Genomic DNA, 55,965 nt, shown 5'->3' on the forward strand with positions numbered 1-55,965 from the left:
GTTGAGGGCGGCGTGGAGGTAGGGGCGGGCGGTGGTGGCGGCGTAGGCGGCGGTGAGTGCCGCGGTCAGCGCGGTGCGGGGGCGGGGACGAGGTCGGGGTCGGCGCTGGTGGGCCGGTGGTCGCGGCCGGTGTGACGGCGGGTGGTTCAGCAGCCATGTCAGCGCGCCTGTGGTGGCGAGGGCGGCCAGCGGGGCCAGTGGGGTGCCGTCGCGGGTCTCGTGACGGGAGACGGCGGTGACCGCGAGGGTGTGCGTGCTCAGCAGCGCCGCCGAGGGGAGGGCGGGTCGGATCCGGCCGGCGGTGGCGGCCGCGCCGAGGAGGAGGTCCAGGCCGCGGGCGGCGGCCATGGCGGGCGGGCCTGCCGGGGTGCGCTTCAGGGCGAGGTCGTAGGACCAGACGGTCGCCGCGAGGGGCGCGGCCACCGCCAGGGCGGGGCGGCCGGCTCGGGCGGCGAGGGCGAGACCGGTCGCGGTGAGGGCGCAGGCGGCGGTGAGGGCGGCGGCGGGGCGGACGCGGCCGGAGGGGAGGGGGCGGTGGGGGCGTTCGGCGGCGTCCTCGGTGCGGTCGGCCCAGTCGTTGAGGGCCATGCCGGCCTCGTACAGGCAGAGGGAGGAGGCGATGGCGAGCAGGGTGCGGGGGTTCGGGCGGGCGGTGAGGGCGGCGGCGCCGGCGAGGGCGTCTCCGGGGACGGTGAAGAGGGCGGGGAGACGGAGGAGTTCGGCCCAGGCGCGTAAGGGGTGTGCGGGTGACTCCGTGTTCGTGGACGCCGTCACCGCTGCTCCCCCGTGCCGACGGTCAAGCGGCGGGCGAACCGCAGCAGTTCGGTGTGCTGGTCGGCCAGGGAGGAGGGTGCGTCGCCGAGGGGGTCCTTGAAGTAGAAGGCGAGTTCGGGGCGGGGGCCGGACAGGCCGTGTTCGTGGGCGCGGGCGAGCAGCCGGGCCAGGTCGAGGACGAGGGGTGCGGCGAGGGCCGAGTCGCAGCCCTGCCAGATGGTCTGGAGGATCATGCGGGTGCCGAGGAAGCCGTCGAAGGCGATGTGGTCCCAGGCGGTCTTCCAGTCGCCGAGGGCGGGGACGTCGTCGATGTGGACCTGGCCCTCGGGGGTGGTTCCGAGGGTGTCGGCGAGGACGCGTTCCTTGCCGGCGTTCTTGGCCGCGGCCGCCGCGGGGTCGGCGAGGGCGGCTCCGTCGCCGCCGCCGAGGAGGTTGGCCCCGGACCAGGCCCGTACGTCGAGCGCCCGCTGCGTGAACATCGGGCCGAGGACGGACCGCAGGAGGGTCTGGCCGGTCTTGCCGTCCCGGCCGGCGTACGGCAGGCCGCTCGCGGCGGCGGGTCCGGCGAGGGCGGGGTGGCGCAGGCCCGTGGAGGGGGTGAAGTCGGCGTAGGGGCAGCCGGCGCGCAGGGCGGCCGCCGCGTACAGCGAGCTAGGGGGGAGGGCGGGGCCGGCGGGCGCGGGTTCCGTGGAGGCGACGTTCACGACGACCGCGCGGGCCAGGCCGTTGCGTCGTACGAACGCGCGCAGGTCCGCGGTGAAGGCGGCGATCAGCTGTTCCTCGTCGCGGGTGTCGCCCGGGAGGGGGCCGCCCGGTCTGATCTCGCGGTCGGCGGCGGTGAGTTCCGCCGTCACGGCGGAGGGGAGACCGGGGGGCAGGACCCCGCCGGCGGCGAGTTGTTCGGCTCGTTTGGGCAGGGGGCAGTCGAGGGTGTCGTGTCCGCCGAAGACGAGGGACGACAGGGCGGGCAGGCCGCTGCCGGCGAAGGCGGGGGTCTCGGTGACGAGGCCTGTCGGTGGGCGCAGGCCGGCGGTCAGGGCGGCGCAGCCCGCCACGACGGTGGTGGCGACGGAGCCGCGGGCCCCGATCAGCCAGACGCCGACGCGAGGAGGGACAGAGCGGGGCGGCGTGGGCGCGGGCGTAGGCGCGGGCGCGGACATGAGCGGCCTCCTTGTCGTGCGCGAACCCTCGGCGGGCAGGGGGTGGTGACGGCGGGCGGGGGTCCGGCGCCCCCGCCCGCCGCCGTTCAGGGGCCCCGGACGGGCGGTTCCTTGCCGAGGCTCAGTTGCTGAAGGCTGCGTCGAAGGAGGCCGTCGGGGGCTCGAAGTCGTAGGCCTTGAGGCGGGTGAGGGCCTCGGGGGCGCCTTGGAGCCGGTCCATGCCGGCGTCCTCCCACTCCACGGAGACGGGGCCGCCGTAGCCGATGGAGCGCAGCATGCGGAAGACGTCCTCCCAGGGGACGTCCCCGTGGCCGGCGGAGACGAAGTCCCAGCCGCGGCGCGGGTCGCCCCAGGGCAGATGGGAGCCCAGCCGGCCGTTGCGTCCGTCGAGGCGTCTGCGGGCCTCCTTGCAGTCCACGTGGTAGACGCGGTCGCGGAAGTCCCAGAGGAATCCGACCGGGTCGAGGTCCTGCCACACGAAGTGGCTGGGGTCGAAGTTGAGGCCGAAGGCCGGCCTGCGGTCGATCGCGTCCAGGGTGCGCACGGTCGTCCAGTAGTCGTAGGCGATCTCGCTGGGGTGGACCTCGTGGGCGAAGCGCACGCCCTCCGCGTCGAAGACGTCGAGGATCGGGTTCCAGCGCTCGGCGAAGTCCTCGTAGCCGCGCTCGATCATCGACTCGGGCGCGGGCGGGAACATGGCCACCAGGTGCCAGATGGCGGAGCCGGTGAAGCCGACGACGGTGTCGACGCCGAAGGCGGCCGCGGCGCGGGCGGTGTCGGCGATCTCGGCGGCGGCCCGCCGCCGGACGCCTTCCGGTTCGCCGTCGCCCCAGATGCGGGCGGGCAGGATCGCCCGATGGCGTTCGTCGATGATCGCGTCGCACACCGCCTGTCCCACCAGGTGGTTGGAGATCGCCCAGCACTTCAGGCCGTACCGGTCGAGGAGTTGGTGGCGGGACTTCACGTAGGCGGGGTCGGCCAGGGCCTTGTCGACTTCGAAGTGGTCTCCCCAGCAGGCGAGTTCGAGGCCGTCGTAACCGAAGTCGCGGGCGAGGCGGCAGACCTCCTCCAGGGGGAGGTCGGCCCACTGGCCGGTGAAGAGCGTGAATCTGCGCGGCATGCTCCGGGCCCTCTCAGTCGGCTATCGGGGTGTAGACGGAGTTCTTCTCGGCGCTCTCCTCGACCGCCGCGAGGACGCGTTGGACCTGGAGGCCGTCCGCGAAGGAGGGTTCGGGCCGGCGACCCTCGGCGATGGCGTGGACGAGGTCGCGGGCCTGGTGGACGAAGGTGTGCTCGTATCCGAGGCCGTGGCCCGGCGGCCACCAGGCCTCCAGGTAGGGGTGGTCGGGCTCGGTGACGAGGATGCGGCGGAATCCCGCGTGCGCGCCGGGCTCGGTGGCGTCGTGGAACCACAGTTCGTTGAGGCGTTCCAGGTCGAAGGCCAACGAGCCGCGTTCTCCGTTGAGTTCGAGGCGCAGGGCGTTCTTGCGGCCGGTGGCGTAGCGGGTCGCCTCGAAAGAGGCGAGGGCGCCGGAGGGGAAGCGGCCGGTGAACAGGGCGGCGTCGTCGACGGTGACCGTACCGGCGGCCGTCTTCACGGTGGCGCCGATGCCTGAGCCCGGTTCGGCGGTGAGCCCGCTGGTCGCACCGCCGGGCAGCGGCCGTTGCCGTACGAACGTCTCGGTGAGCGCGGAGACGCCCGCGAGCCGCTCCCCCACGAGATGCTGGGAGAGGTCGACGATGTGCGCGCCCAGGTCGCCGAGCGAGCCGGAGCCGGCGAGCTCCCTGCGCAGCCGCCAGGTGAGCGGGAACTCGGGGTCGTTGAGCCAGTCCTGAAGGTACGTCACCCGGACGTGCCGCAGCGCCCCGAGGCGGCCCTCGGCGACCATCCGGCGGGCCAGCGCGGTGGCGGGCACCCGGCGGTAGTTGAAGCCGACCATCGCCAACTGCCCTGTGCTGTACGCGGCTTCCGCCGCGCCCGCCATCGTCTCGGCCTCCTCGACGGTGTTGGCGAGGGGCTTCTCGCACAGCACGTGCTTGCCGGCGGCCAGCGCGGCGACGGCGATCTCGGCATGGCTGTCACCGGGGGTGCAGATGTCGACGAGGTCGATGTCGTCCCGCTCGATCAGCGCCCGCCAGTCGGTCTCGGTCGACGCCCAGCCGTGCCGGTCGGCCGCCGCGCGCACGGCGGCGGCGTCACGGCCGCACAGCGCGGCGAGGACCGGGCGGCGGGGCAGGTCGAACACGCGGCCCGCGGTGCGCCAGCCCTGGGAGTGGGCGGCGCCCATGAACGCGTAGCCGACCATGCCGACGCGGAGCGGCGGCCGGCCTGCTCCCCCTCCCGCTCCGGCTCCCCCTCCCGCTCCGGCTCCCGCTGACTGCTGCGGCTGTTCCATGCAGGGGTCCTCCTCGTCGTCGTGGCACGGTGGGGGGTGCGGCCTGCCGCGCGGCGGCCGGGGCCGGGGGCCGAGGGCCGGGGGCCGCCCCGCCTCACCGGAACCCGGTCGGCATGTACTGGTCGACGTTGGACTTGTCGACGACCGCCGAGTAGAGGGTGATCGACGCGGGGATCTCGTACTCGGCGAGGCCGCCCACACCCTTGCCCTGTCCCAGCGCGCGGGCGAGGTCGATCGCCGAGGCGGCCATGGTGGGCGGGTAGAGGACGGTCGCCTTCAGGACCCCGTCGTCCTTCTTGATCGCCTGGAAGGCGGAGAGTGCGCCCGCACCGCCGACCATGAGGAAGTCGTCGCGTCCGGCCTGCTCGACGGCGCGCAGCGCGCCCACGCCCTGGTCGTCGTCGTGGTTCCACAGCGCGTCGAACCTCGGTTGCGCCTGGAGGAGTTGGGCCATCTTGGCCTGTCCGGACTCCACCGTGAACTCGGCTGCCTGACGGGCCACCTTCTTGATGTTGGGGTAGTTCTTCAGCGCGTCGTCGAAGCCCTGGGTGCGCTGCTGGGTGAGCTCCAGGTTGTCCAGGCCCGCCAGTTCGATGACACGGGCGTCGGACTTCCCCTTGAGCCGCTCGCCGATGTAGTGGCCGGCGTTGAGCCCCATGCCGTAGTTGTCGCCGCCGATCCAACAGCGGTACGCCTGCGGGGTGTTGAAGATCCGGTCGAGGTTGACGACGGGGATGCCGGCGCGCATCGCCTTCAGGCCGACCTGGGTGAGGGCCTTGCCGTCGGCGGGCAGCACGACCAGGACGTCGACCTTCTTGTTGATGAGGGTCTCGATCTGGCCGATCTGCTGGGCGGTGTCGTTCGAGCCCTCGGTGATCTCCAGGGTGACGTCGGAGTACTTTTTCGCGCGCTTCTCGGCGTTGTCGTTGATGGCGTTGAGCCAGCCGTGGTCGGCCTGGGGTCCGGCGAAGCCGATGGTGACCCGCTTGCCGGGCTTGTCGTCGGCGGCCGGCCGGCTGTCCGCGGCGGGCTCCTCGTCCTTCGGGTCATTGCTGGTGCAACCGGCGAGGAGTGCGCCGGTCGAGACGGCGGCGGTCCCGAGGAGCAGTCCTCTGCGACTGGTGAGACGGCTGGTGAAGGACGTCGGCTCTGGCATGGCGGTGAACCCTTTCCTCAGGTCGTGCTCGCGGTACGGCGCTGGACCAGCACGGCGGCGACGATGATCGCTCCCTTGGCGATCTGCTGGACGTCGCTCTGTAGGTTGTTCAGGGCGAAGATGTTGGTGATCGTGGTGAAGACCAGGACGCCGAGGACGGAGCCGGTGATGGTGCCGCGACCCCCGCTGAGCAGCGTGCCGCCGATGATCGCGGCGGCGATGGCGTCGAGTTCGTAGAGGTTGCCGTTGGTGTTCTGGCCGGAGCCGGACAGGATGATCAGCAGGAAGGCGGCGATGCCGCAGCACAGTCCGGACAGCAGATAGAGGTAGAGCCGCTGGCGGCGCACGTCGATGCCGGCGAGCCGGGCGGCCTCGGCGTTGCCGCCGACGGCGACGGTGCGCCGGCCGAAGGTGGTGCGGTTCAGCACGAGCCAGCCGATGACCGTCACGACTGCGAAGACCATGACGAGGGGCGGCACGCCGAGGACGTAGGCGTCGCGTTCGCCGAGGTCGAGGATGCCGTCGACGGTGACGATCTGTGTCTTGCCGTCGGTGATCTGGAGGGCGAGTCCGCGGGCCGAGGCGAGCATGGCGAGGGTGGCGATGAACGGGACCATCCCGCCGTAGGCGATGAGGAGGCCGTTGACGAGTCCGCAGCCGAGGCCGACGAGGACGGAGGTGAAGAGGATGCCGCCGAAGCCGAACTCCTGGGTGGCGAGGGTCGTCGCCCAGACGGAGGCGAGGGCGACGATCGCGCCGACGGAGAGGTCGATGCCGCCGGAGGTGATGACGAAGGTCATGCCGACGGTGACGACACCGATCACCGAGGCCTGGGTGAGGACGAGTTGGAGGTTGCGGGTGTCGAGGAACTCGTCGGGCCTGGTCGCTCCGCCGATGACGATCAGCGCGGCGAGCACGCCGAGGAGGGAGAGGGTGCGGACGTCGGCGCGGAAGAAGAGGTCGCGCCAGGGCGGGGGTTGGGCGGTCGGGGGCGTCTTGCCGGCGCTGTCCCTGGGCGGGGAGACGGGCTGCGTCATGACGTCGGGCTTCCTTCCATGACGAGGTCGAGTACGCGGTGTTCGTCGAGTTCGCGGGCGGGCGCGGTGTGGACGACGCGCCCCTCGCGCAGCACCAGGACGCGGTCGGCGAGACCGAGCACCTCGGGCACCTCGCTCGACACCAGCAGCACGGCGATGCCCTCGTCGGCGAGCCGGCGGACGACCGCGTACAGCTCGGCGCGCGCGCCGACGTCGACCCCTCGGGTGGGTTCGTCGAGCAGCAGGACCCGGCAGCCGCGCAGCAGCCAGCGCGCGAGGACGGCCTTCTGCTGGTTGCCGCCGGACAGGGTGCGCACGGGCGCGGACGGGTTGTCGGGCCGCAGCGACAGCTCACGGGTGACGGCCCGCGCCGCGTCCCGTTCGGCGCCGCGGTCGATCCAGCCGGCGCGGGAGAAGCGGGCGAGCGAGGAGACGGAGACGTTCCGGGTGACGGACTCCAGCATCAGCAGGGCCTGCGCCTTGCGTTCCTCCGGGGCGAGCCCGAGCCCGGCACGCACGGCGGCCCGCACGCTCCCCGGCTTCAACGGTGCCCCGTTCACCAGGACTTGGCCGGACGTCGGCTTGCGGGCGCCGTAGATCGTCTCCAGGATCTCCGAGCGCCCCGAGCCGACCAGCCCGGCGAGTCCGACGATCTCCCCGGGGCGGACCGTCAGGTCGAGCGGCGCGAACTCGCCGTCCCTGGCCAGCGCGCGCACCTCCAGCAGGGGTGTGCGCGCGGTGTCCGGCACCGCGTCCGCCGGCCCCCGCTCGGGGAAGACGTACGCGACGTCGCGTCCCGTCATCAGCGCGACGACCTCGCGGGTCGGGGTCGTCTTCGCCGGCAGTCCCCCGGCCACCGCCCGGCCGTCCTTCAGCACGGTCACCCGGTCGCCGATGCGGCGGATCTCCTCCAGCCGGTGGGAGATGTAGACGACGGCGACGCCGTCGGCGGTGAGCGCGGCGACGATCCGGAAGAGGTTGTCGACCTCGTCGGGGTCGAGGGCGGCGGACGGCTCGTCCATCACGATGAGCCGAACGTCGTGCGAGAGCGCCCGCGCCATGGAGACGATCTGCTGCTGCGCCGCCGACAACTCGCCCACCAGCCGGGCCGGTTCTATCTCCGGATGCCCGAGTCGCCGCAGCAGGGCGGCGGTCGCGGCGCGGGCCGCCTTCCCCCGGACGACGAATCCGGCGGCCGTCGGTTCATGGCCGAGGTGGACGTTCTCCGCCACCGACAGATGCTCCACCAGGTCGAGTTCCTGGTAGATGGTGGCGATGCCGAGGCGCATGGCGGCGCTCGGGGAGCGCAGGGTGACGGGCTCGCCGCGCCAGCGGACGGCGCCGCCGTCGGGCTGGTGGGCACCGGCCAGGACCTTGATGAGGGTGGACTTGCCGGCCCCGTTCTGGCCCAGCAGACAGTGCACTTCACCGGCCCGGACGTCGAGGTCGACGCCGTCCAGGGCCCGGACTCCGGGGAACGACTTGGTGATGCCGGACATGCTGAGCAGCGGTGGTTCTGGTGCCATGTGGGTTCCCCTCGGCGGGCGTGCGGGCCGGAGTCAGGGCGGAACGCGGGGTGCCGGGCGTTCCGGGGCAGGGCAGAGCAGGGCGGGGGCGGCGCTGAACGAGGCAGGGCAGAGCAGGGTGAGGCGTCTACGCGGGTGAGGTGTCGACGCGGGTGATATGTCTACGCTGGTGAGGGTCTACGCGGGTGAGAACAGGTGGTCGCTGATCAGGCGGGCCGCGCCGATCACACCGGCGGTGGGGCCCAACTCCCCCAGGACGATGGGGAGGTTGCCGGTCGCCAGGGGCAGCGACTGGCGGTAGACCTGGGTGCGGATCGCGGCGAGCAGGGTGTGGCCGAGGCCGGTCACCCCGCCGCCGATCACCACCAGGCCGGGGTTGAAGAACGAGACGAGTCCGGCGATGACCTGGCCGACGCGGTCGCCGCCCTCCCGGATCAGGTCGAGGGAGGTGGCGTCCCCGGCGGCGGCCGCCGCGGCGACGTCGGCGGCGGTGAGGACGCCGTTCGTCTCCAGCCGGGTCGAGAGTTCCGCGGACAGACCCTGCTGGGCCGCGTCCACGGCGTCACGGGCCAGGGCCGCGCCGCTGAAGTGGGCTTCCAGACAACCCCGGTTGCCGCAGGCGCAGGGACGGCCGTCGGGCACGGCCTGGATGTGCCCGATGTCGCCCGCGCTGCCGGTCGTGCCGCGGTAGACCTGGCCGCCGACGACGATGCCGCAGCCGATGCCGGTGCCGATCTTGACGCAGAGGAAGTCGGCGACGGTGCGGGCGACGCCCGCGTGCTGCTCCCCCATCGCCATGAGGTTCACGTCGTTGTCGACCATGACGGGGCAGCCGAGTTCCTGGCTGAGCGCCTCCCGCACGGGGAAGCCGTCCCAGCCCGGCATGATCGGCGGCGCGACCGGCACTCCCTCGGGGAAGCGGACCGGACCGGGGACGCCGATGCCCGCGCCGTCGAAGCCCTCGGCGAGCCCCGTCGCCTTCAACTTCGCTGCCATCGCCAGGACTTGCTCGAACACGGCGACCGGTCCCTCACGTACGTCGAGGGGCTGGTTGAGGTGTCCGAGGGTCTCCAGCTCGGCGTTGGTGACGGCGACGTCGACCGAGGTGGCGCCGATGTCGACGCCGAGGAAGCGGAGCCCGGGGTGGAGCCGGACGTTGTGGGAGCGGCGTCCGCCGCGCGAGGCGGCGAGCCCGTCGGCCACGACCAGCCCCGTCTCCAGCAGCCGGTCCACCTCCACGGCCAGCTTGGAGCGCGAGAGATCGACCTGGTCGCCCAGCTGGGCACGGGAGTTGGGGCCGCCGTCACGCAACAGCTTGAGCAGCCGGGCCTGATGGGCGTTCGCGGGTCGTGCCGTCATCCGTCTCACGAGCCCCTCCCCGCCTCGAACGGCCGCCTGTTGTCGGGCTTTCGAGGGGAACGTAGCAGCGACCGCCGGGGCTGGGAAGAAGTCGTGCACGGATTGCCGTCAACTTTTCCCACTCACAGGACAAAGCCGGGTGTGCGAACGCGCACGGGGCAAGCGACCACGGGGAAGAGGAAGCGGCTACGCGTCCTGCCGGGCGTGGTACGAGCGGCGCGTGTGCTCGGTGTGCTCGCGCATGAGCCGTGTGGCGCGCTGCTCGTCGCGGTCGGCGATGGCGGCGATGAGGTCCCGGTGCTCGATCCAGGACTGGTGTCCGCGCTGCCGTGCGACCGGCGTGTAGTACCAGCGCACCCGGCGGTCGACCTGCCCCGCGAGTTCGGCGAGGACCACGTTGCCGGCGATCTCCATGATCTTCGCGTGGAAGCGGGCGTTGAGGGCGACCGCGGCGTCCACGTCGTCGGCGTCGACCGCCGCCATGCCCAGTTCCACCAGCTCGTTCAGCGCGTCGAGGCCGGCCTGGTCCGCGTGGGAGGCGGCGAGCCGGGCGGCCTCCGCCTCCAGCAGGGTGCGCACGGTGAGGAGTTGGTCGGCCTCCTCCTCGGTCGGCTCGTGCACGAACGCGCCCTGGGCGGGCCGCAGGTCGACCCAGCCCTCGGTGTTCAGCCGCTGCAACGCCTCGCGCACCGGCTGGCGGGAGACGCCGAGGTGTCCGGCGAGTTCGCTCTCGACGAGGTGCTGGCCGGGCTGGAGGGCGCGGGTGGTGATGAGTTCGAGCAGGGCGTCGTAGACGCGCTCGCGCAGCGGGCCGGGTCGTTCGAGTCTGGGCACCGCGCCCTGCGGCAGTCCTGGCGACAACATCGGTCGGTCCCCCTCCTGGGCGGCGCCGGGCGCCGGGCGCCCGTGGCCGGAAAGCCGGTAGCGATTGTCTTTCGTCTACAGTCTACGACCGGCTTTCGTCCAGGCCCCGCCCGAGGACCGCTCGGGCACCCGCTCAAGGTCCGCCCAGGGCCCCGCTCGACAACCCCCTAGGGGCAGCGCACGACCTGCCCCGCGTACGACAGGTTCCCGCCGAAGCCGAACAGCAGGACCGGATCGCCGGTGGAGATCACGCCCTGTTCGACGAGCTTGGAGAAGGCGAGCGGGATGCTGGCGGCGGACGTGTTCCCGGACTCCGTCACATCGCGGGCGACGACCGCGTTGACGGCGCCGATCTTCTGCGCGAGAGGCTCGATGATCCGCAGGTTCGCCTGGTGCAGGACGACGGCGGCGAGGTCCTCCGGGGTGAGCCCCGCCCGCTCGCACGCCTGCCGGGCGAGCGGCGGCAGCCGGGTCGTCGCCCAGCGGTAGACGCTCTGCCCCTCCTGCGCGAACCGGGCCGGCTGCCCCTCGATGCGCACCGCGTGCCCCATCTCGGGCACCGAGCCCCACAGCACGGGCGCGATGCCCGGCTCGTCGGACGCCTCGACGACGGCGGCCCCCGCGCCGTCGCCGACCAGGACGCAGGTGGTGCGGTCGCTCCAGTCGGTCACCTCGGACATCTTGTCGGCCCCGACGACCAGGGCCCGGCGTGCGGCGCCGGCCCGGACGGTGTGGTCGGCGGTGGCCAGCGCGTGGGTGAAGCCGGCGCACACGACGTTGACGTCCATCGCGGCCGGCCCGGGGATGCCGAGGCGGGCGGCGACGCGCGCGGCCATGTTGGGCGAGCGGTCGACGGCGGTGGACGTGGCGACCAGCACGAGGTCGATGTCGGCGGGGGTCAGCCCGGCCGTCGCGAGGGCCTTGGCGGCGGCGTGCGCGGCCAGCTCGTCCACGGGCTCGTCGGGTCCGGCAATGTGGCGGGTGCGGATGCCCACCCGGCTCCTGATCCACTCGTCACTGGTGTCGACCAAGCCCGCCAGGTCCTCGTTGGTGAGTACCTTGGCGGGCTGGTAATGGCCGACGGCGGCGATGCGCGAGCCGTTCATGGGCAGGTCCCCCTCGTTGCCTTGGGTAGCGGGATCCACCAGTCTGAAGAGTGACTCGCGGGTACGAGGACGCGACAAGCGACAGGAAACAGGTGCCGGGCTTGTCGGCTTCCCTCTAACCCTCGGAAACCCGGGCGGTCCGTCCCCAGGTCAGGGCCCTGGCCGGCGCTTGGTGGGGCGCGAGCCGCGCGTCAGGGCAGAGAACGCTTACCCGGTGAACAACTGCGCCGCCTTCTGTACGAGTTCGTACACACCGTAGGCGAGCGGCGCCGCCACCCACAGCCAGGCGAAGGCGATGAGGGGCCGCCGGTCAGGCGGACTCGGACTGCTGGGGCCGGCGGGCCGGGTCTCGTGCGACATCGGGGGTCTCCCTCGGGGCGGGGACGTGGTGGTGGCGGGGGTGGACGGGCCGGACGAGTTCGTTGGCGACGAAGCCGACGGCGAGCAGCCCGATCATGATGAACAGGGAGAGGGTGTAGAGGGACGCGCCGTGCCGTCCCGCCTCCTCCTGCCGGTCGGCGATCCAGTTGACGATCAGCGGGCCGAGCACGCCGGCCGTGGACCAGGCGGTGAGCAGCCGGCCGTGGATCGCGCCGACCTGGTAGGTCCCGAACAGGTCCTTCAGATAGGCGGGGACGGTCGCGAAGCCGCCGCCGTAGAAGGAGAGGATCACCAGCGCGGAGAGGATGAACAGCGGCTTGGAGGAATCCCCGGCGACGGCGATCAGCGCGTACATCAGCGCGCCGACGCCCAGGTAGACGCGGTAGACGTTCTTGCGGCCGATCAGGTCGGAGGTGGAGGACCAGCCGATGCGGCCGGCCATGTTGGCGGCGGACAGCAGGGCGACGAAGCCGGCGGCGGCCGTCGCGGAGACCGGGGTGGAGGTGTCGGCGAAGAAGTCCGTGATCATCGGCGCGGCCTTCTCCAGGATGCCGATGCCGGCGGTGACGTTCATGCAGAGCACGACCCACAGGCACCAGAACTGTGGGGTGCGCACCGCGCCGCGGGCCGAGACCTGCACGCCCGTCACGCCGCCTGCGTCACCGGTGGGATCCGTGGCACCAATGGGAGCAGCCGCCCCCGTGGTGCCGTCGGTCGCCGGTTCGGCCGGGCGCGGCACCCGTACCAGCAGCACGCCCAGCGTCATGAAGACGGCGTACGACAGCCCGTGGACGAGGAAGGCCAGCGCGATCCCGGAGTGGTCGGCGCCGAACGATTTCAGCATCTGCGCGGACCAGGGCGAGGCGATGAGCGCGCCGCCGCCGAAGCCCATGATGGCGATGCCGGTGGCCATGCCGGGCCGGTCCGGGAACCACTTGATCAGGGTGGAGACGGGCGAGATGTAGCCGATGCCGAGGCCGATCCCGCCGACGAAGCCGTAGCCGAACACGATCAGCCAGTACTGCTCGACGGCGGCCCCGAGCGCGGAGATCAGGAAGCCGGACGAGAAGCAGACCAGGGCGACCGTCATCGCCCAGCGCGGTCCGTTGCGCTCGACGAGGGTGCCGCCGAACGCGGCGGACAGTCCCAGCATGACGATGGCGAACTGGAAGGGCAGCGCGCTCTGCGTGCCGCTGAGACCGAGCGCGGATTCGAGCGGCGGTTTGAACACGGACCAGGCGTAGGCCTGCCCGATGGAGAGATGGACGGAGAGGGCGGCCGGGGGGACGAGCCAGCGGCTCCAGCCGGGAGGTGCGACAGGGGGGCTCATGAGTCCGGAACGGTAGGAAGGATCAAGCCGGTTGAGAAGGCGGCGCGTCGACCGTATGCGATGAGCGGTACGCGAGCTGCGACGAGCGGTCGCCCGGCGCACGCACCTTGCCGCCCCAACCCCCATACTGTAGACAATATCCAGTCGACTCCGTTCACGGGTGTCGACGCCTCACGCTCCATGTGCAGGACAATGAGTTCGTGAGGGCCGCATCGGCTACCAGTACGTACAGAACCGGGGCTGATCACGACATGGGACGAGTCACCGAACGACGCAAGGTGCTCCGCATCCGCGACGGGGCGGTCTCCACCCGGCCGGACACGCTCGTCGCGGAGGAGCCGCTGGAGATCCGGCTCGACGGCCGGCCGATCGCCATCACCATGCGCACGCCGGGTGACGACTTCGCGCTGGCGGCGGGCTTCCTGGTCAGCGAGGGCGTCCTCGCCACGGCGTCCGACGTGCTGAACATCGTCTACTGCGCCGGGGCTACGGGTGGGGGAGGCTCGAACACGTACAACGTGGTGGACGTGAAGACCGCGCCGCACGTGGTCGTCCCCGACATCACACTGGAGCGGAACGTCTACACCACGTCCTCCTGCGGCCTGTGCGGCAAGGCCAGCCTGGACGCGGTCCGGACGACGGCCCGCTGGCCCATCGCCGACACGCCCCCGGTGCGCGTCGAACCGGAGCTGCTCTCGGCGCTGCCCGACCGGCTGCGCGCGGCCCAGCGGGTCTTCGACCGGACGGGCGGGCTGCACGCGGCGGCGCTGTTCTCCGAGGACGGCGAGCTGCTGGACGTCCGGGAGGACGTCGGGCGGCACAACGCGGTCGACAAGCTGGTGGGCCGCGCCCTGACGAACGGGGAGCTGCCGCTGTCCCGGACGATCCTGCTGGTGTCGGGCCGGGCCTCCTTCGAGCTGGCGCAGAAGGCCGTGATGGCGGGCATCCCGATGCTCGCGGCGGTCTCGGCGCCCTCCTCGCTGGCGGTGGACCTGGCGGCGGAGACCGGGCTGACGCTGGTGGGCTTCCTGCGCGGCAGCTCCATGAACGTGTACGCGGGCGAGGACCGCATCGCCCTGCGGACCGCGGCCGCCCGGGGCTGAGGCCGCCGGGGACCGAGGCCGCCCGCGGCACGGCGGCGGGGCCCCGACCGGCGGGGAGCGCCCCCTGCGCCACAGGGGCCCCGTCTCGGAGGCCGGCCGCCCGGGGTTCACCTCGCCCCGAACATCACCTGCCTCGTCGACACCACCGACCCCAGGCGGGGGAAGTCGAGCCGCACCGACGCCTCGTGCTCGGCCTCGGTGAGGGCGGCCATGGCGTCCTCGACGAAGACGAGTCCGTAGCCGAGGTCGCCCGCGGCGCGGGCGGTGGACTCCACGCCGAGGTTGGTGGCGATGCCGCCGAACACCAGCGTGGTGACGCCGTGCCGCCGCAGCCGGTCGTCCAGATCGGTGGCGTGGAAGCCGCCGAGGGTCCCCTTGACGATCTCCATGTCGCCGTCGCGCAGCAGCCCTTGGACCAGTCCGCTGCCGGGCGGCTGCTCGGCGACGCCGGGACGCTCGACGCGGACGAGGGCGACGGGGGCGCCGGCCGCGCGGAACCTGCCCGCCAACTCCTCGGCGGCGGCCAGGACTTCGGCGCCCTTGCGGGGCTCCAGGGGCAGCGCGACGGTCCGGTCCATCAGGTCGACGAGGACGAGGGCGGTGCGGGCGGGGTCCAGCGCGAGGGGTGCGGTCATGACGGAACGTTATCCGTCGTCAGCCGTCCGTACCGGAAATCCGGTTCAACAGGCACATGAACTGGTCGCGTTCAGCCGTCGAGAGCGGGGCGAGCATGGCGTCGTCGGCCTCGCGGACGAGCTTGTCGCAGCGCCGCAGCAGCCGTTCGCCGTCCGTGGTGAGCGACACCGCGTTCTTGCGGCGGTCCGCCGGGTCCGGCTCGCGCACGGCGAGCCCCGCCGTCTGGAGGTCGTTGAGGACGCCGACCAGGTCCTTGGGGTCGAGACCGACGCCGCGGCCGAGGTCGGCCTGGGCGACGGGCTCCAGGTCACGGACCGCGGACAGCACCACGTGATGCCACATCCGGATGCCCTCCCCGGCCAGCGCCTCCCCGACCAGGGCCCGCCCCCGGACGGCGGCCCGGCCCAGCAGCCAGCCGGGCAGGGAACGGACGGAGGAAGGCGGTGCGTCGGACATGCCCGCAGCCTAACGACGACTCCTCGGCCTCCCCCGTCGTCCTCAGCGCGACACATCGGCGGGGTTCGGCGCGCCGGCGGAACCCGGGTCGTCGGTGGCCTCCGAGGCGTCTGTCGGCTCGGGGGCGTCCGCCGGTTCCGGCAGCGGATCGTGCGAGCGGCGCTTGGCGATCACCGCGCAGACCATCAGCTGCATCTGGTGGAAGAGCATCAGCGGCAGCACCGCCAGCGAGGCGTGCGCCCCGAACAGCACGCTGGCCATGGGCAGTCCGGAGGCGAGGGACTTCTTCGAGCCGGCGAACTGGATCGCGATCCGGTCCTCGCGGCCGAACCGCAGCGCCCGCGCGCCGTACCAGGTCAGCGCCAGCATCACGGCGAGCAGCACGGCCTCGACGACCAGCAGCCCCGCGAGCCGGGCCGGGCTCACCTGGCTCCACACGCCCTGGACCATGCCCTCGCTGAAAGCGGTGTAGACGACGAGGAGGATGGACCCCCGGTCGACATAGCCGAGCACCTTCTTGTGCCGGGTGACGAAGCCGCCGATCCAGCGGCGCAGCAGCTGACCGGCGACGAACGGCACGAGCAGTTGCAGCACGATCTCCACGAGCGAGTCCGCGGAGAAGCCGCCGCCGGCGCTGCCGAGCAGCGCGGCGGCCAGCACCGGGGTGATGACGATCCCGACGAGCGAGGAGAAGGAGCCGGCGCAGATCGCGGCGGGGACGTTGCCGCGGGCCATCGAGGTGAAGGCGATCGACGACTGGATGGTCGACGGGACGAGGGTGAGGAACAGCAGGCCCTGGTACAGCGGCTCGGTGAGGAACACCGGGACGAGACCGCGGGCGGCCAGTCCCAGCAGCGGGAAGACGACGAACGTGCAGGCCAGGACGGTGACATGCAGCCGCCAGTGCTTCAGCCCGTCCATCGCCTCCCGGGTGGACAGCCGGGCGCCGTACAGGAAGAAGAGGAAGGCGATCGCGGCCGTGGAGGCGCCGGAGGCCACGTCGGCGGCCGTCCCGCGCGCCGGGAGGAGCGCGGCGAGGCCGACGGTCCCGAGCAGCAGCAGGATGTAGGGGTCGATCGGCAGGCGGCTCGGCCGACGCAGGCGTTTCACGGTGCTCCACTTGCTCGTTCGTTCGGTTGCTTTTGATCGCGCGTTGCCGGTCGCTTCTGTTCGCGCGTCTTCTTGCTTCTGTTCGCGCGCGCTCGCGGTGCGCGGGGCGCGGGGCCGGCGGGCCCCTCTCCATGGTCCTCTCCGGCCCCGTGATCGGGAATCCGGCATACCGCTCTGACTGTCATCGTGTTCCGTGATGACCACGCCTCGACAGGGGTACGGTGACCGGCATGTACGACCCCTCCCACCTGCGCACCTTCCTGGCGGTCGCCCAGACGCTGAGTTTCACCCAGGCGGCCCGCAGGCTCGGGGTGCGCCAGTCCACCGTGAGCCAGCACGTGCGGCGGCTGGAGGACGCGGCCGGGCGCACGCTGTTCACCCGGGACACGCACTCCGTCGAGCTGACCGAGGACGGCGAGGCCATGCTCGGCTTCGCGCGCCGGATCCTGGAGGTGCACGAGCAGGCGACGGCGTTCTTCACCGGCACCCGGCTGCGCGGCCGGCTCCGCTTCGGCGCGTCCGAGGACTTCGTGCTGACGCGGCTGCCGGAGATCCTGGAGGGCTTCCGCTACGACCACCCCGAGGTCGACCTGGAACTCACGGTGGAGCTGTCCGGCACGCTCCACGAGCAGCTGACCGCCGGAAAACTGGACCTGGTACTGGCCAAGCGGCGCCCCGAAGACACCAGGGGCGCGCCGGCCCGGCACGACGAACCTGCCCGGCACGACGAACTGGTCTGGCACGACGAGCTGGTCTGGATCGGCGCGGAACGGCTGCGCCTGGACCCCGACCGCCCGGTCCCGCTCATCGTCTTCCCGCCGCCCGGCATCACCCGCGCCCTCGCCCTGGAGGCGCTGGAGCGCCAGGGGCGGGCCTGGCGGATCGTGTGCACGAGCGGCAGCCTCAACGGGCTGATCGCGGCGGCCCGCGCCGGACTGGGCGTGATGGCGCACTCGCGGGGCCTGATCCCGCCCGGCCTGGTCCGCGTGACCGAGCGGTCGGGCCTGCCGGAGCTGGGGCGGGTGGACTTCGTCCTGGTCCACGGCCGCCGCCGCACCTCCGCCCAGGGTGCGGCGGACGCCCTGGCGGCGGCGATCCTGGCCGCCGGCGACCGACTGCACCGCCGTACGTGACAGCGCGGCGTGACCGGAACGGGCAGATTCGGTGGAGATTACGGCACCGAAACTTACTCGGACGTCAGCTTTGTGTCCGACCCTTCCCCATGTGAGCCCATTTTCCGGCGCTGACCAGCGCGGACAAGAGCAATGCTCGCCTTTCCGCCCCCTCCCGCCCCACCCGGGCGTGGGGTAGCTTTCACGGCGCTGTGGGGCCATGAGAAGCGGGGTACGGGATTTGCGCGAGTTCTCCAACCCTCCCTTGGCGCAGGCGCCGCCGGTGGGCGGACTGGCCGACGTCGTCTTCCGGCACGCCCAGGAGGACCCCCACCGGATCGCGCTGGGCCGCAAGGACGAGCAGGGCGAGTGGCGGGACGTCACCTCCGCCGAGTTCCGCGACGAGGTCCTCGCCCTCGCCAAGGGCCTGCTCTCCCAGGGCGTCCGCTTCGGCGACCGCGTCGCGATCATGTCCCGTACCCGCTACGAGTGGACCCTCTTCGACTTCGCCCTGTGGACCATCGGCGCCCAGGTGGTGCCGGTGTACCCGACCTCCTCGGCCGAACAGTGCTTCTGGATGCTGTACGACGCCGAGGTCACCGCCGCCGTGGTGGAGCACGAGGACCACGCGATGACGATCGCCACCGTCATCGACCGCCTCCCTCACCTGCGCAGACTCTGGCAGCTGGACTCCGGCTGCGTACCGGAGCTGTACGAGGCGGGCGCCGGGATCGACGACGACGTGGTGCACCGGCACCGGGAGGCGGTCACGCCCGACTCGGTCGCCACGATCATCTACACCTCGGGCACGACGGGCCGCCCCAAGGGCTGCGTCGTCTCGCACGGCAACTTCATGTTCGAGGCGGACACGGTCATCGAACGCTGGGAGCCGGTGTTCCACTCCAAGAAGGGCGACGAGGCGGCGACCCTGCTGTTCCTGCCGCTCGCGCACGTCTTCGGACGGATGGTGGAGATCGCGGCCGTGCGCGGCCGGGTCCGCTTCGGCCACCAGCCGCAGCTGCACGCCGCCGCCCTGCTGCCCGACCTCGCCGCCTTCAGGCCGACCTTCTTCCTGGCCGTGCCGTACATCTTCGAGAAGGTCTTCAACGCGGCCCGCCGCAAGGCGGAGCGGGAGGGGAAGGCCGGGCCGTTCGAGAAGGCCGTCTCCGTGGCCGTGCAGTACGCGGAGGCCATGGAGGCGAAGGCGTGGGGCACCGGGCCCGGCCCGTCGGCGGGGCTGCGCGTGCAGCACCAGCTGTTCGACAAGCTCGTCTACTCCAAGATGCGCGCCGCGATGGGCGGCCGGGTCCGGCACGCGATGTCCGGCGGTTCGGCGATGGACCGCCGGCTGGGGTTGTTCTTCGCCGGCGCGGGCGTGCAGATCTACGAGGGCTACGGCCTGACCGAGTCGACGGCGGCCGCGACCGCCAACCCGCCCGGACGCACCCGTTACGGCACCGTCGGCCAGGCCATCCCCGGCATGACCGTGCACATCGCGGACGACGGCGAGATCTGGCTGCGCGGCGACAACGTCTTCCAGGGCTACCTGAACAACCCCAAGGCCACCGACGAGACCCTGCACGACGGCTGGCTGGCCACCGGCGACCTGGGCTCCCTCGACGAGGACGGCTTCCTCACCATCACCGGCCGCAAGAAGGAGATCCTCGTCACTTCGGGCGGCAAGAGCGTTTCCCCGGGGCTGCTGGAGGAACGCGTTCGGGACCATCCGCTGGTGAACCAGTGCATCGTCGTCGGCAACGACCGGCCGTTCGTCGCCGCCCTGGTCACCCTCGATCAGGAGGCCGTAGAACACTGGCTTCAGATGCGGGGCAAGCCGCAGCTCGCTCCGGCCGAGCTGGTGCGCGACGCGGACCTGGAGACGGAGGTGCGCCGGGCCGTCGTCGCCGCCAACACCCTGGTGTCGCAGGCGGAGTCGATCCGGACGTTCCGTATCCTCGCCCAGCCGTTCACCGAGGAGCACGGCCTGCTGACCCCCTCCCTGAAACTGAAGCGCAAGGCCATCGAGAACGCCTACGCCGACGAGGTCGACGCGTTGTACCGCACCTGAGGTCCCCGGGCCCGAATTCGGGGGTCAGGAATGCATCACGCCTCGTGATCGTTGACGATGGGAGTACGTTTTGACGGACAACCGAAGGATCAAGAGCTCGTGAGCAGCAAGGTCCCCCCGATCATCCTCAACAACGGCGTCGAGATGCCCCAGCTGGGCTTCGGCGTCTGGCAGGTGCCGGACGACGAGGCGGCCCAGGCGGTCACCACCGCTCTCGAGGCCGGGTACCGCAGCATCGACACAGCGGCGATCTACGGCAACGAAGAGGGCACCGGCAAGGCGATCGCCGACTCCGGCCTGCCCCGCGAGGACATCTTCGTCACCACCAAGCTCTGGAACAGCGACCAGGGGTACGACTCGACGCTCCGCGCGTTCGACGCCTCCCTGGAGAAGCTGGGCCTGGACCACGTCGACCTGTACCTGATCCACTGGCCGCTGCCGGCCCGGGACAGCTACGTCGACACCTACAAGGCGTTCGAGAAGCTGCTCGCGGACGGCCGCGCGCGGGCGATCGGCGTCTCCAACTTCCTGCCGGAGCATCTGGAGCGGCTGATCGACCAGACGTCGGTCATCCCCGCGGTCAACCAGATCGAACTGCACCCGCACCTCCAGCAGCACGCCTCGCGCGAGTTCCACTCGGAGCAGGGCATCGCCACGGAGGCCTGGTCGCCGCTCGGCCAGGGCAAGGGCCTGCTGGAGGTCCCGGCGATCGTCGCGATCGCCCAGAAGCACGAGCGCACCCCGGCCCAGGTCGTGCTGCGCTGGCACCTCCAGCTGGGCAACGTCGTGATCCCGAAGTCCGTGACGCCGTCGCGGATCAAGGAGAACATCGAGGTGTTCGACTTCAGCCTCGACACCGAGGACCTGGCCGCGATCAGCGCCCTCAACGAGGACCGCCGCATCGGCCCGGACCCGGCCACCTTCGACGTGGTCTGAGACCCGGATCAGAACCGGCCCGGACGGGGCCGACCGCGCTGCGCGGTCGGCCCCGTCCGCGTGTCCGGGGGTCCGGCTGGACCGATTAGGCCGGCTTGACCGCCGTGTGCACCGTGTGGGCCGCCAGGACGAAGACGTCCGCCCGGCGGTGGACGCTCAGCGGGTCCCGCGGGTCGAGGAGGCGGTCCAGGGCGGCGCGGTCGTCGGGGGCGAGGGTGTCGTCGGAGACGTCGTTCCAGCGGGCGAAGTGCGCGGCGACGTAGGCGCGGGCCCGGTCGGAGGCGGGGGCGGGCAGGTCGAGCAGGAAGCTGCGGGTGCGGGTGTGCTTCAGGCCCGCCGCGCTCAGCAGCGCCGGCCAGTCCTCCGTCTCGTCGACGGTGCCGGGCAGATCGGCCCGCATCCGGGCGAACCACTCCTCCTGCGCGGCATCGAGCCGCGCCTCCAGGCCGGGGCGGCCGAAGCCGAGGTCGCGCGGCAGGAACCGGGACGGCAGCCCGCCCTCCATGATCGCCAGCGTGCCACCGGGCGCCAGCCGCTCCGCGAACGCGGTGAGGGCGGCGCGCTGGTCGCCCAGGTGATGCAGGCTGCGGCCCGCCCACAGCAGATCGGCCGGGTACTCCAACTCATCGAGCACGCCGGGGAGTTCACCGGCGAGGACGCCGAACCGGTCGCCGTGTCCGAGACGGTCGGCGCGCGCCCGGGCCCGTTCCAGGAGCGGCGCCGAGCCGTCGACGGCCAGGACCCGTGCGCCGGGGAAGGTCTCGGCGAACAGGCAGGAGACCACTCCGGGACCGCTGCCCAGGTCGACGATCAGTCCCGGCTCGGTCACCTCCTTGCCCAGCCACGCCAGGGCCCGCTCGTACAGGGGGCTGAACAGTTCGGCCTGTGCCTCCAGGTGCGAGGCCATGTCCGCCCAGTCGATCTCGGTGTCGTGCCCGTGGTGGGCATGCTGGTGCGCCATGGTGGTCAGCCTCTCGTCCGATGTGCCGACAGCGTGCGCCGACGCACCGCCCGGAGGCCAGCCCTGTTGCCGGGACGGCAAAAAGTCCGTACGGGAAACGCAAGAACGCGCGCACCCGGAGCGTACGTCCGGCCGCTCCCCGGGAAGGGAAGCGGCCGGACGGTCACTGCCACGTCACGGCAGCGGCGGGTACGCGTTCTGCATCAGCTGCTGGAACTGCGCCGAGAACCAGTGCCCGGACAACGGGGAGTTGGGCAGGGCGCCCGACAGGTTGTTGCCGTTGCGCGGGTTGCCCGTGTACGTCGGGTCGCACATGCGGTCGAAGCCCTTGCCCTCGTCGTTCGGGATGGCCGAGCTGGACCCGTCGGACTCGCCCGGCGGCTTCATCCAGACATAGGCGTCGATCCCGGCGGCCGGCGCGGCCTGCGGGCGCTCGCCGAGGCCGGCTCCGGACTGGTTGCACCAGTTGCCGATGTGGATGCGGCGGTCGTAACGGCCGCCCTCGACGTAGGTGTCGACGCTGGTCGTGGCGCCCGGACCGGCGGGCCGGGCGGCGCCGCCCCAGCCGTTGCGGGAGGTGTCGATCAGCATGCCGATGGTGGAGTTGAAGCCGACCGAGACCAGCTGGTTGCGGAAGGCCTGGGCGAAGGACAGCTCGTCGGTGTAGCGGTTCCAGTCGACCCACTTGGACTCGCGGACCGACTTGCCGGCCACGTTGTCGTTGATGGTGAAGTTGTTCTCCTTCAGGGCGCTGTAGTTGGCCGTGTTGGTGATGAAGCCGTGGACGTCGTTCACCGTGGCGCCCTCGGCGGTGGCCGCCTCCTTGAAGGTGGTCGCGGACGGGCCGAAGTTGTCGTCCCAGCCGATCCAGCCGTGGTGGCCGGCGTCGACGTAGTTGTAGACGTTCGCCACGTCGCCGAGCTTGTTCAGCGCGTAGCCGACGCCCTTGACGTAGTTGCCGTTGGCCTTCATCACGTCGCACTGCGGGGTGGCCGTCGGGCGGCTGCCGGTGTTGGTGACGAGGTTGGGCAGCGAGTCGATCTCGACCGTGGTGACGATCCGCAGCGAGGAGTACTTGGCGTCGGCGAGGATCGCGGCGATCGGGTCGATGTACTGCGTCTTGTACTTGTCGATCTCCGTGGGGCCGAGCTCGCCGTTGGAGGCGAGGGCCGAGCAGTCGCGTCCGGGCAGGTTGTAGATGACCAGCTGGACGACGAGCTGGCCGGAGCCCTTCTGGCGCAGGGCCTCGTCCAGGTGGGCGCGCAGCCCCATCTTGCCGCCGGCGCCGTTGATCGCAGCGATCCGGTCGAGCCAGACACCGGTCGGCTGGTTGGCGATGCGGCTGCCGCCCGGCTCGGCGGCGGCGTTCGCGGACCACTCCGGGTTCACGTACACCCTGGCGCCGGAGTAGGGGTTGTCGACCTTGGTGCCGGGGGTGCCGGGGTCGGTCGGGCCGGGATCGGTGGGGCCGCCGGCGTCGACGTTGCAGGTGACGCCGTCCAGGGTGAACGTGGCGGGGACGGCGTTGCTGCCGCTGTAGGTGCCCTGGAAGCCGAAGCTGACCGAACCGCCGGTCGCGAGCGTGCCGTTGTAGGTCTCGTTGTTGGCGGTGACGGCCGTGCCGGCCTGGCTGATCCGCGCGTTCCAGCCGTTGGTGACCCTCTGGTTGCCGGCGTACGCCCACTTCACCGACCAACTCGACTTTGCGGCCGAGTTGTTGGTGACGGTGACGTTGGCGGTGAAGCCGCTTCCCCAGTCGTTCTGCACCTTGTAGTCGACGGTGCAGGGCACGGCGGCGATGCCGGAGTCGCCGGGGACGACCGCGAGCGCCGTCCCGGAGGCGCCGGCGACCAGCGCCAGCGCGGCGAGTATCGCTGTTCTGCTACGGCTCATGAGTGCGGGTTTCCTTCTCGTCCGAGGGTGAGAGGTGGTGCGGGTCATCCGTTCTGGGCGCGCAGGTGGTCGCGCAGCCCGATTCCGAACGCGGTGGGCGTCCCGTCGTAGTTCGAGATCAGGGACGGACCGGAGGAGCAGTCCCAGGTGTTCCAGGTCCAGCCGAGGTAGGACAGCCGGCGCTCGTCGAACCAGCGCATGACCTGGTCGACGAACCCGTGCGAGCAGGTGTTCTCGCCGATCTCCCCGGCGACGAGCGGCGCCTGGGCGGCGACCGGGGCGAGGGTGGAGTTCCAGCAGCCCTCGTTGGCACAGGAGTTGAAGTTGTACACATGCCAGGCGGCGGCCAGGTTGCCCGTCGGGTCGGTGGGCCGGTGGGTGAGCCACTGGGAGAGGTCGTTGGACCAGGCGAGCCCGCCCGCGAGGATCACGTTGGTGGCGCCGGTGGACCGCACGGCGTCGACGAGGTCCTGCATGCCGGCGACCTCGTAGCCGATGCCGGGGCAGGTCCCGCCGTCCCGCCAGCACTGCCACGCCTGGGCGGCCGTGGAGGTGGCGCGGTCCGGGTAGGGCTCGTTGAACAGGTCGAACACGACCGCTCGGTCGTTCTTGAAGGTGTCGGCGACGGAGGTCCAGAACGCCGGTGTGTAGCGCGTGTTCGGCATCGGCTTCTGGCAACTGGCGTGCACGTCGGAGCAGCCGGCCGAGTTGCCCGTGTACCGGCCCCAGGACCAGTGCAGTTCGAGCATCGGGGTCATGCCGTTGGCCTTGACGCGGGTCACCAGGTCCTTGACGGCGTTGACGTAGTTCGCGCCCGCGTAGGCGCTCTGGATGTGGGAAAGGCCCAGCCAGCACTCCTCGTTGAGGGGGATGCGGACGGTGTTGGCGTTCCAGCCGGCGATCGCCCGGATCGCGGCGTCGTCGACCGGGCCGTCGAAGATGCCGCGGCCCTGGACGCACATGAACTCGCCGCCGCTGCGGTTGACGCCGAGCAGTCGTCGGGTGGCGCCGCCGGCGTCGACGAACCTGTTGCCCTGGACGCGCAGCACGGGCGGCCCGTCACCGGTGTCCGGCGGCCCGGTCGGCGTCGAGGTCGGGGTGGGGGTAGGGGTGGGGGTGGGGGTAGGGGACGGTGTGGGCGTGGGGGTGCCGTCGACGTTGCAGGTGGTGCCGTTCAGCTTGAAGGCGCTCGGTACGGCATTGGTCCCCGACCGGGAGGCGAGGAACCCGGCGCTGACGCTCGCGCCGGTGCCGAGCGCGCCGTTGTAGCTCTCGTTGACCGCGGTGACGGCGGTGCCGGACTGGGACCATTCGGCGTTCCAGCCCTGGGTGACCTTCTGTCCGTTCGCGAAGTCGAAGCTCAGGCTCCAACCGTTCACTGCCGCCGCGTTGTTGGTGACTTTCACGGCCCCCTGGAAGCCGGCGTCCCACTGGCTGGTGACGGAGTACTCCACCGTGCACGCGGGCGTGGCTCCCTGTGCCGTCATGACCGGCAGCAGGGCGCCCGCGACGAGGGCGACCGTGCCGGCGACGGCTAAAAGTACTGAACGCGGGGGGTGTCGCATGAGCGACTCCTTGCAGCTCGGGCACGTCGTGACGGACGCGCCGACTGATGGAATCGCTCCCACTGGTGTCAACGAAGTTAGCGCCAAGCGTCGGCAAAGAACAGTGCAGTTGCTGACTTTCCCTCAACTTTCCAGGTCGAATCTTTTCGACTCTTCAAACACCTTGACCGCACTCCAAGGCCTTCGCACTATGGGAGCGCTCCCACTGGTTCAAGGCTTGTTGCTCCTCCCCCCACCGCTCGAGCCGCAAGGAGGAACCAGCACCATGGATCCCGCACGCAGACGCCGTGGGACGCGGCGCCTGTGGACCGCCTTCACGGCGGCCCTCGCGCTCCCCCTGGCCATGTTGAGCACGCTCACAACACCCGCCCAGGCGGCGGCAGTTCAGTGCAGCGTCGACTACAAGACCAATGACTGGGGCTCCGGCTTCACCGCGGAGCTCACCCTCACCAACCGGGGCACGGACCCGATCAACGGCTGGGCCCTGACGTACTCCTACGCGGGCAACCAGCGCCTGACGAACGGCTGGAACGGCAGCTGGTCGCAGTCCGGTCAGCAGATCACCGTGAACAACGCCCCGTACAACGGGACGGTCGCGGCCGGCGCCGCGGTCAGCGCGGGCGCGCAGTTCACCTACAGCGGGGCCAACGCCGCCCCCACCTCCTTCTCGGTCAACGGCACGCCGTGCACCGGCGCCCATCTGCCCCCCGTCACCGTGCTGACCAGCCCCGCTCCGGGCGCGGTCTACACACAGGGGACCGCGGTGCCGCTCGCGGCCACCGCCGCGGCCGCCGACAACGCGACGATCTCCAAGATCGAGTTCTACGACGACACCACGCTGCTCGGCACCGACACCAGCGCGCCGTACACGCTGTCCGCCTCCGGGCTGGCCGTGGGCAGTCACTCCCTGGTGGCCAAGGCCTACGACAGCCTGGGCGCGTCCGGCACCTCCTCGCCGGTCGGCATCACGGTCGCCTCCGGGCCTGCCGTGGTGGCCTCCACGAACCAGCTGGCCGTGCATCAGGGGGCGACGGGCACGTACGACCTCAAGCTGTCGACGCAGCCGTCGGCCAACGTGACCGTCACGACCGCCCGGACGAGCGGCAACGCCGGTCTCACGGTCTCGGGCGGCGCGAGCCTCACCTTCACCCCGGCGAACTGGAACACCGCGCAACGGGTGACCATCGCGGGCAACGCCACCGGGACCGGCTCGGCGACCTTCGAGTCGACGGCGACCGGGCACGCGAAGGCGTCGGTCACGGCCACCCAGATCGCCGGCTCCAAGGTGTACGACGCCCGCTTCCTGGAGCTCTACGGCAAGATCACCAACCCGGCGAACGGCTACTTCTCCCCCGAGGGCATCCCGTACCACTCGGTGGAGACGCTGATCGTCGAGGCCCCGGACCACGGGCACGAGACCACGTCGGAGGCCTACAGCTACCTTCTCTGGCTTCAGGCGATGTACGGCAAGGTCACGGGCGACTGGACCCGGTTCAACGGCGCCTGGGACATCATGGAGAAGTACATGATCCCCACCCACGCCGACCAGCCGACGGGCTCCTTCTACAACGCGTCGAAGCCGGCGACGTACGCGCCCGAGCTGGACACCCCCAACGAGTACCCGGCGCGTCTCGACGCCGCGGTGTCCGTGGGACCTGACCCGATCGCGGCCGAGCTGAAGACCGCGTACGGCACGGACGACGTCTACGGCATGCACTGGCTCCAGGACGTCGACAACGTCTACGGCTACGGCAACTCGCCCGGCAAGTGCGAGGCGGGCCCCGCCGACACCGGTCCGTCGTACATCAACACCTTCCAGCGCGGCGCGCAGGAGTCGGTCTGGGAGACGGTGCCGCAGCCGACCTGCGACGCCTTCAAGTACGGCGGCAGGAACGGCTATCTGGACCTGTTCACGGGCGACGCCTCCTACGCCAAGCAGTGGAAGTTCACCAACGCCCCGGACGCCGACGCGCGGGCCGTGCAGGCCGCGTACTGGGCGGACATCTGGGCCGAGCAGCAGGGCAAGGGCGGCCAGATCTCGGGCACCCTCGCCAAGGCCGCCAAGATGGGCGACTACCTGCGCTACGCGATGTACGACAAGTACTTCAAGAAGGTCGGCAACTGCGTCGGCGCCTCCGCCTGCCCGGCGGGCACCGGCAAGGACGCCTCCCACTACCTGCTGTCCTGGTACTACGCCTGGGGCGGCGCGACCGACACCAGCGCGGGCTGGGCCTGGCGCATCGGCTCCAGCCACGCCCACGGCGGCTACCAGAACCCGCTGGCCGCGCACGCCCTCAGCACGTACGCCGACCTGAAGCCCAAGTCGGCGACGGGCGTGGCGGACTGGGCCAAGTCACTCGACCGGCAGCTGGAGTTCTACCGCTGGCTCCAGTCGAGCGAGGGCGCGATCGCGGGCGGCGCGACCAACAGCTGGGCGGGCCGCTACGCGACCCCGCCGGCCGGCAAGTCGACGTTCTACGGCATGTACTACGACCAGCAGCCCGTCTACCACGACCCGCCGTCCAACCAGTGGTTCGGCTTCCAGGCGTGGTCGATGGAGCGGGTGGCCGAGTACTACCAGCAGACCGGCGACGCGGACGCCAAGGTCGTCCTCGACAAGTGGGTCGACTGGGCGCTGGCGCACACCACGGTCAACCCCGACGGCACCTTCCGGTTCCCCTCGACGCTCCAGTGGTCGGGCCAGCCCGACACGTGGAACGCGTCGAGTCCCGGCGCCAACACGGGACTTCACGTCAGCGTCGTCGACTACACCAACGACGTCGGCGTGGCGGCCGCGTACGCCAAGACCCTGACGTACTACGCCGACCGCTCCGGCGACACCCAGGCGGCGACCACCGCCAAGGCGCTGCTGGACGGCATGTGGGCCAACCACCGGGACGCCCTCGGCGTCGCGGTCCCGGAGACCCGCGCCGACTACAACCGCTTCGACGACGGCGTGTACGTCCCGAGCGGCTGGACCGGCACCATGCCGAACGGCGACGCGATCAACTCCGCCTCGACCTTCACCTCGATGCGGTCCTTCTACAAGAACGACCCCAACTGGTCGAAGATCGAGAGCTATCTGGCGGGCGGAGCGGCGCCCGTGTTCACGTACCACCGGTTCTGGGCCCAGGCGGACATCGCCCTGGCCATGGGCTCGTACGCGGAGCTTCTCGAATAGTCCCCGCCGGGCGCTCCGCGGGTTGGGCGGTGTCCGTCTGCGGGCCGTCCGTGGCCGGTCGCGCTCGCGCGGCCGAGCCGCATGTCGATGCGGTCCCGCGCCCCTGTCGCCCCTCCGGGGCTCCGGGGCCCGGGTAACACCGCCCTCCGGCGGAGTCGCTTGAAAGCCCTGCGTACGTGGCTCCGTCACCTGACGGCGGGGCCATCTGACCGGGCGGTCCCCAGTTGTGCGGGGCCGCCCGGTCGTCGCACCTCGGCACACACCCCCCCCCACATCCGGCTTCGCGAGGAAGGACCCCCCACCGTGCGAAGAACCCGCATCCTCACGGCCGTCCTGGCACTGGCCGCCGGGCTGCTCGCGGGCACCCCGCCCGCACTGGCGGCCGGCGGCGCTCCGAAAGCGACCCTGGCGGCGGAGTCGTACACCTGGAAGAACGCCCGGATCGACGGGGGCGGCTTCGTCCCCGGCATCGTGTTCAACCGCAAGGAGAGGAACCTCGCCTACGCGCGCACCGACATCGGTGGGGCCTACCGCTGGCAGCAGACCAGCAAGACGTGGACGCCGCTGCTGGACTCGGTCGGCTGGGCGAACTGGGGGCACACGGGCGTGGTGAGCCTGGCCTCCGACTCCGTCGACCCGAACCGGGTGTACGCGGCCGTCGGCACGTACACCAACAGCTGGGACCCGGGCAACGGGGCCGTGCTGCGCTCCGCCGACCGGGGCGCGAGCTGGCAGAAGACCGACCTGCCGTTCAAGCTGGGCGGCAACATGCCCGGCCGGGGCATGGGCGAGCGGCTCGCGGTCGACCCGAACCGCAACAGCGTGCTGTACCTGGGCGCGCCCAGCGGCAAGGGCCTGTGGCGGTCGACGGACTCGGGCGTCACCTGGTCGCAGGTGGCGAACTTCCCCAACGTCGGCAACTACGTGCAGGATCCGAGCGACGCGAGCGGCTACGCCTCCGACAACCAGGGCATCGTCTGGGTCACCTTCGACGAGTCGACGGGCACGGCGGGCAGCGCGACGCGGACCGTCTACGTCGGGGTCGCGGACAAGGACAACGCGGTGTACCGGTCGACGGACGCGGGCGCGACCTGGTCGCGGATCGCCGGGCAGCCGACGGGGCACCTCGCGCACAAGGGCGTGCTGGACACCGTCAACGGCCATCTGTACGTGGCCTACAGCGACAAGGGCGGCCCGTACGACGGTGGCAAGGGCCGGCTGTTCCGGTACGCGACGGCGACCGGGGTGTGGACGGACGTCAGCCCGGTGGCGGAGGCCGACACGTACTACGGCTTCAGCGGGCTGACGGTCGACCGGCAGCGGCCGGGCACGGTGATGGCGACCGCGTACAGCTCCTGGTGGCCGGACACGCAGATCTTCCGCTCGACCGACAGCGGGGCGACCTGGACGAAGGCGTGGGACTACACCTCGTATCCCGACCGGGCCAACCGCTACACCATGGACGTCTCCTCCTCGCCCTGGCTGACCTGGGGGGCGAACCCGTCGCCGCCCGAGCAGACCCCGAAACTGGGGTGGATGACGGAGGCGCTGGAGATCGACCCGTTCGACTCGAACCGGATGATGTACGGGACGGGCGCGACGGTCTACGGCACGGAGAACCTCGGGAACTGGGACACCGGCGGGCAGTTCACCATCAGGCCGATGGTGCAGGGCCTTGAGGAGACGGCGGTCAACGATCTCGCCTCTCCCCCGTCCGGGGCCCCGCTGCTGAGCGCGCTCGGTGACGTCGGCGGCTTCCGGCACACGGATCTGACGAAGGTCCCGTCGATGATGTTCACCTCGCCCAACTTCACCACGACGACCAGCCTGGACTTCGCCGAGTCCACCCCGAACACGGTGGTCCGCGTCGGCAACCTCGACTCGGGCCCGCATGTGGCGTTCTCGACGGACAACGGGGCCAACTGGTTCGCGGGGAGCGACCCTTCGGGTGTGAGCGGCGGCGGGACGGTGGCCGCGTCCGCCGACGGGAGCCGCTTCGTGTGGAGCCCTGCGGGCACGGGCGTGCACCACACGACCGGCTTCGGCTCGTCCTGGACGGCGTCGACCGGCATCCCGGCGGGCGCGGTCGTGGAGTCCGACCGGGTGGACCCGAAGGTCTTCTACGGCTTCAAGTCGGGTCGTTTCTACGTCAGTTCGGACGGCGGCGCGAGCTTCACCGCGTCCGCGGCGACGGGCCTGCCGAGCGGCGACAGCGTGCGCTTCAAGGCGCTGCCTGGCGTGAAGGGCGACGTGTGGCTGGCGGGCGGGGCGAGCGACGGCGCGTACGGCCTGTGGCACTCGACGGACGGCGGCGCGACCTTCGCCAAGCTGTCGAACGTCCAGGAGGCCGACACGATCGGCTTCGGCAAGGCGGCCTCGGGCGCGTCCTACCAGACGCTCTACACCAGCGCGAAGATCGCCGGCGTGCGCGGCGTCTTCCGTTCCACGGACAAGGGGGCGACCTGGACGAGGATCAACGACGACGCCCACCAGTGGGGTTGGACCGGCGCGGCGATCACCGGTGACCCGCGGGTGTACGGCCGGGTCTACATCGCCACCAACGGCCGTGGCGTGATCTACGGCGACAGCTCGGACACCGGTGGCGGTGGCGGCGGCACGGACCCGCCGCCGACCCCGACGGGGGCCTGCGCGGTGACGTACACGATCACCAACCATTGGTCGGGCGGCTTCCAGGCGGACGTGCGGCTGACCAACACCGGGACGAGCGCGTGGACCGGCTGGACCCTCGACTGGACGTTCCCGAACGGCCAGACGATCTCCCAGCTGTGGAACGCCCAGCACACACAGACCGGTTCGGCGGTGACGGCGAGGAACATCGGCTGGAACGGCAACGTGGCGGCGGGCTCGTCGGTGAGCTTCGGCTTCACGGGCGGCTGGACGGGCGCGAACACGGAACCGACGGCGTTCAGAGCGGGCGACCAGAACTGCGCGGTGAGCTGACCGCGAAGAGGGGCGCGCGCCGGCAAGCGGCACGCGCCCCTCTTGTGTGCGACGACTACGGCTCGTACGTGACTACGGCTCGTACGTGGTTACGGCGTGTAGACCGTCGGGCGCGGGGCCGTCGGCATGCCGTTGCCGATGAAGAAGCTCGGGTGCGGGGGCTGGTTGTAGGCGGTGTTCTGCCAGGCCAGGGCGGTGCGGTACTGGGTGTCGTGGAGAAGCGTGGTGATCTTCGTGGTGGTCTCGACGGGCGTGGAGTAGACGCGCAGGGCCGTGTTGTTCGACGTCGGCCAGACGACCTCCTCGCGCCAGTCGCCGAGGATGTCCCCGGAGAGGGACGGGGTGGACTTGGTGCCGTTGTTGGAGTGGACCCCGGAGGCCGTCAGCAGGCGCGTGTCGCCGGAGGTGCCGTACTTGTCGATGCGGGTGCCGTCGAGGAGTTCGCGGACGGGGTCGCCGTCCCACCAGTTGACGAAGTTGATGCTGGAGGGCTCGCGGCCGAGGGACGCGCCGGTCGCGGAGCGCAGGGTGGTGTCGGAGGCGGACCAGGCCTCCGCGCCCGGGCTGCCGGCGTAGACGTCGGCGGCGACGCCGCGGCCGTTGTCCGCGCCGGACGCCGTCTGCCAGAGGAGCGCGCCGGTGCGAGCGTCGGCCATCCAGGAGCCGGGCCGGCTCGTGCTCTCGGACACCTTGAAGTACTCCAGACCCGCCCGGCTCGGGTCGAGGTCGCCGACGTGGCCCGCGTCGCCGTGGCCGAGCCTGGTCGTCCACAGTCCGCCGCCGTTGTCGTCGACGGTCATCGCGCCGTACACGATCTCGTCCTTGCCGTCGGCGTCGACGTCGGCGACCGACAGGCTGTGGTTGCCCTGACCGTCGTAGCCCTTGCCGGAGTTGGTGGAGGAGTTGGTGTCGAAGGTCCAGCGGCGGGTGAACGCTCCGTTCCGCCAGTCCCAGGCGGCGATCACCGTGCGGGTGTAGTAGCCGCGGGCCATGATCAGCGAGGGGCGGGCACCGTCCAGGTAGGCGGTGCCGGCGAGGAAGCGGTCGACGCGGTTGCCGTAGGAGTCGCCCCAGGACGAGACCGTGCCGCGGGCCGGGACGTAGTCGACCGTGCCCATCGCCCTGCCGGTCCGGCCGTCGAACATGGTCAGGAACTCGGGGCCGGCCAGGACGTAGCCGCTGGAGTTGCGGTGGTCGGCGGAGGCGCTGCCGATGACCGTGCCGCCGCCGTCCACCGTGCCGTCGGCCGTCTTCATGGCGACCTCGGCCCTGCCGTCGCCGTCGTAGTCGTAGACCTGGAACTGCGTGTAGTGCGCGCCCGAGCGGATGTTGCGGCCCAGGTCGACGCGCCACAGCCGGGTCCCGTCGAGCTTGACGGCGTCGATGATCGTGTTGCCGGTGTAGCCGGACTGGGAGTTGTCCTTGGCGTTGGTGGGATACCACTTCAGGACGAACTCCAGGGCGCCGTCGCCGTCGAGGTCGCCGACGGAGGCGTCGTTGGCCTCGTAGGTGTAGGCGACGCCGTCGGGGGTCGTGCCGCCGGCGGGCGGACTGATCGGAACGTCCTTGTAGCCGGTGCGGAGTTGGACCGCGTGGACGGAGTCCGCCTGCTCGACGCCGCCGACGATCGCGCGGACCGTGTAGTCGGCCGTGGCCGGCGCGCCGGAGTGGAAGAAGTTCGTCGAGCCGGTGACGGGGCTGGAGTTGACCTTCGTCCCGGCCCGGTAGACGTTGAAGGAGACGTCGCCCGGGTCGGTGCCGAGCCAGCGCCAGCTGACCAGGTTGCCGCTGCCGGTGTACACGCTGACGACGCCCCGGTCGAGCTTCTCGACCTGGCGGGCCGTGGCCGCCTCGGCGGTGTCGGTGGACAGCGCGCTGATCCCGGCGCCGACGAGCACGGTCACGGCGCTCGCACCGGCCAGGGCGGCGAAGCGACGGCGTCTGCGGTGCGCCGGCGGGGTCTTCGGGGGGTGCGTCAGGGGTTGCTCGGGGCGCGGGTGCTGCACGGGGCGTACCTCCAGGGAGGACGGACGGGTTCCGCCCTGTCAGTCGCCGCCGCCCCGGGGGAGGTTGCCGGGCTGCCCGGACGGCGACCCGGCCCGATTCGTCGTGCCGGGCAAGCCGTGGATGTGCTGCGTCTGGGAGCTGCCGCCGATCCCGCACGAGCGGGACGCCTGGGTACGGCACCTCCTCGCACCCGAAGTGCCGGATCTGGCGACCTACTTGGCCGACTCGCTCCCCGAGGGGACCACGGGGGACCGACCATGAGCGGGCTTGCGGAACGCCAGGAGCGTGAACCAGGGGTCGGGGCGGGGGCGGTCCTGATCGGGTAGTCGCGTCAGACGGGCGGCGAAGTCCTCGGCGAGGGGCTCGCCCGGCGGCAGGGTCATGAACCAGCCGCGTCGCAGGTCGGCGATCGTGCGGCGGGGGCTGCGGCCCTGACCCCGGCCCGGGAAGCGGGCCCGTCCGGCCGGGACGAGACCGTGGGCGGCGGCGTGCGACTCGACGCGCGCCGCCTCGTCGCGGGCCGCCCGGGGCGGACGGGATGCGAGCACGGCGTCGATGTCGCTGCCGACGTTGTGCGCGGCGGCCTTGTCGACCGTGGTGACGTAGACGCCGCCGGGCCGCAGCACCCGCGCGCACTCGGCGACGATCGCGCCCACGTCGGCGTCGCTCTGCGCGAGGTGCAGCAGCCACACGCTGCTCACCGCGTCGAACTCGGCCTCGCGGAAGGGCAGTCGGCGGCAGTCGGCCCGCACGACGGCGCCGGGCAGCCGTACCGCGGCCTGCCGTGCCATCGCCGCCGCGAGGTCGACGCCGGTCACCCGCAGACCGGCGCGTCCGGCCGCGATCCTGCGGGTGACGATGCCGGTGCCGCAGGCGACGTCGAGCAGCCGGCTCGCCCCGTCCGGCACCAGGTCCAGGACGGCCCGCGCCGCCGCTGCCGCCCTCGGCTCACCGCCGCGCGAGGCGTCGTAGCGTTCGGCTTCCTCGTCGTAGTCCAGCACCCGCGCCCCCCGTGTCCCGTCCGTCACGCCCCGCGTGCGTCACGCCTCGCGTCCGTCGCGTCACCGCGCCCCGTGGCCCGGGGCCAGGTCCTCCACCCTGCGGGCGAGCGCGAAGTCGAGCTCGGTGAGCGCGCCGCCCGCGCTGTGGGTGTTCACCGCGAGCGACACCGTGTTGTAGCCGAGAGTGAGGTCGGAGTGGTGGTTCAGCTCCTCCTGGACCTGTGCGACATGGACGACCAGGGCGGTCGCGGCGAAATGCGAGGCGAGCCGGTAGGAGCGGGTGAGGCTGCCGGCCTCGACGGACCAGCCGGGCAGCTCCGACAGACGTTCCTCGATCTCCTTCTGCGACAGCGGTTCGACGGCCATGGCACGGCTCCCTTCCCTGGATGTCGCGTACCTGTCCAGCGTGCCACAGGAGGGGCGGGGCGACCCTGGTCAGAGCGGTTCCGCGAAGCTTCCGGGGAGCTTCCGGGGCTCCCCGCGGCACGCCGGACGGTCTCTCGCGGCACGCCGACCGGTTTCTCGCGTCTCGTGCGTCGACTACGGTCGAGGGCATGACGACTGTCGCGCCCGGCTCCGGTCCCGGTCCCGCCGTCGACCCCGGTCCCGCCGGTCAGGGCGTCGGCCCGCTGCTGCGGGCCTGGCGGGAGCGGCGGCGGGTCAGTCAGCTGGAGCTGGCGCTGCGCGCGGACTCCTCGGCGCGGCACATCAGCTTCATCGAGACGGGCCGCTCCCGGCCCAGCGAGGAGATGGTGCTGCGGCTGGCGGAGCACCTCGACGTCCCCGTGCGGGAGCGCAACTCCCTGCTGCTGGCGGCCGGTTACGCCCCCCGCTTCCGGGAGACCCCGCTGGACGACCCGGCGCTCGACGCCCTGCGCACCGGCATGGAGCGGCTGATCCGGGGCTACGAGCCCTACCCGGCGCTGGTCGTGGACGCGATGTACAACGTGCTGGCGGCGAACCGCGGGATCACCATGCTGCTGGACGGCCTCCCGGAGTCCCTGCTCACGCCGCCGCTGAACGCGATGCGCCTGACCCTGCACCCGCGAGGTCTCGCGCCGCGCATCCGCAACCTGCCCGAGTGGCGCGGCCATCTGCTGGCCCAGATGGAACGCGACATCGCCCTGCACCGCTCGGCGCCGCTGCGGGAGCTGTACGAGGAGGTCGCCGCGTACCCGGCGCCCAGCACCGTCCCGGGCACCCCCTTCGCCCCCGAGGCCGAACCCGCCGAGCCCACCGAACCGGCCCAGCCGGTACCGTACTTCGCGCTGCCGATGCTGATCGAGCACGAGGGCCGGACGCTGTCGTTCATCTCGTCGATCTCCACGTTCAACACGCCCATGGACGTGACCGTCGCCGAGCTGGCCATCGAGACGCTGCTCCCGGCCGACCCGGCGACGGTCAAGTACCTGCACTCGCTGATCGGTTGACCGAAACGGTCAGTTCCCGCGCGCCTTCAGCGCCACGTGCTGGAGCCCGGCGAAGCCGGCCACGACGAGCGCCTGCGCGAGAGTCCACACCGCGCCCACCGCGGTCGGCGAGAGCCACAGCGCGAGGGCGACGCAACTGAGCGCCGCCCAAGCTGCGTTGGCCTCGATCACCGCCCGCACGGGCAGCGCCGCCGGGCGGGCGCGGGCGGCGAGCAGGCCGACGCCGGCCGCGTACGCGGTGAGGAACGCGCCGAGGCCGAGCAGCAGCGCGGAGTCGACGCCGAGGAGCCGGCCGAGAGGCCCGGACAGGGCGAGGTAGGCGAGCCCGTTGCCGCCGGTCACCGCCGCGTCCAGCGCGAGGAAGCGGCGCAGCGCGGTGTGCGGCTCGGCGGTGCGGGCGAGGGCGGTGAGCGCAGTGGGCCGGGTTGCGGACATGACGAATCAGCCTCCGTCGAGGTCGTGGTGGAGTGGGGACCGGAATCCCGATCGGGATCTGCGTGCCGGGCCGGGTCCCGGACCGGAGTGCGCCGACCCGGAACCCGTGGACCCCACCCTCCCGTCCCGCGCGGCCACGGTCGATTACCCGCGGGGTAATCCCTTTCCCCGGCCCCTGTGAGACCTCAACCGGAACATGGCACACTGACCCGCGTGCCTCGACACGTAGGGGAGACGTGGCGTGAGTGAGCGACGGCCCGCGCCTACGGTGGGCCAGGTGGTACTGGGCAGGCGGCTCCAGGAGCTGCGCGAGGCGGCCGGGCTGAGCCGTGAGGAGGCGGCCCGCGCGCTGCGCGTCGCGCCCGCGACGGTGCGGCGCATGGAGACGGCCGAGGTCTCGCTGAAGATCCCGTACGTGCAGGTGCTGTTGGAGGCCTACGGCGTGCCCGCGGAGGAGGCCGCCGCGTTCGTGACGCTCGCCGAGGAGGCGAACCGGCCGGGCTGGTGGCAGCGGTTCCACGACGTGCTGCCGGAGTGGTTCAGCCTGTACGTGAGCCTGGAGGGCGCCGCGCGGCTGATCCGCTCCTACGAACCGCACTTCGTGCCGGGGCTGTTGCAGACCGAGGCGTACGCGCGGGCCGTGCTGGAGGCGGGGACGGTCGGGCGGAAGAACCCGGAGGCGATCGAGCGGCACGTCTCGCTGCGGATGGCCAGGCAACGGCTGCTGGAGGGCCCCGACGCGCCCCATCTGTGGGCGGTGATGGACGAGACGGTGCTGCGCCGGCCGGTGGGCGCGGACAGTTCCGTCATGCGCGAACAGCTCGACAAACTGCTGGAGTTGAGCGAGCGGGACCGGATCACCCTGCAAGTGGCGGAGTTCGCCGACGGCCCGCACCCGGGGACGTCCGCCCCGTTCACCCTGTTCCGGTTCGGGGAACCGGAGTTGCCCGACATGGTCGTCACCGAGTACCTGTCCGGCGCCCTGTATCTCGACTCGCGCAAGGAGGTTTCCGCCCATCTGGAGGTCCTCGACCACATCACGACGCACGCCGCGTCGGCACAGCGCACGAAGAAGCTGCTGCGGGACGTCCGCGGCAGCCTCTGAGCACCCCCCAGTCACCGCCCGCCCGAGGAGAAGACCCCGCATGACCGGATCCGAGTCCGAGAGCCCCCTGCGCATCGACACCAGCCGCCCGCACCCGGCCCGCGTGTACGACTGGTGGCTCGGCGGCAAGGACAACTACCCCGTGGACGAGGAGCTGGCGCGCAGGATCCTCGCCGTGGACGGCACGGTGCTGCGCGGCGCGCGCGCCAACCGCCGGTTCATGCAGCGGGCCGTGCGCACCGTCGCCGAGGCCGGGATACGCCAGTTCCTGGACATCGGCACGGGCATCCCCACCGAGCCCAACCTGCACCAGGTCGCGCAGGGCGTCGCCCCGGAGGCGAAGGTCGTGTACGCCGACAACGACCCGATCGTGCTGCGGCACGCGGAGGCGCTGCTGCACGGCTCCCCCGAGGGCTCCACGGAGTACGTGCACGCCGACGTCCGCGACCTCGACGCCCTGCTGGAGCGGGCCGCCGACACCCTGGACCTCGACCGGCCCCTCGCGCTGTCGCTGGTGGCGCTCACCCACTACCTGGGCGAGGACCCGGCCGGCGACGACGTGTACGGGCTGCTCAAGCGGTACGTCGCCGCGCTCGCCCCGGGCAGCTACCTGATCCTCTCCCAGGTCACCCCCGATCTGAACCCGGAGGCCATCGAGCAGGCGGCGAACCACTTCCGGCGCAGCGGCACCCCCTTCCACCCCCGTTCGCACGCGGAGTTCTCCCGCTTCTTCGAGGGGCTGGAGCTGCTCGGTCCGGGCGTGCTTCCGGTGTCGGGCTGGCGGCCGGAGCCGCAGGACGTGAAGCTCCAGGCGGAGGGCATCGTGCCGGTGTACGCGGGGGTCGCCCGCAAGCCCTGAGCCCGGACCCGCCGGCTACGGGGTGACCCGTACGGGTGCCGTGAACGGGTGCGCTCCCGCGCCCGCCCCTAGGTTCGAGTCGAGGGGCGGGCAAGGGAAGGAGACCTGATGCCCTCGGACGCCGTGTTCTACCAGGCGGCCGCGCTCTGCCTGACCCGCCCCGACGACGACCTGCGCGCCCGGCTGCCCCTGGTGCGCGAAGCCGCCCCGCAGCTAAGGGAATTCGCCGATCACGCGGCCGTGACCCCGCTCGCGGAGCTGGCCGCGCACTACGCGCGCGTCTTCGACCTCGGGAACCGGCACAGCCTGTACCTGAGCCGCTGGCCGGACGGCGACGCCCGGCGGCGCGGCCCGTCCCCGGTCCGCTTCACGGACCTCTACCGGCGGCACGGGCTGGAGCTGACCGGGGAGGAACTGCCCGACTTCCTGCCCGCGGTGCTGGAGTTCGCGGCCCGCACCGGCGACACCGAGCTGCTCACCGGCCACCGTGACGGCCTGGAGCGGCTCCGCTCCCGGCTCGCCGCCTTCGGCACGCCCTACGCGTCCGTCCTGACCGCCGTGTGCGCGACGCTGCCGCCCGCGCCCACCGGGGAGCGCCCCTGACGCCGGCCTGTTCGCGCCGCTGACCTGGACGGACGCGCCGGCGTCAGGCGGCCCCGCCCCGGGTGCCGCGTTCGTCGTCGACGACCTCGGCGTCGACGACCTCCTCGTCGTCCGGCCCCGCCGCGCCCTCGGCGTCCGCCGTCGGAGACGGCTGCTGGGCCTGGGCGTACATCGCCTGGCCCATCCGCTGACTGACGGCGGCGGCCTTCTCGACGCCGGCCCGCAGGGCGTCCGTGTCGGCGTCGCCTTCCAGCAGCGCCTTGAGGTCGGCGATCGCGGACTCCACCTCGCCCTTGGTGTCCGCGGGCACCTTGTCGCCGTTGTCGCGGAGGAACTTCTCGGTCTGGTAGACGAGTTGCTCGGCCTGGTTGCGGGTCTCGGCGCTCTCGCGGCGTTCCCGGTCCTCCTCCGCGTACTGCTCGGCCTCCCGCATCATGCGGTCGATGTCGTCCTTGGGCAGCGCCGAGCCGCCGGTGACGGCCATCTTCTGCTCGCGGCCGGTCGCGAGGTCCTTCGCGAAGACGTGCATGATCCCGTTGGCGTCGATGTCGAAGGCGACCTCGATCTGCGGGACCCCGCGCGGGGCCGGCGGAAGACCGGTGAGGTCGAAGACACCGAGCTTCTTGTTGTAGGCGGCGATCTCGCGTTCGCCCTGGTAGACCTGGATGCCGACGGAGGGCTGGTTGTCGGCGGCGGTGGTGAAGATCTCCGAACGCCGGGTGGGGATCGTGGTGTTGCGCTCGATCAGCTTGGTCATGATGCCGCCCTTGGTCTCGATGCCCAGGGACAGCGGGGTGACGTCGAGCAGCAGGACGTCCTTGACGTCGCCGCGGATGACGCCGGCCTGGAGGGCGGCGCCGACGGCCACCACCTCGTCGGGGTTGACGCCCTTGTGCGGGTCCTTCCCGGTCAGCTCCCGCACCAGGTCCGTCACCGCCGGCATCCGGGTCGAGCCGCCGACGAGGATGACGTGGTCGATCGCGGACAGCCGCACCTTGGCGTCCTTCACCGCCTGATCGAACGGCGTGCGGCAGCGGTCGAGCAAGTCGGCGGTCAGCTCCTGGAACTGAGCCCGCGTCAGTTTCTCGTCGAGGTGGAGGGGGCCCTCGGCGGAGGCGGTGATGTAGGGCAGGTTGATCGTCGTCTCCGAGGAGCTGGACAGTTCGATCTTCGCCTTCTCGGCGCCCTCGCGCAGCCGTTGCAGCGCCATCCTGTCGTTGCCGAGGTCGACGCCGTACTGCCCCTTGAACTTCTTCACCAGGTGCTCGACGATCCGCTGGTCCCAGTCGTCGCCGCCGAGACGGGTGTCGCCGTTGGTGGCCTTGACCTCGATCACGCCGTCGCCGATCTCCAGCAGCGACACGTCGAAGGTGCCGCCGCCGAGGTCGAAGACCAGCACGGTCTGCTCCTCGCCCCGGTCGAGGCCGTAGGCGAGGGCTGCGGCGGTCGGCTCGTTGATGATCCGCAGCACCTTGAGCCCGGCGATCTCCCCGGCCTCCTTGGTGGCCTGGCGCTGGGCGTCGTCGAAGTAGGCGGGCACGGTGATCACCGCGTCGGTGACCTCCTCGCCGAGGTACGCCTCGGCGTCCCGCTTCAGCTTCTGGAGCACCCGGGCGGACAGCTCCTGCGCCCGGTAGCGGGTGCCCTCCACGTCACCGTGCTGCGGGAAGCGCCAGTCCGCGTCGCCCATGTGTCGCTTGACCGAGCGGGCGGTGCGGTCGACGTTGGTGACGGCCTGCCGTTTGGCGACCTCGCCGACGAGCACCTCGCCGTTCTTGGCGAAGGCCACGACCGACGGGGTGGTCCTGGCCCCCTCCGCGTTGGCGATGACCGTGGGTTCGCCGCCCTCCAGGACGGCCACCACCGAGTTCGTGGTCCCGAGGTCGATCCCCACCGGACGTCCCATCGCTGTCCCCTTCCGTCAGGGAGGCTGCCGCGCCGCCGGACTTCCAGCACAGAACGTGCGGGGTCGGCTGTCAATGGGAGGGGCGCCGCGCCGGGGCCGGGTGGATCACCCCGGCCCCGTGGGCCGACCGGTCGCGCGGGGTGCGTGCGACCGGCCGGCGGGCCGCCGGCTCAGGCGAGCTTGGCGGAGAGGGTGATCGTGGTGCCGGTGAGGGCCTGGCTGACCGGGCAGTTCTTCTTGGCGTCCTCGGCGGCGGCCTTGAAGGCGTCGTCGTCGAGGCCCGGCACGGTGCCCTCCACGGTCAGGTGGATGCCCGTGATGCCCTCACCCGGCTGGAAGGTGACGTCGGCCGAGGTGACGAGCTTGGTGGGCGGGGTGCCGGCGCCGGCCAGGCCGTGCGACAGCGCCATGGAGAAGCAGCTGGAGTGGGCGGCGGCGATCAGCTCCTCCGGGCTGGTCTTGCCGTTCGCCTGCTCGGCGCGCGACGGCCACGACACCGGCTGCTGGCCGATGCCGGAGGAGTCGAAGGTGACGACTCCGTTGCCCTCGAGCAGGTTGCCTTCCCAGACGGTGTGTGCGGAGCGCGTGGTGGCCACGGTTCTTCCTTTCGCATGGGGTTCCCGTTGGACGGGTTTCCGTCCCCCCATCCGATCACACTCGACTTCATCGCACGCGGAAGACCGGCCCACGCGCGGTGAACGGCAGTTGACGTCCCTGGGGAATCAGATAGGCGTGCTCGCGCCGCACCCGCAGGACGTCGCACCAGCCGTCCGTGATGACGAGGACCGGCGCACCGGGCGGGAAGTCGTCGGCGCGCTGGAGGAGGTCCACGCCGGGCTGGAGGACGGTGCCGCCGCGCCCGCGCACCCGGACCCGGCCGGCGATCTCGGTGACGGGCAGGTAGCCGGCGTCGTGGGGCGTGGCATCGCAGAAGACGACGCGGGCGACGGGCACGTCGCGGGCCTCGGCGTAGGAGGCGATCGCGCCGAGGGCCTTGCCGAGCAGGACGCGGTCCATGGAGCCGGAGGTGTCCAGGACGACGCCGAAAGTACAGCGGGAAATCTCCTCCGGTGGGAAGTAGCGGCCCGCGCGCGGGATGTCGGGGGTGGAGGCCTGCCGGCGGGCGGGGCGGGCGTAGGAGCGCAGCGGTTCGGGGCGGGGCACGAACTCGTCGAACCAGCGGGCCAGTCGTGCGTCCCAGGGCAGCGGCGGGTGGCTGAGCGCGCGGATCTCCTCGACGAGTCCGGCGGGCAGGTGGCCGCGTTCCTGCCGTCGGTGCAGGTCCAGGCCCTGGGCGAGTCCGCGCCGGTAGAAGCCGTCGAGGTCGACGTGGTCGCGGGGCGGGCCGAGCGGGCCGCCGAGGATGTCGCCGAGGCCCTTGCCGCGCGGGGTGGACAGCCGGCGCATGCGCCGCAGGTCGCCCGCGATGCGGTCGTAGACCTCCTCGGCGGACAGGCCCGCCAGCTGCGGGTCGAACAGCACGCCCTCGGGCATGTCGCCGACGTCCATCTCGCGCAGCCAGCCGTTGATGACGTAGTCGCAGGCCACGTTGAAGAGGTAGGGGTCGCGTCCGCCGCAGCGGTCGCCGTGGCGCAGGGCGGCGTGCAGCATCTCGTGGGCGAGGATGAACCGCCATTCCTCGTCCTCGAACCGCCGCAGCGGGTTGACGTAGATCTCGCCCGCCTCCGCGTTCACGGCGGCGACGGAGATGCCGTGGGCGCGGGCGAGTTCGGCGTCGGCGACGAGCGTGAGGCCGGCGGCGATCCCGCCGAGCAGCGGGTAGGAGGAGACGAACCAGCTCAGCGCCTTCTCCCAGGGGCGGCGGTGGGGCGTCTCGCCGTCGAGGGCGTCGCGGCGGCCGCCTGCCATGTCCATCGCGGCGGACACGGTCCGGGTGAGGGCGGTGGCGAAGGCCAGCTGCCGGTCGGGGGCGCTGGTGCCCTGCCAGCTCGTCCAGGGCACGAGCAGGATGTCCGGCTCGGCGCCGCCGGTCCCGCAGTGCCGGTAGGCGGTCGGCAGGGCGGTGCGCCGCCAGCGGTCGGCGAGCTGTTCCTCGTCGCCGTCGGGGTAGGAGGACGGCAGGTCGTCGGGGGCCCTGCCGACGGGGAAGGTCAGCAGGAAGCGGTTGACGACCGCGCAGCGCGCGGCCAGCGCGTACCGGTCGGGCTGCTCGCGCTTGCCCCTGGCCGCGGGCACGTGCCCGAAACCGAGGTGGAGCGCGGCGTGGGCGAGCGACCAGGCCCAGAGGACCGGTTCGACGAGACGGGTGCGGCGGGCGTGCAGGAAGCCGTCGGAGTCGACGCGGACGAGGCCGTCGGCGGGGGCCAGGTCGCACTCCTCGTCGAGGCAGACGTCGAAGTCGAGGGCGGCCAGCGCCGGATTGGCGCGCACCAGCCGCATCCCCTCGGCGAAGGCCTCGGCGGCCAGGTCCCGCTTCTTCTTCCCGCGGTCGTCGCGGCTCACCGGCGCGCCTCCACCAGCCGGGGCATGTCACGGGCGGCCTCGACCAGGAACCAGGCGGGCAGCACGGGGTTGCCGTCGGCGTCGGCGGCGATGACGGTCTGGGCGACCTCGACGGAGATCTCGGCGAGCTGCACGAGCAGCGACTTGGCGCGGTAGGCGATCTGCCGGCCGTGCGCGGACATGTGCGCCTTGTCGGCGGGCAGCTCCTTGACGAGCCGGCCGCGGAAGGAATCGGCGAGGTAGTACAGCAGGTCGCGGTCCTGGACGCGGTGCGGCCAGGGGGCGTCGCCCTTGAGGACGGCCTCGATGCCGTACCGGCTGCGGACGATCTTGACGTAGCCGCAGAAGGCGGTGGCGTGCGCGGGGGTCAGCGTGCCGTGGGCGAGGACCTTCAGGGTGTCCTCGTCGAGGTCGCGGCCGAAGGAGTGCAGCGCGTCGGAGAGCATGTGCCAGGAGCGGGGCGTGGAGAACGGCTCCTCGGTCTTGGGCGGCTTGGACCACAGGTGGTCGGGGCGGTCGGTGAGGTGGTCCAGGATCCACGGGTGGATGGCGTTGTCCGCCGCCCAGACCAGCCAGTCCTTCGCGGAGGCCTCCAGGTGGACGTGGGTGAGCCGGTTGACGAGGGCGGAGGCGATCGGGCGGGCGAGGGCGTTGTCGGTGGCGCGGTTGCCGGCGCCGACGACAATCGAGCCCTTGGGGAGTTCGTAGTCGCCGATACGGCGGTCCAGGATCAGCGAGTAGAACGCCTTCTGCACGTCCGGGGTGGCCGCGTTCAGCTCGTCCAGGAACAGGCAGTACGGCTCGTCGCGGGCGATGGCCTGCGGCGGGCAGAACACCGACCGTCCGTCGCGGATCTGCGGGACGCCGATCAGGTCCTCCGGGGCGAGCTGGGTGCCGAGCAGGCTGACGCACTCCAGGCCGAGGGACTCGGCGAAGTCCCTTACCAGGGAGGACTTTCCGATGCCGGGCGCGCCCCAGAGGAACACGGGGCGGACGGTGGCGAGCCCGAGCAGCAACTCGGGTATGCGGGAGGGCGTGACGGTGACGGCAGCCTGCAACGCAGGGGCTCCTCGGGGGTGTTCGACCGGGGCGCGGACGCGGACGGCGGACGCGCGATGTGGGAACAGTGTGGGCGTACGGCCCTCCCGCCGCAGCCGATTTTCCGGCGGCCCGGTCCCCCTCGGACGGCCCGCTACTCCCCCCTCAGGCGGCCCGCTCCTCCCCCTTGCGGACGGCTGGCTCCCCCTGTGCCGTCTCCAGGGGCACCTCGGGCCCGTTCGACTCGCGCAGCCAGCGGCTCAGGACGCGGTGGACGTGCTCGGCGCCGACGAGGTGTTCGCCGTCCCCGACCGGGGCGGACAGGTCGAGCGGGGACAGCAGGAAGGGTCTGGTCTGGGGGCCGCCGAGGCCGCCGTGCGAGCCGATCTGCTCCTCGAAGGCGAGGACCTCGCCGTCGGCCGGGTCGTGGAAGGAGTTGACCATGATGTCGGCGGTGTGCGGGAAGGAGTGCGTGCGGCGCACCGCGTCGGCGGCGCCCGGCCCGAACGCGGCGAGCGGGCCCGGCTCCTCGTCGAGCCGGTCGACGGGGATCTGCGCGCCGTACGCGCCGAGCACGACCCCGCCGTGCTCCTCGCTGCGGACGAGGAGGAAGCCGACGCCGGGGTGGTTGGCGAGCGTGGACAGCAGCGCGGGGTGACGGGCGTCGATCTCCTCCTTGCTCATCCGGTGCGGCACGTCCGGGAAGGAGACCAGGCCCAGGTTGCCCGAGGCCAGCACGACGGGCTCGGAGCCGCGCGGGGGGCGGTACTGCTCGCCGACCTCCTCCACGGGCCGGCGCAGCGCCGCCCGGACGGCCGCGCGCGCCTCCGCGCCGCTGTGGGTGCGCTGCGCCTTGCGCGGCACGGGCAGGCCGCAGCCGGCCCGCACGAGGTCGCCGAGGGTGAGGCCGTAGCGGGAGCGGAAGGTCTCGCCGGGGCTCTGTCCGTGGTCGGACAGGACGACGATCCGGTAGGGGCGGGGGGTGTGTTCGGCGACGTTCTCGAGGAGGGCGAGGGAGCGGTCGAGGCGGGCGAGGACCTTCTCCGCGTCGCGGCTGTCCGGGCCGGAGTGGTGCGCGACCTCGTCGTAGGCGACGAGGTCGGCGTAGACGGCGGTGCGGCCGGCGAGCATGTCGCCCATGACGGCCGTCACGACGACGTCGCGTTCGACGACGGTCGCGAAGGCGCGCACGAAGGGGTAGAGGCCGCCGCGTCCCACGCGCGGGCGCTGCTTGCGCAGCCGGGCGCGGGTGGACTGGCCGATCTCGCGGCCGACCTCCGCGACGAACGACAGGGCGGTGCGGACGGCGTTCGCCGGGTCGGAGAAGTAGGCGAAGTAGCCGGCGCGGGAGCGGGTGGCGGCGTCGCGCCGCCGGGTGGCGATGGACAGCACGAGCGCCTGCTCGTCGGCGCCGCCGCCGAAGAGGTTGCCGCGGCTGGCGCCGTCGGCGGACAGCAGCCCGGCGTCACCGGTGCGCTCGACCGCGCGGCGCTGGAGCTCGGCGGCGCTGGTGGGCCGGTTGCAGACCACGACCTCCCCGCGGTCCTTCTCGTACCACCGGAACGCGGGCACGTCGTGATTGCTCCCGTGCAGAATCCCCAGCTGACTGGCCCCGGTCTGACTCGACCAGTCGGTATGCCAGAGAGTGAGCCGGTGGGTGGGGGCGGGGGCAGGGGGGTGAGGGCGAGGGCGACGGGCGAGGGGACGGCGGCGTGGCGGGGCGGCGGTGTGGGGGTGACGGTCGGCAGGGCTCTCTCCGAGGGGTTGCCCGGGCTCCTCGGGGGGTGGGGCGGTGTGGGGGGTGAGGGGTTCGGGGGTGAGGGGGGTGGGGGTGAGGGGGGTGGGGGTGCCCAGCCAGCGGGCTGTTGTGGGCATCACGCCGTTCTTCGCGGCGGCCAGCAGGACGTCGTGGCCCACGCCGTCGAGTTGGAGGAAGACCGTGCCGGGGGTGGTCGCGCAGGCCGGGACGTCTCTTCGGCGGCGGGCGGAGAGACGGTGGAGTCGCCGCCGGTAGGCGTCGTCGTCGCGGACGGCCAGCGCGCCGCCGGTCGCGGAGGCGACGGCGGACATCACGGCGGCGACGATCACCGCGGTCTCGGGGGCCACCTCGCTCTGCCCGGAGGGGTTCAGCCGCAGCGCGAGCAGGAGCAGCGAGCCGTTGAGGAAGAACACCAGCAGGCCCAGCACCAGCGCCGGCACGAGCAGCAGCAGCCGCACCAGCAGGGGCCAGGCCAGCGCCGACAGCAGGCCGAAGACGCCCGCGCCGACGGCCGCGGTGACGGCGATCGTGGTGGAGCTGTCGCCGTCGGGCGACTGGAGCCGGAAGTCCGGCAGGATCCCCGCGAGCACGAGCATCGTGACCGTGGACACCGCCCACACCGCGACGCTCCGCCCGGCCTGACTGACGGCCCGCCGCCAACGCACTCCCCGCACGCCCAGCCCACCTCACGTTCCGGCCCCGCCGCCCGGCGGGCCGCCACCCACCTTGTCATACCGCGTCGAGAGCCCGCCCGGAGCCGGCGGCCGGTGGCCTACCGGCCGTCGTACCCGGCCGTCGGCATCGACAGCCTGCGGTGGACGCGGGCCTTCATCTGGGCGTCGTAGGCGGGTTCCGCGACGCCCACCGTCTCCACGCGGACCCCGCGCCGCTCGCACTCCTCGGCGAACTCCTCGACCGAGGACAGGGCGCTCTCCAGGACCCGCCGGCTGGGCGCGACGAACAGGTCGACGCCGGCCCGGACGCCGTCCCACAGCACGCAGTGGTCGGGCCGCAGCGCGCGCACCAGCAGCTCCCGGCTGACGACGTACCCCCGCTCCGCGGCCCACCGCGCGCACATCGCGTGCTGGCCGCGCGAGTCCACCAGGAAGGGATCGGCGTCCAGTTCCTCGAGCGGCGTCAGACTCGCGATCGCCGTGACCCGCACCGGTCCCATGGCGTCCCCCTCACCTCCGGGTTTCGCCGCCGACCCTACTCCTGCCCGTAGGCTTCGGGGGAGTCGCGCGAAGGAGGCAAAGAGGTGCCGGTGGAGATCACCTGGTGGGGCCACGCCACCTGCACGGTCGAGGATTCGAACGTCCGCGTGCTCACCGACCCGCTGTTCGCCCGTCGCCTCGCCCACCTGCGACGTCGCCGCGGGGCCGTGCCCCCGCCGGACGCCTGGCGGGCGGACGTGGCGCTCGTGTCGCACCTGCACGCCGACCATCTGCACGTGCCCTCCCTCGCGCGCCTCGCGCCGGGCACGCGCCTCCTCGTGCCCCGGGGCGCACCGCGCACCGTGCCCGGCCTGCGCCGCCTGGCGCATCTGCGGCTGACCGAGATGTCGCCGGGCGACGAGACGGACGTGGGCCCGCTGCGGATACGCGCCGTCCCCGCCGAGCACGACGGCCGCCGGCTGCCGGTCGGCCCGCACCGCTCCCCCGCCCTCGGGTACGTCGTCGAGGGCGAGGCCAGGACCTACTTCGCCGGGGACACGGGCCTGTTCGAGGCGATGGCCAAGGAGGTCGGGCCGGTCGACGTGGCGCTGCTGCCGGTGGGCGGCTGGGGGCCGTACCTCGGCGAGGGGCATCTGGACGCGGGGCGCGCGGCGGAGGCGCTGACCCGGCTCGCGCCCCGCAGCGCCGTGCCGGTGCACTACGGCACGTACTGGCCGATCGGGATGGACGCCGTGCGCCCTCATGAGTTCCATGCGCCGGGTGAGGAATTCGTGCGCCGGGCCGCGCAGTGCGCGCCGGCGGTCGCGGTGCACCGGCTGGCGCACGGGGAGAGCGTGCGACCGGCGGTCGCCCCATGATCCCGCCGGCCGCGCTGACGCCGGCCGTTCTGATACCCCGGGCCGTCGCGACGCCGCTGGCCGTCGTCGCGATCCTGCCGACGGAGTCCACGCAGCAGGTGGTCGGCTACCCGACGCTGTTCCTGCTGGTGCTGTTCGGGGCGCTGGTGCCGGTGGTGCCCACGGGTGCGCTGGTGAGCGGGGCGGCCGTGGTCGCCTTCCACCAGACGGCGCCCTTCTCACTGCTGCTGCTGTTCGTGACGGCGTCCCTGGCGGCGTTCCTCGGCGACGCGGCCCTGTACTGGCTGGGGCGGCGCGGGCTGCGCTCGAAGAACGGCTCGCGCTGGCTGGAGGCGATCCGCTCGCGCGCGCCGGAGGAGCGGCTCGACCAGGCGCAGACGAAGCTGGCCGAGCACAATGTGGCCGTGCTGGTGCTGTCCCGGCTGGTGCCGGCGGGCCGCATACCGGTGATGCTGGCCTGTCTCCTGGCGGAGTGGCCGCTGCGGCGCTTCGTGCGGGGCAATCTGCCGGCCTGTCTGGCCTGGGCGCTGACCTACCAGCTGATCGGCATCCTCGGCGGCTCGCTGTTCCCGGAGCCGTGGCAGGGCGTGCTGGCGGCGGTCGCGCTGACCGTCATGGTCAGCACGGCCCCCACCGCGTGGCGCCACCTACGCCGCCGCACAGGCACGGCGTAACCGTCACCTCCGGTTCAGGGCAACAGCTCCTTCCTGAGGATCAGGTCGCGAATCTCTTTCCGGTTCACCGGGAAGCCCTTCAGCAACGGTCCCAGCGCTTTCACGCCCGAGTACCCCTCCCAGGCCTGGACACTGAGCACCGTGCCGTCCTTCAGTTGCAGTTGCGCGGAGAGCATGGATCCGTCGGAGCGATTCGTGGAGGAATGCTGCCAGATGGACAAGAGGCCGCTGGACACCGCCTCGTCGGTGCACTGCTGCCTGATACCCGTCATCCCATGACCAAGCCGACTGCACGGAGTGAAAGCGGCGCTGGAGCCCGGGTACTTGCGTTGCGCGGCGAGATCGAACACTTCGACCATGAGATACCCGACGCCCCCGTCCCGGGCGACCGAGTACTCCCCGTCGTAGGGGCCGACCCTCGTCGACGCTTTCGGCTCCCTGCCGGTGAGGATCTTCTCCATCGAGATCGCGGTGACCTTGCCGACGCTCTTGGGCAACAGGTCCTGGAGCGCGGTGGCGTGGGCCGTCGGTGAGGAGGCCACCGGCGTCTTCTCCTCGTCGGCGCGCAGCGCGCCGGAACCGAGGGTGACCGAGAGCGCGACGACCGCCACCGCAGTGCCGGTCATCGCCGCGCGCCGCCGTCGTCGTACGCGCCCGGCCGTCGTGAAGACGGACCCTCCGTCGCGTCCGACCGGCGCCTGCACGTCGGCGACGGCCCGACCGAGCAACTCCCTCACCAGTTCCCCGTCTTGGCGGCCGCCCAGCTCATCCGTCCCGTTCATACGAGTTCCTCCCGCACCACGGCCTTCAGGGCCGCGAGTCCTCTCGCCGTGTGGCTCTTGACCGTGCTCTCCCGCATGCCGAGCAGTTCGGCGGTGGCGGCGACGCTGAGGTCCTCCCAGTAGCGCAGCACCAGCACCGCCCGCTGTCTGGGCGCGAGCCCGGCGAGGGCGGCCCGGACCATCAATCCGGTGTCGCTGTCCGTCGGGTGGTCCGGCACGTCGGGCAGTTCGCCGTAGGCGTGCTCACGCCGCCAGAAGCGGCGGCGGCCCGCGATGAAGGTGTTGACCAGCGTCTTGCGGGCGTAGGCGTCGAGGTTGTCGAGCCGCCCGTGCCTGCGTGCGCCGAGGACGACCTTCACCAGCGTCGTCTGAACGAGGTCCTCCGCCTCGTCCCGGTTGCCGCAGAGCAGATAGGCGCTGCGGAACAATGCCGAACGTCTTCCCTCGACGAAGGCATGCAGAGCCGCTTCCGCCCCCCGGGTCATCCGTCCCCCTCTCCCGGCCCTTCCTTTGTACAGGCCTCTCACCCGTACCAGTGCGGTGGGAGTGCCGTCAGGACGCAGAAGACACGGGACGAATTCTCGCTCAGGTAACGGCGGCCCCCCGCCGCCCGAGCACCCGGGAGCCGCCCACCGGCAGATCCCACAGGTCGGCGCGGTCGCGGCCGGCCTGCTGCCAGGCGGCGCGGACCCGGGTGAGGGGTTCGAGGACCGGCTCGGCGGAGAGGACGAACGTGCCCCAGTGCATCGGGGCCATCCGGGCCGCCCCGAGATCCTGGGCGGCCCGTACCGCCTCCTCCGGGTCGCAGTGGACGTCGCTCAGCCACCAGCGGGGGTCGTACGCGCCGATGGGCAGGAGGGCGAGGTCGATGCCCGGGTAGCGCTGTCCGATACGGGAGAACCAGTGGCCGTAGCCGGTGTCGCCGGCGAAGTAGAGGCACTGTCCGTCGGAGTCGGTGAGCACCCAGCCTCCCCACAGGGAGCGGCAGGTGTCGGTGAGGCTGCGCTTGGACCAGTGGTGGGCGGGGACGAAGTCGAAGCGCACACCGCACAGTTCGGCCGCTTCCCACCAGTCGAGCTCGGTGACGCGGGTGAAGCGGCGGCGGTCGAACCAGCGCCCGAGCCCGGCCGGCACGAACACCGGTGTGTCGCGCGGGAGTCGGCGCAGGGTGGGGGCGTCCAGATGATCGTAGTGGTTGTGGCTGACGACGACCGCGTCGACGGGCGGCAGCGTCTCCCAGGGGACGCCGACGGGGGTGACGCGGGCCGGGGTGCCGAGGATGCGGCGCGACCAGACCGGGTCGGTCAGCACGGTCAGACCGCCGATCCGCACCACCCAACTGGCATGCCCCGCCCAGGTGATGGCGACGGTGCGGGCGTCCACGTCGGGGAGCGGGCCCGGCTCGAACGGCAGGCGCGGGACATCGGCGAGGCCCTCCTTGCCGGGACGCACGGCGCCCTCGCGGGCGAAGCGGGCCATGGCCCTGAGGCCGGGCAGCGGGGCGGTCAGCCGGTCGTGGAAGGAGCGCGGCCACACCCGCCGCTCCCCCAGCGGGCGGGGCTCGTCGAGCGGCGGGGCGGGAGAGGCGAGGGGGGCTGTCCAAGACAGCGCGGACACAGGGGACTTGAGAGCCGGGGTGAGGGCGGTCGCACGGGTGGTGGTCGGCTCGGACTGCTGCGTCATCGAGGAGGCTCCCATCGCTGGGCGTCGTCGCCGAGATCGTCGAAGACCGACCTCAGATGGATCAACGCGCGTTGCACGTGTGGCAGTTCCGACGGGGTGGGCGACATGAGGCATTCCGTGCGCTGCTCGTCCGTGCCGCCGAGCAGCGCGCCGGTGGACAATCGGACGCGCAGCGCGGCGAGTTCGTCGCCGAAGCGGTGTCCGCCCGGCGCGGACATGCCGAGCCGGGCGGTGAGGAGGTCCTCCAGATCCTGGGCGTCGTCGACGTCACGCGCGGACAGCGCGTCGCGCAACGGGCCCAGATCGACGTAGAGATGGCGGCCGGCCTGCGGCGGCAGGGCGAGCGCGCCCGCGGCCGTGACGGCGGCGTGCGCGGCGGCGGCCAGCCGCGCGTGCAGCCGTACGGCGTCCCGCACGCGCGCGCGGACCGGCTCGGGCTCGGTGAGGGCGTGGGCGGCGACCGCGGCGACGGGTGCGGCGACGCGGGCGTCGAGCGCGGTGAGGACGTCGAGCACCCGCGCGTGCAGGTCGTCCCCCGCCGGCCCGGCCGGCAGCCGGGCGACGGCGGCGGGCCAGCCCGTCGGCAGCAGCGCGCCGGCGAGGTCGCTGACGACGCTGACCCGGTCCGGGAGCATCTCGGCGGGGCTGACCAGCACGGTGCCGTGCGGGTCGTGCAGGGTGTCGCGCCAAGTCTCGTCGCTGACGAGGTGCAGCCCCTCGTCGGCGGCGGCCTCCACGACCTCGTGCAGCACCTCGGGCGGGGCGACGGTGGCGGTGGGGTCGTCGGCGACGGACAGCACCAGCAGCCGCGGGTCGCCGCCCTCGGCGCGGACCCGCCGCACGGTCTCCAGCAGCGCGAACGGGTCCGGGACGCCGCCGCACTCCGCGGGCGTCGCCACATGGAAGACGGGCCGTCCCAGCAGGCGCGCGTACGGCCCCCACCAGGCCGCGCAGGGCCTCGGCGCCAGGACGTCGCCGCCGACGGCGGCGGTCAGCGCGAGCAGCAGGGCGGGCGCGCCGGGACCGGCCACGGTCCGCTCGGGGCCGGTGGGCGTGCCGCGCCGCTCCCAGTAGCCGCAGGCCGCGTCCAGGAGGGCGGGGCCGCCGCCGACGGGTTCGCCGTCGCCGTGGGAGGAGGCGGCGGCGAGGACCGCGGCGAGGTCGGGGAGGACGGGCAGCCCGTCGGCGGGGAGCGGCGGCCCGTAGCGGACGGGGCCATGTCCTTCCGGTTCCGTCCGCCGCATGGGTCCTCCGCGCAGTCCGTCCCTGGTGCCGCGTGCCGTCGCCGTCCGGTGGTCGTCGCGCCGTTCGACCCCGGCGGGGGCCCCGTGGCCCGTGTGCCGGGTGGTGCGTGACGTCTCGTACGGGGCCGGGTGTGCCCTCGGGACCCGAGTACCCCGTGTGCCGCCCTCCCATGGCCGCCGGATGGCCGTCCGTCGGCCGTCGGCCGGCCGTCGGTCGCGGTAGCTCCGGTCTCAGCGGTGCCGGGCGGTGTCAGACACGTCCCGCGGAGTCGCGGCGGCGCAGCCGGTGGACGGCGGCACCGAAGGCACCAGCGATGAGGAGACCGCCGGCGACCAGCGTGGGCACGGAGTCGGTGAACGCCCCGCCGGTCCCCGCCCGCACGCCGTGCTCGACGGCCGCGCCGGCGCAGGAGTCGTCGTGCGCGCCGGAACCACGGGTGTACCCGGGGCAGGGCTCGGACTCGGATCCGGACTCGAATCCGGGCTCGGACTCCGCCTCCGCCTCCGAGTCGGGCTCGGGCTCGGGCTCGGGCTCGGGCTCGGGCTTGAGCTGGGGCGTCCCGGACGTCCCGCAGGCGTCGAGGTGGTCGTCGTCGCAGGGTTCGGGCGTCGTGCAGCCCTTGTCCCGGGCGCACAGCGCGTCGGCCTCGCTTTCGGAGACGCCGAAGGCGGCGCTCCACGGCGCGCCCCGACCGCCGGACGGCGCGGGGCAGGTGCCGTCGACCGTCCAGGCGGAGCGCGTTGCGGCCGCCTCGGCGGCGCCGGCGGCTCCCGTGACACCGCCGTCGGAGAGGTCGTCGACCGGGGCGTCGGTCGCCCCGTCCGTGTCGTCGACCGGCACGGTCAGATCCTCGGCCAGGGCGATCCGGGCGGTGCCCCGGTAGGCGGGACCGGTCAGCTCGTCGCCGCCCGGGACCAGGGTGAGGGTGACGGTGCCGCCGTCGAAGGCCCGGGAGGTGGCGTCCAGGGTGCCGGGGGCGGGGCCGCCGAGGGGATCGCAGGTCACCGAGACGGTGATACTGCCGCCGGGGGCGACGGTGGCCGGGCCGATCTCCGCCGTCGGCTCCGCGGACGCGTCCGGGACGGCGCCGGCCAGTACGGCGGCGCCCACGGCGGCGACGGACAGGACACGGGCGGTGCGGCGCATGGGACGGCTCCTTCGGCCGGCGGCTGCGGGACACGGCGTCCATGCCCCACAGCCATCACAGCCCGCACCGGCCGGGGCCGCGCGCGGCCACCCGCCATTAGCGGGAGATCCCCCCGCCGACCGGGTGATTCCCCGAACACGACGGTGAGGACCTCCGGCAGGGCGGCACACGGCCGGGCCCTCCCGCTCCACGCCCCCTACGGGCGGGAACCGGGCCCGGACCAGGGCCTGCCCGGCGGATCATGCCGCGGACGGAGGTGCCGAGCCCCGCTCACCCGCGCTGACGGACCACCGCCGGTTCCCTGCGAGGGGATCCGCCGGACAGGCCCTGGGCCGCGTCGTTCAGCACCTGTTCCCGCAGGCGGTCGCAGCATCGGTTGATCAGCCGGGAGACGTGCATCTGGGAGATGCCGAGCTGCTCGGCGATCCGGCTCTGCGTCATGTCGCCGAAGAAGCGCATGTAGAGGATCGTCCGCTCCCGCTCGGGCAGCGCGGCGAGCCGGGGCTTCACGGCCTCGCGGTCGACGACCGTGTCCAGCGCGGGGTCGGGCGAGCCGAGCGCCTCGCCCAGGGACCAGCCGTCCTCGACGCCCGCCACCTCCGCGTCGAGGGACAGCGCGGTGAAGCTCTCCAGCGCCTCCAGCCCTTCCCGCACCTCGTCCTCGCTCAGCTGCGCCTGCCGGGCGATCTCGGCGACGGTGGGGCGGCGGGCGGAGGCGGTCTGGGACAGTTCCTGGCAGGCGAACCGCACCCGGTTGCGCAGATCCTGCACCCGGCGCGGCACGTGCAGGGTCCACATGTGGTCGCGGAAGTGCCGCTTGATCTCCCCGGTGACGGTGGGGACGGCGTAGCTCTCGAACGCCTTGCCGCGCTCGGGGTCGTAGCGGTCGACGGCCTTGACCAGGCCGAGGGCGGCCACCTGGCGGAGGTCGTCGGCGTTCTCGCCGCGGTTGCGGAAGCGTCCGGCGAGACGGTCGGCCATGGGCAGCCAGGCCTCGACGATCTGTGCGCGGAGCGCGTCGCGCCGCGGGCCCGGCGGCAGCGCGGCGAGTTCGCGGAAGGCGTCGGCGGTGTCGGGGGCGTCGTCGTGCGGGTGGCGCTTCGCGCTCGCCCGGTGATGCGCGGGTGTACGCATGGGCGTAGCAACTCCCTTGGAAGTGCTCTGTGTTGGCCGGTCACCGTGGAGGTGCGCGCGGCGGGTGCCGGAGGGGCCCGCCGGGGTCGCGAACTGCGGTGTCCCACGGACGTGCCTCCGGTCCGAAGCACTGGGTGTGCGCCTGCCCCGGCCCCCTGCCCGCAAACACACGCGATCCGCCGCACACCGGCGGGAGCGATCCGCCGCACATCGGCGGGATGTGTCCGGTGTCGGCGCCCGCCCCTCGGGTACGCGGTGGGCCGACCCCGAAGATCTGGAGGGAGACATGCAGCGAGGCAGTGACCGGCTGAGTGTCCACCGGGACGACGAGATGAAGCACGAACTACAGGGTCTGCTGAGGTCCGGGCATCCCACCCGGTCCGAGGAGTGGCACGACCCCGAGCCGTCCGCCGAGGACGACCCGGAGGTCTGGGGCGGTCCGGTGGTGCCGGGCACGCCCCGGGCGTCGCTGGCGACCGTGCGGCTGGAGCTGGCCAAGATCCTCGGCCGCAGCTCCTTCCCCGCGGCGGCGGAGGACCTGACCCGCGCTCTGCGTCGCAAGAACGCTCCGGACGGCCTCGTCGAGGCGGTGCGGCGGCTGCCGCACAAGGAGCGCTACTCCAATGTGCAGGAACTGGCCGAGACCCTGGTCGGAAGCGGCCGTTGACGGGCCGCGGCCAAGCGATGGAAGGACACGGTGAACGATCATGCGCATCGCGTTTCTGACGGCTCCCGAGGGCGTCGAGCAGGTGGAGCTGACGGATCCCTGGCAGGCGGCGCTGGAGGCGGGCCACGAGCCCGTGCTGGTGTCGACCGAGCCCGGTGAGATCCAGGCCTTCGACCACCTGGACAAGGGCGACACCTTCCGGGTGGACGAGGTCGTCGGCGAGACGTCGGCGGACTCCTTCGGCGGCCTGGTGCTGCCGGGCGGGGTCGCCAACCCCGACTTCCTGCGCGCCGACGAGAAGGCCGTGGCGTTCGTCAGGGACTTCTTCGAACAGGGACGTCCGGTCGCCGCGATCTGCCACGCCCCGTGGACGCTCGTCGAGGCGGACGTCGTACGGGGCCGGGTGCTGACCTCGTGGCCGAGTCTGCGGACGGACATCCGCAACGCGGGCGGCACCTGGGTCGACGAGCAGGTCAAGGTCTGCGACCACGGGCCCAACAAGCTGGTCACCAGTCGCAAGCCGGACGATCTGAAGGCGTTCTGCGAGACGTTCCTGGACGTCTTCGCCAAGGAGGCCTGAGCAGGCCTGAGCAGGCCAAAGCAGGCCCGACGCGCCGAGACGCGGGTCCGGCCCCGGTGGGGTTCACGCCCCGCCGGGGCCCTCCTTGGTTCCGGTGCCGGCCCTGCCGGCCGAGCCCGGGCCCCACTTCCCGACCGGGGTGCCGGCGCGCCCGCCCCGGTCACCGCCCCGCTCGCCGCCCCTGGTGCCGCCGCTCTCGGTCGCCGTGTCGCGGACCCGGGCGCCCTGACGGGTGCGGCTCGGGGCGACGAACCGGTCCGGGTTGCGGCGCAGGTACTCGCCCTCCAGCTTGGCCATGCGGTCGTTGTGGGCGCGCAGCGCGTCGTTCGAGCCGTGCAGCAGCG

At 72.5% G+C, this 55,965-nt stretch carries 48 protein-coding genes and 1 pseudogene (2 of these 49 cut by a window edge); 14 read left to right on the forward strand and 35 right to left on the reverse strand.

The window, feature by feature from the left end; all coding sequences use genetic code 11:
• From ACFYX4_RS13710 to ACFYX4_RS13765, 12 genes are all read right to left on the reverse strand, one after another.
• Nucleotides 1–774, reverse strand: the 5' portion of a protein-coding gene (locus ACFYX4_RS13710) for an SCO3242 family prenyltransferase (RefSeq protein ID WP_389330960.1). Its footprint begins 165 nt before the window's first position; 774 of the gene's 939 nt are visible here — the first part of the coding sequence; its start codon is at nucleotides 772–774; its stop codon lies beyond the left edge, outside the window.
• The gene (locus ACFYX4_RS13715; RefSeq protein WP_389330963.1) at nucleotides 771–1,934 is read right to left on the reverse strand and encodes an inositol-3-phosphate synthase; all 1,164 of its coding nucleotides are present in this window, start codon (nucleotides 1,932–1,934) and stop codon (nucleotides 771–773) included. Before ACFYX4_RS13715 ends, ACFYX4_RS13710 begins: the two co-directional genes overlap by 4 nt.
• 121 nt (nucleotides 1,935–2,055) lie before the next feature.
• Complete coding sequence (locus ACFYX4_RS13720; protein WP_389330966.1) at nucleotides 2,056–3,054, reverse strand: sugar phosphate isomerase/epimerase family protein; 999 nt, start codon at nucleotides 3,052–3,054, stop codon at nucleotides 2,056–2,058.
• Nucleotides 3,055–3,067: 13 nt separating this feature from the next.
• Nucleotides 3,068–4,330, reverse strand: coding sequence for a Gfo/Idh/MocA family protein (locus ACFYX4_RS13725; RefSeq protein ID WP_389330968.1), 1,263 nt, complete (start codon nucleotides 4,328–4,330; stop codon nucleotides 3,068–3,070).
• Between the two features lie 94 nt (nucleotides 4,331–4,424).
• Nucleotides 4,425–5,486 (reverse strand): substrate-binding domain-containing protein, encoded by a 1,062-nt coding sequence (locus ACFYX4_RS13730; RefSeq protein WP_389330970.1) that lies wholly within the window; start codon nucleotides 5,484–5,486, stop codon nucleotides 4,425–4,427.
• A gap of 17 nt (nucleotides 5,487–5,503) precedes the next feature.
• Entirely contained in the window at nucleotides 5,504–6,523 is a 1,020-nt protein-coding gene (locus ACFYX4_RS13735) for an ABC transporter permease (RefSeq protein WP_389330973.1), read from the reverse strand.
• Nucleotides 6,520–8,049: a sugar ABC transporter ATP-binding protein gene (locus ACFYX4_RS13740; RefSeq protein ID WP_389330976.1), complete on the reverse strand. Its 1,530-nt coding sequence runs from the start codon at nucleotides 8,047–8,049 to the stop codon at nucleotides 6,520–6,522. The genes ACFYX4_RS13735 and ACFYX4_RS13740 overlap by 4 nt, the downstream gene beginning before the upstream one ends.
• 177 nt (nucleotides 8,050–8,226) lie before the next feature.
• Nucleotides 8,227–9,408: an ROK family protein gene (locus tag ACFYX4_RS13745; RefSeq protein WP_389330979.1), complete on the reverse strand. Its 1,182-nt coding sequence runs from the start codon at nucleotides 9,406–9,408 to the stop codon at nucleotides 8,227–8,229.
• A 186-nt stretch (nucleotides 9,409–9,594) separates the two neighbouring features.
• Nucleotides 9,595–10,272 (reverse strand): GntR family transcriptional regulator, encoded by a 678-nt coding sequence (locus tag ACFYX4_RS13750; RefSeq protein WP_389330982.1) that lies wholly within the window; start codon nucleotides 10,270–10,272, stop codon nucleotides 9,595–9,597.
• Between the two features lie 167 nt (nucleotides 10,273–10,439).
• Nucleotides 10,440–11,378 carry a beta-ketoacyl-ACP synthase III gene (locus tag ACFYX4_RS13755; protein ID WP_389330985.1) on the reverse strand — a complete coding sequence of 313 codons (939 nt, stop codon included), beginning with the start codon at nucleotides 11,376–11,378 and terminating at the stop codon, nucleotides 10,440–10,442.
• Between the two features lie 207 nt (nucleotides 11,379–11,585).
• The gene (locus tag ACFYX4_RS13760) at nucleotides 11,586–11,738 is read right to left on the reverse strand and encodes a hypothetical protein (protein ID WP_389330988.1); all 153 of its coding nucleotides are present in this window, start codon (nucleotides 11,736–11,738) and stop codon (nucleotides 11,586–11,588) included.
• The gene (locus tag ACFYX4_RS13765; protein WP_389330993.1) at nucleotides 11,689–13,089 is read right to left on the reverse strand and encodes an OFA family MFS transporter; all 1,401 of its coding nucleotides are present in this window, start codon (nucleotides 13,087–13,089) and stop codon (nucleotides 11,689–11,691) included. The genes ACFYX4_RS13760 and ACFYX4_RS13765 overlap by 50 nt, the downstream gene beginning before the upstream one ends.
• 251 nt (nucleotides 13,090–13,340) lie before the next feature.
• Between ACFYX4_RS13765 and fdhD the strand changes: the two genes are divergently transcribed.
• Nucleotides 13,341–14,192 (forward strand): formate dehydrogenase accessory sulfurtransferase FdhD, encoded by an 852-nt coding sequence (fdhD, locus tag ACFYX4_RS13770; RefSeq protein WP_389330996.1) that lies wholly within the window; start codon nucleotides 13,341–13,343, stop codon nucleotides 14,190–14,192.
• A gap of 107 nt (nucleotides 14,193–14,299) precedes the next feature.
• On the opposite strand, the gene ACFYX4_RS13775 is transcribed toward fdhD, so the two are convergent.
• Genes ACFYX4_RS13775 through ACFYX4_RS13785 form a run of 3 tightly spaced genes read right to left on the reverse strand, consistent with a single transcriptional unit; the run spans nucleotide 14,300 to nucleotide 16,394 of the window.
• Nucleotides 14,300–14,827, reverse strand: coding sequence for an isochorismatase family protein (locus tag ACFYX4_RS13775; protein ID WP_389330998.1), 528 nt, complete (start codon nucleotides 14,825–14,827; stop codon nucleotides 14,300–14,302).
• A gap of 19 nt (nucleotides 14,828–14,846) precedes the next feature.
• Nucleotides 14,847–15,284: a MarR family winged helix-turn-helix transcriptional regulator gene (locus ACFYX4_RS13780; RefSeq protein WP_389331001.1), complete on the reverse strand. Its 438-nt coding sequence runs from the start codon at nucleotides 15,282–15,284 to the stop codon at nucleotides 14,847–14,849.
• Between the two features lie 42 nt (nucleotides 15,285–15,326).
• Nucleotides 15,327–16,394, reverse strand: coding sequence for a bile acid:sodium symporter family protein (locus ACFYX4_RS13785; protein WP_389331004.1), 1,068 nt, complete (start codon nucleotides 16,392–16,394; stop codon nucleotides 15,327–15,329).
• 230 nt (nucleotides 16,395–16,624) lie between these two features.
• Here ACFYX4_RS13785 and ACFYX4_RS13790 point away from each other — a divergent pair, with 230 nt between their 5' ends.
• The 3 genes from ACFYX4_RS13790 to ACFYX4_RS13800 all read left to right on the forward strand — a co-directional run bounded on the left by ACFYX4_RS13790 (nucleotide 16,625) and on the right by ACFYX4_RS13800 (nucleotide 20,510).
• Nucleotides 16,625–17,527, forward strand: a complete 903-nt coding sequence (locus ACFYX4_RS13790; protein ID WP_389331007.1) for a LysR substrate-binding domain-containing protein — start codon at nucleotides 16,625–16,627, stop codon at nucleotides 17,525–17,527.
• A gap of 220 nt (nucleotides 17,528–17,747) precedes the next feature.
• Nucleotides 17,748–19,574 carry an AMP-dependent synthetase/ligase gene (locus tag ACFYX4_RS13795; protein WP_389331010.1) on the forward strand — a complete coding sequence of 609 codons (1,827 nt, stop codon included), beginning with the start codon at nucleotides 17,748–17,750 and terminating at the stop codon, nucleotides 19,572–19,574.
• Between the two features lie 99 nt (nucleotides 19,575–19,673).
• Complete coding sequence (locus tag ACFYX4_RS13800; RefSeq protein WP_389331013.1) at nucleotides 19,674–20,510, forward strand: aldo/keto reductase; 837 nt, start codon at nucleotides 19,674–19,676, stop codon at nucleotides 20,508–20,510.
• Between the two features lie 85 nt (nucleotides 20,511–20,595).
• Here ACFYX4_RS13800 and ACFYX4_RS13805 read toward each other — a convergent pair whose 3' ends face one another.
• From ACFYX4_RS13805 to ACFYX4_RS13815, 3 genes are all read right to left on the reverse strand, one after another.
• Nucleotides 20,596–21,471 carry a class I SAM-dependent methyltransferase gene (locus tag ACFYX4_RS13805; protein ID WP_389331016.1) on the reverse strand — a complete coding sequence of 292 codons (876 nt, stop codon included), beginning with the start codon at nucleotides 21,469–21,471 and terminating at the stop codon, nucleotides 20,596–20,598.
• Between the two features lie 174 nt (nucleotides 21,472–21,645).
• Entirely contained in the window at nucleotides 21,646–23,364 is a 1,719-nt protein-coding gene (locus tag ACFYX4_RS13810) for a glycoside hydrolase family 6 protein (RefSeq protein ID WP_389331019.1), read from the reverse strand.
• A gap of 44 nt (nucleotides 23,365–23,408) precedes the next feature.
• Nucleotides 23,409–24,929: a cellulase family glycosylhydrolase gene (locus ACFYX4_RS13815; protein ID WP_389331022.1), complete on the reverse strand. Its 1,521-nt coding sequence runs from the start codon at nucleotides 24,927–24,929 to the stop codon at nucleotides 23,409–23,411.
• A 265-nt stretch (nucleotides 24,930–25,194) separates the two neighbouring features.
• On the opposite strand from ACFYX4_RS13815, the gene ACFYX4_RS13820 reads away from it, so the two are divergent.
• On the forward strand, nucleotides 25,195–28,110 hold the full coding sequence (locus ACFYX4_RS13820; RefSeq protein WP_389331025.1) for a glycoside hydrolase family 48 protein: 2,916 nt from the start codon (nucleotides 25,195–25,197) through the stop codon (nucleotides 28,108–28,110).
• Between the two features lie 303 nt (nucleotides 28,111–28,413).
• The gene (locus ACFYX4_RS13825; protein WP_389331028.1) at nucleotides 28,414–31,071 is read left to right on the forward strand and encodes a cellulose binding domain-containing protein; all 2,658 of its coding nucleotides are present in this window, start codon (nucleotides 28,414–28,416) and stop codon (nucleotides 31,069–31,071) included.
• Between the two features lie 89 nt (nucleotides 31,072–31,160).
• Here the strand turns inward: ACFYX4_RS13825 and ACFYX4_RS13830 are convergent, their stop codons facing one another.
• The 3 genes from ACFYX4_RS13830 to ACFYX4_RS13840 form a co-directional block, all read right to left on the reverse strand.
• A complete protein-coding gene (locus ACFYX4_RS13830; protein ID WP_389331031.1) occupies nucleotides 31,161–33,077 on the reverse strand; it encodes a rhamnogalacturonan lyase in 1,917 nt (638 codons plus the stop codon).
• A 213-nt stretch (nucleotides 33,078–33,290) separates the two neighbouring features.
• Nucleotides 33,291–34,079: a class I SAM-dependent methyltransferase gene (locus tag ACFYX4_RS13835; RefSeq protein ID WP_389331728.1), complete on the reverse strand. Its 789-nt coding sequence runs from the start codon at nucleotides 34,077–34,079 to the stop codon at nucleotides 33,291–33,293.
• A 60-nt stretch (nucleotides 34,080–34,139) separates the two neighbouring features.
• Nucleotides 34,140–34,445: a 4a-hydroxytetrahydrobiopterin dehydratase gene (locus ACFYX4_RS13840; protein ID WP_389331034.1), complete on the reverse strand. Its 306-nt coding sequence runs from the start codon at nucleotides 34,443–34,445 to the stop codon at nucleotides 34,140–34,142.
• A gap of 188 nt (nucleotides 34,446–34,633) precedes the next feature.
• Between ACFYX4_RS13840 and ACFYX4_RS13845 the strand changes: the two genes are divergently transcribed.
• Entirely contained in the window at nucleotides 34,634–35,509 is an 876-nt protein-coding gene (locus tag ACFYX4_RS13845; protein WP_389331037.1) for a helix-turn-helix domain-containing protein, read from the forward strand.
• Nucleotides 35,510–35,518: 9 nt separating this feature from the next.
• Here the strand turns inward: ACFYX4_RS13845 and ACFYX4_RS13850 are convergent, their stop codons facing one another.
• Nucleotides 35,519–35,944, reverse strand: a complete 426-nt coding sequence (locus ACFYX4_RS13850) for a hypothetical protein (protein ID WP_389331040.1) — start codon at nucleotides 35,942–35,944, stop codon at nucleotides 35,519–35,521.
• A 241-nt stretch (nucleotides 35,945–36,185) separates the two neighbouring features.
• Between ACFYX4_RS13850 and ACFYX4_RS13855 the strand changes: the two genes are divergently transcribed.
• The 3 genes from ACFYX4_RS13855 to narJ all read left to right on the forward strand — a co-directional run bounded on the left by ACFYX4_RS13855 (nucleotide 36,186) and on the right by narJ (nucleotide 38,511).
• Nucleotides 36,186–37,049, forward strand: coding sequence for a helix-turn-helix domain-containing protein (locus ACFYX4_RS13855; protein ID WP_389331043.1), 864 nt, complete (start codon nucleotides 36,186–36,188; stop codon nucleotides 37,047–37,049).
• A gap of 40 nt (nucleotides 37,050–37,089) precedes the next feature.
• Nucleotides 37,090–37,908: an SAM-dependent methyltransferase gene (locus ACFYX4_RS13860; protein WP_389331046.1), complete on the forward strand. Its 819-nt coding sequence runs from the start codon at nucleotides 37,090–37,092 to the stop codon at nucleotides 37,906–37,908.
• Nucleotides 37,909–38,016: 108 nt separating this feature from the next.
• Entirely contained in the window at nucleotides 38,017–38,511 is a 495-nt protein-coding gene (narJ, locus tag ACFYX4_RS13865; RefSeq protein ID WP_389331049.1) for a nitrate reductase molybdenum cofactor assembly chaperone, read from the forward strand.
• A gap of 43 nt (nucleotides 38,512–38,554) precedes the next feature.
• On the opposite strand, the gene dnaK is transcribed toward narJ, so the two are convergent.
• The 6 genes from dnaK to ACFYX4_RS13895 form a co-directional block, all read right to left on the reverse strand.
• Nucleotides 38,555–40,417, reverse strand: coding sequence for a molecular chaperone DnaK (gene dnaK / locus ACFYX4_RS13870; protein ID WP_389331052.1), 1,863 nt, complete (start codon nucleotides 40,415–40,417; stop codon nucleotides 38,555–38,557).
• A gap of 170 nt (nucleotides 40,418–40,587) precedes the next feature.
• Nucleotides 40,588–41,013: an OsmC family protein gene (locus tag ACFYX4_RS13875; protein WP_389331055.1), complete on the reverse strand. Its 426-nt coding sequence runs from the start codon at nucleotides 41,011–41,013 to the stop codon at nucleotides 40,588–40,590.
• Nucleotides 41,014–41,080: 67 nt separating this feature from the next.
• Nucleotides 41,081–42,817 (reverse strand): hypothetical protein, encoded by a 1,737-nt coding sequence (locus ACFYX4_RS13880; RefSeq protein WP_389331731.1) that lies wholly within the window; start codon nucleotides 42,815–42,817, stop codon nucleotides 41,081–41,083.
• A gap of 59 nt (nucleotides 42,818–42,876) precedes the next feature.
• Complete coding sequence (locus ACFYX4_RS13885; protein ID WP_389331058.1) at nucleotides 42,877–43,938, reverse strand: ATP-binding protein; 1,062 nt, start codon at nucleotides 43,936–43,938, stop codon at nucleotides 42,877–42,879.
• A gap of 145 nt (nucleotides 43,939–44,083) precedes the next feature.
• A complete protein-coding gene (locus ACFYX4_RS13890; RefSeq protein ID WP_389331061.1) occupies nucleotides 44,084–46,351 on the reverse strand; it encodes a phage holin family protein in 2,268 nt (755 codons plus the stop codon).
• A 98-nt stretch (nucleotides 46,352–46,449) separates the two neighbouring features.
• A complete protein-coding gene (locus ACFYX4_RS13895) occupies nucleotides 46,450–46,851 on the reverse strand; it encodes a hypothetical protein (RefSeq protein ID WP_389331064.1) in 402 nt (133 codons plus the stop codon).
• Nucleotides 46,852–46,935: 84 nt separating this feature from the next.
• Here ACFYX4_RS13895 and ACFYX4_RS13900 point away from each other — a divergent pair, with 84 nt between their 5' ends.
• Both ACFYX4_RS13900 and ACFYX4_RS13905 read left to right on the forward strand, forming a co-directional pair.
• Nucleotides 46,936–47,709 (forward strand): MBL fold metallo-hydrolase, encoded by a 774-nt coding sequence (locus ACFYX4_RS13900; RefSeq protein ID WP_389331067.1) that lies wholly within the window; start codon nucleotides 46,936–46,938, stop codon nucleotides 47,707–47,709.
• Entirely contained in the window at nucleotides 47,706–48,383 is a 678-nt protein-coding gene (locus tag ACFYX4_RS13905; RefSeq protein ID WP_389331070.1) for a DedA family protein, read from the forward strand. The genes ACFYX4_RS13900 and ACFYX4_RS13905 overlap by 4 nt, the downstream gene beginning before the upstream one ends.
• Nucleotides 48,384–48,397: 14 nt before the next feature.
• Here the strand turns inward: ACFYX4_RS13905 and ACFYX4_RS13910 are convergent, their stop codons facing one another.
• The 6 genes from ACFYX4_RS13910 to ACFYX4_RS13935 all read right to left on the reverse strand — a co-directional run bounded on the left by ACFYX4_RS13910 (nucleotide 48,398) and on the right by ACFYX4_RS13935 (nucleotide 54,374).
• Nucleotides 48,398–49,087, reverse strand: coding sequence for a hypothetical protein (locus ACFYX4_RS13910; RefSeq protein WP_389331073.1), 690 nt, complete (start codon nucleotides 49,085–49,087; stop codon nucleotides 48,398–48,400).
• A 74-nt stretch (nucleotides 49,088–49,161) separates the two neighbouring features.
• Nucleotides 49,162–49,650 carry a SigE family RNA polymerase sigma factor gene (locus ACFYX4_RS13915; protein WP_389331076.1) on the reverse strand — a complete coding sequence of 163 codons (489 nt, stop codon included), beginning with the start codon at nucleotides 49,648–49,650 and terminating at the stop codon, nucleotides 49,162–49,164.
• Between the two features lie 100 nt (nucleotides 49,651–49,750).
• The gene (locus tag ACFYX4_RS13920; protein WP_389331079.1) at nucleotides 49,751–50,848 is read right to left on the reverse strand and encodes an MBL fold metallo-hydrolase; all 1,098 of its coding nucleotides are present in this window, start codon (nucleotides 50,846–50,848) and stop codon (nucleotides 49,751–49,753) included.
• The gene (locus tag ACFYX4_RS13925) at nucleotides 50,845–52,092 is read right to left on the reverse strand and encodes an aminotransferase class I/II-fold pyridoxal phosphate-dependent enzyme (protein ID WP_389331082.1); all 1,248 of its coding nucleotides are present in this window, start codon (nucleotides 52,090–52,092) and stop codon (nucleotides 50,845–50,847) included. Before ACFYX4_RS13925 ends, ACFYX4_RS13920 begins: the two co-directional genes overlap by 4 nt.
• Before the next feature lie 250 nt (nucleotides 52,093–52,342).
• The gene (locus ACFYX4_RS13930) at nucleotides 52,343–53,239 is read right to left on the reverse strand and encodes a hypothetical protein (RefSeq protein WP_389331085.1); all 897 of its coding nucleotides are present in this window, start codon (nucleotides 53,237–53,239) and stop codon (nucleotides 52,343–52,345) included.
• Nucleotides 53,240–53,510: 271 nt separating this feature from the next.
• The gene (locus ACFYX4_RS13935; protein ID WP_389331088.1) at nucleotides 53,511–54,374 is read right to left on the reverse strand and encodes an RNA polymerase sigma factor SigF; all 864 of its coding nucleotides are present in this window, start codon (nucleotides 54,372–54,374) and stop codon (nucleotides 53,511–53,513) included.
• A gap of 286 nt (nucleotides 54,375–54,660) precedes the next feature.
• Between ACFYX4_RS13935 and ACFYX4_RS13940 the strand changes: the two genes are divergently transcribed.
• Both ACFYX4_RS13940 and ACFYX4_RS13945 read left to right on the forward strand, forming a co-directional pair.
• Entirely contained in the window at nucleotides 54,661–55,041 is a 381-nt protein-coding gene (locus ACFYX4_RS13940; RefSeq protein WP_389331091.1) for a DUF2795 domain-containing protein, read from the forward strand.
• A gap of 40 nt (nucleotides 55,042–55,081) precedes the next feature.
• Nucleotides 55,082–55,621 (forward strand): type 1 glutamine amidotransferase domain-containing protein, encoded by a 540-nt coding sequence (locus ACFYX4_RS13945; protein ID WP_389331094.1) that lies wholly within the window; start codon nucleotides 55,082–55,084, stop codon nucleotides 55,619–55,621.
• A gap of 210 nt (nucleotides 55,622–55,831) precedes the next feature.
• Here the strand turns inward: ACFYX4_RS13945 and ACFYX4_RS13950 are convergent.
• Nucleotides 55,832–55,965: pseudogene (locus ACFYX4_RS13950) on the reverse strand (DUF6158 family protein) (its annotated part continues 112 nt past the right edge of the window); the annotation flags it as partial.

This window comes from Streptomyces sp. NPDC002328, from assembly GCF_042890065.1.
Classification (GTDB): domain Bacteria; phylum Actinomycetota; class Actinomycetes; order Streptomycetales; family Streptomycetaceae; genus Streptomyces.

What these genes read in the sequence shown, in the direction of transcription:
- ACFYX4_RS13715 (WP_389330963.1), bottom strand. Translation starts at nt 1,934, where the DNA reads ATGTCCGCGCCCGCGCCTACGCCCGCGCCCACGCCGCCCCGCTCTGTC.
- ACFYX4_RS13720 (WP_389330966.1), bottom strand. Translation starts at nt 3,054, where the DNA reads ATGCCGCGCAGATTCACGCTCTTCACCGGCCAGTGGGCCGACCTCCCC.
- ACFYX4_RS13725 (WP_389330968.1), bottom strand. Translation starts at nt 4,330, where the DNA reads ATGGAACAGCCGCAGCAGTCAGCGGGAGCCGGAGCGGGAGGGGGAGCC.
- ACFYX4_RS13730 (WP_389330970.1), bottom strand. Translation starts at nt 5,486, where the DNA reads ATGCCAGAGCCGACGTCCTTCACCAGCCGTCTCACCAGTCGCAGAGGA.
- ACFYX4_RS13735 (WP_389330973.1), bottom strand. Translation starts at nt 6,523, where the DNA reads ATGACGCAGCCCGTCTCCCCGCCCAGGGACAGCGCCGGCAAGACGCCC.
- ACFYX4_RS13740 (WP_389330976.1), bottom strand. Translation starts at nt 8,049, where the DNA reads ATGGCACCAGAACCACCGCTGCTCAGCATGTCCGGCATCACCAAGTCG.
- ACFYX4_RS13745 (WP_389330979.1), bottom strand. Translation starts at nt 9,408, where the DNA reads ATGACGGCACGACCCGCGAACGCCCATCAGGCCCGGCTGCTCAAGCTG.
- ACFYX4_RS13750 (WP_389330982.1), bottom strand. Translation starts at nt 10,272, where the DNA reads ATGTTGTCGCCAGGACTGCCGCAGGGCGCGGTGCCCAGACTCGAACGA.
- ACFYX4_RS13755 (WP_389330985.1), bottom strand. Translation starts at nt 11,378, where the DNA reads ATGAACGGCTCGCGCATCGCCGCCGTCGGCCATTACCAGCCCGCCAAG.
- ACFYX4_RS13760 (WP_389330988.1), bottom strand. Translation starts at nt 11,738, where the DNA reads ATGTCGCACGAGACCCGGCCCGCCGGCCCCAGCAGTCCGAGTCCGCCT.
- ACFYX4_RS13765 (WP_389330993.1), bottom strand. Translation starts at nt 13,089, where the DNA reads ATGAGCCCCCCTGTCGCACCTCCCGGCTGGAGCCGCTGGCTCGTCCCC.
- fdhD (WP_389330996.1), top strand. Translation starts at nt 13,341, where the DNA reads ATGGGACGAGTCACCGAACGACGCAAGGTGCTCCGCATCCGCGACGGG.
- ACFYX4_RS13775 (WP_389330998.1), bottom strand. Translation starts at nt 14,827, where the DNA reads ATGACCGCACCCCTCGCGCTGGACCCCGCCCGCACCGCCCTCGTCCTC.
- ACFYX4_RS13780 (WP_389331001.1), bottom strand. Translation starts at nt 15,284, where the DNA reads ATGTCCGACGCACCGCCTTCCTCCGTCCGTTCCCTGCCCGGCTGGCTG.
- ACFYX4_RS13790 (WP_389331007.1), top strand. Translation starts at nt 16,625, where the DNA reads ATGTACGACCCCTCCCACCTGCGCACCTTCCTGGCGGTCGCCCAGACG.
- ACFYX4_RS13805 (WP_389331016.1), bottom strand. Translation starts at nt 21,471, where the DNA reads ATGGCGCACCAGCATGCCCACCACGGGCACGACACCGAGATCGACTGG.
- ACFYX4_RS13810 (WP_389331019.1), bottom strand. Translation starts at nt 23,364, where the DNA reads ATGAGCCGTAGCAGAACAGCGATACTCGCCGCGCTGGCGCTGGTCGCC.
- ACFYX4_RS13815 (WP_389331022.1), bottom strand. Translation starts at nt 24,929, where the DNA reads ATGCGACACCCCCCGCGTTCAGTACTTTTAGCCGTCGCCGGCACGGTC.
- ACFYX4_RS13820 (WP_389331025.1), top strand. Translation starts at nt 25,195, where the DNA reads ATGGATCCCGCACGCAGACGCCGTGGGACGCGGCGCCTGTGGACCGCC.
- ACFYX4_RS13840 (WP_389331034.1), bottom strand. Translation starts at nt 34,445, where the DNA reads ATGGCCGTCGAACCGCTGTCGCAGAAGGAGATCGAGGAACGTCTGTCG.
- ACFYX4_RS13845 (WP_389331037.1), top strand. Translation starts at nt 34,634, where the DNA reads ATGACGACTGTCGCGCCCGGCTCCGGTCCCGGTCCCGCCGTCGACCCC.
- ACFYX4_RS13850 (WP_389331040.1), bottom strand. Translation starts at nt 35,944, where the DNA reads ATGTCCGCAACCCGGCCCACTGCGCTCACCGCCCTCGCCCGCACCGCC.
- ACFYX4_RS13860 (WP_389331046.1), top strand. Translation starts at nt 37,090, where the DNA reads ATGACCGGATCCGAGTCCGAGAGCCCCCTGCGCATCGACACCAGCCGC.
- narJ (WP_389331049.1), top strand. Translation starts at nt 38,017, where the DNA reads ATGCCCTCGGACGCCGTGTTCTACCAGGCGGCCGCGCTCTGCCTGACC.
- dnaK (WP_389331052.1), bottom strand. Translation starts at nt 40,417, where the DNA reads ATGGGACGTCCGGTGGGGATCGACCTCGGGACCACGAACTCGGTGGTG.
- ACFYX4_RS13880 (WP_389331731.1), bottom strand. Translation starts at nt 42,817, where the DNA reads ATGCGGCTGGTGCGCGCCAATCCGGCGCTGGCCGCCCTCGACTTCGAC.
- ACFYX4_RS13895 (WP_389331064.1), bottom strand. Translation starts at nt 46,851, where the DNA reads ATGGGACCGGTGCGGGTCACGGCGATCGCGAGTCTGACGCCGCTCGAG.
- ACFYX4_RS13905 (WP_389331070.1), top strand. Translation starts at nt 47,706, where the DNA reads ATGATCCCGCCGGCCGCGCTGACGCCGGCCGTTCTGATACCCCGGGCC.
- ACFYX4_RS13915 (WP_389331076.1), bottom strand. Translation starts at nt 49,650, where the DNA reads ATGACCCGGGGGGCGGAAGCGGCTCTGCATGCCTTCGTCGAGGGAAGA.
- ACFYX4_RS13920 (WP_389331079.1), bottom strand. Translation starts at nt 50,848, where the DNA reads ATGACGCAGCAGTCCGAGCCGACCACCACCCGTGCGACCGCCCTCACC.
- ACFYX4_RS13925 (WP_389331082.1), bottom strand. Translation starts at nt 52,092, where the DNA reads ATGCGGCGGACGGAACCGGAAGGACATGGCCCCGTCCGCTACGGGCCG.
- ACFYX4_RS13930 (WP_389331085.1), bottom strand. Translation starts at nt 53,239, where the DNA reads ATGCGCCGCACCGCCCGTGTCCTGTCCGTCGCCGCCGTGGGCGCCGCC.
- ACFYX4_RS13935 (WP_389331088.1), bottom strand. Translation starts at nt 54,374, where the DNA reads ATGCGTACACCCGCGCATCACCGGGCGAGCGCGAAGCGCCACCCGCAC.
- ACFYX4_RS13940 (WP_389331091.1), top strand. Translation starts at nt 54,661, where the DNA reads ATGCAGCGAGGCAGTGACCGGCTGAGTGTCCACCGGGACGACGAGATG.
- ACFYX4_RS13945 (WP_389331094.1), top strand. Translation starts at nt 55,082, where the DNA reads ATGCGCATCGCGTTTCTGACGGCTCCCGAGGGCGTCGAGCAGGTGGAG.